Consider the following 57671-nt stretch of genomic DNA (forward strand, 5'->3'; position numbering starts at 1 on the left):
CGGGAGCGCCACCATCCGGCGGCTCGGGTGGGAGCTGGAGAACTCGAACACCGAGCTCATCCTCGTGTCGCGCCTCACCGACGTGGCGGGTCCGCGCATCCACCTCCGGCCCATCAACGGCCTGCCGATGGTGCACGTCGACCTTCCCCAGTACTCGGGGTTCGGGCACGCGGTCAAGCGCAGCTTCGACATCGCGGTCGCGGCCGTGGCGCTGCTCCTGCTCGGCCCGATGATGGCGGTCATCGCCGTCGGGGTGCGCCTCTCCGGAGACGGGCCGGTGCTCTTCCGGCAGGAGCGCGTGGGCGCGCACGGCACTCGGTTCACGATGCTGAAGTTCCGGTCGATGGTCACCGACGCCGAGGCGCGACTCCTCGACCTGCAGGATCGCAACGAGGGCAGCGGCGTGCTGTTCAAGGTGCGGGACGATCCGAGGGTGACGCCGTTCGGACGCGCGCTCCGGCGGTATTCGCTCGACGAGCTCCCCCAGCTGTGGAACGTGCTCGCCGGCTCGATGAGCCTGGTCGGGCCGCGGCCGCCCCTTCCGGACGAGGTCGAGCGGTACGAGGAGGACGTGAATCGCCGGCTCCTCACCAAGCCCGGCATCACCGGCCTCTGGCAGGTCAGCGGCCGGTCGGACCTCTCATGGGACGAGAGCGTGAAGATCGACCTCTACTACGTCGAGAACTGGTCGATCACGGGAGACCTGGTGATCCTCCTGAAGACCGTCAGGGCCGTGGTCGGGAGCCGCGGCGCCTACTGAGCTCCCATGGGGCGCTCCGATCGGAGGACGGCATGGCGGGTCTCATCGTGCAGGAGTGGATCGAGGAGTCGGGCGGGGCGGAGCAGGTGCTCGAGGCCATGCGCGTCGCCTTCCCGGAGGCACGCGTCGCCTGCCTCTGGAACGACGATCCGGGACGGTTCGCGCCCGATGCCGTCGACGAGTCCTGGCTGGCCCGCACGCCGCTGCGCGGCCGCAAGGCGCTCGCCCTCCCGCTGATGTCCGGGACCTGGCGCCGGGGCTGGGGCTCCGCCCAGGCTCCCGACTGGGTGCTGGCGAGCAGCTACGTCTTCGCGCACCACGCCGGCTTCGGCACCCGCGCCGGCGTGCCGAAGTTCTCCTACGTCCACACGCCCGCGCGCTACCTCTGGGAGCCCGGGCTGGACGGCCGCACGGCCCTGCCGCTCATGGGTCCGCCCCGCGCCTGGCTGCGCGGCGTCGATCGACGGGCGGCGCCGCACTCGGGCTCGCTCGCCGCCAACAGTGCGTTCGTGCGGGACCGGATCCGCCGCGCGTGGGACCGGGACGCGCGGGTCATCCACCCGCCGGTCGACGCGGCGGCGATCGCGGCGGTCGGCGCGTGGGCCGAGCGCACGACGTCCGCCGAGCAGGCGGTCCTGGCGGACCTGCCGGACCACGGATTCCTCCTGGCGGCCTCGCGCCTCGTCCCCTACAAGCGGCATGCCGCGGTGCTCGACCTCGGTGAGCGGCTCGGCCTGCCCGTCGTGATCGCGGGCGCGGGTCCGGAGCGCGAGCGCCTCGCCGCCCTCGCCGCGGACGCGAGCGTGCCGGTGCACGTGCTCGGGCGCGTGTCCGACGAGCTCATGCGCGCCCTCTTCCAGCGTGCGCTCGCGCTCGTCTTCCCGCCCGTCGAGGACTTCGGGATCATCCCGGTCGAGGCGATGGCCGCCGGATGCCCCGTGATCGTCAACCGCGTCGGCGGCGCCGCCGAGTCCGTCGTCGACGGCCTGTCCGGCGTCCACTACGACCCCGACGACCCAGCGGGCTTCCGCGCCGCCGTGGATGCCGCGAGCGGGATCGATCCCGACGCGGCCCGACGGCGTGCCCTCGAGTTCGACACGGCGAGGTTCCTCGACGAGCTGCGCGACTGGGTGCTCGGCGGCGACGATCAGGCCGTCGCCGGCACGCGGCCGAACAGCGTCGCCTCCGCGGCCGGGTAGCCCCGGCGCCAGTCCGCCCTGCGCCGCCACACGGTGCTCCACGGCGCGCGCGACCGGCGGGTGACGGTCTCCAGCGCGGCCCGGATCCCCACGCCCGCGACGAGCAGGCGCACTCCGATCGCGGCGCGCACCGGCGTCCACGTCTTGCGCAGGTGCGTGACCTTGCCGGCCATCACCATGCACCCCTTCTCGCCGCCCGCGTCGCTCGAGCCCCCGACCTCGTGCACGATGACGGCATCGGGCACCACCACGCGACGCATGCCGGCGCGGCCCGCGCGCAGGCTGAACTCGGCGTCCTCGCCGTAGAGGAAGTAGTCCTCGTCCATGCCGCCGAGGCGTTCGAAGTCCGCACGGCGAACCAGCAGGAGGCATCCGGTGATGATCGGCACCTCCCGCACGGAGTCCCGGTTCCATGCGCCGAGGGACTCGGGATCGAAGAACGGCGAGCGCTTGAACGTCGTCGAGAGCATCGTGGCGAACATCGTGAGGGACCACAGGCTGGGGGCGCCCCAGCAGGAGCTCGGGTCGACGCTGCCGTCGGGCCGCAGGGTCCGCCCGCCGAACATCCCGAACTCCGGGTGCGCGGCCGCGAAGTCGAGCAGCGCTCGCAGGGAACCGGGGAGCACGATGGTGTCGGGGTTCAGCAGCAGGAGCCAGGTCCCGCTCGCGGCGCGCGCGCCGAGGTTCACGCCGCGGGCGAAGCCCAGGTTCTCCCCCGCCTCGATCGCCACGACTCCGGGGAACCCGGCACGGAACGCGGGAACGCTGCCGTCCGACGAGCCGTTGTCGACCACGATGAGCTCCAGGTCGACCGTGGCGGCGGTCTGGAGCACCGATCGCAGGCACGCGGCCGTGGCATCCCTCGTGTTGTAGTTCACGACCACCACGCTCAGTTCGGGCACGTTGCGTCCTTCCGGTCTCTGCGGGCTCGGCGGGCTGCGTGGCACGTCCACGGTCAGATGGTCACGGGCTCCAGGTCGTCACGGCGCGAGACCCGCCACCGCGAGGCCTCGCGGAGATCGTCGTAGGTGATGTCGTCGGCCGGGCAGACGACGGCGAGCCCGCGTTCCGCGAGGAAGGCCGCGAGGTCGTCCTGATGCGAGTCGATGTGCTCCCCGTGGTCGACCGATCGCGCGGCGAGCACCGGCACCTTCCCGGCGCTGAGCGCCGCGAGCGCGGTCCCGGTCCCCGCGTGCCCGATCACCACGTCGGCAGCGGTCAGCTCGGCGGAGAGGGTCGCCGACGGCACCGACGCGATCGCGTCGATGCCCAGGCCGCTGGCGTCCGTCGAGCCCGTCTGCCAGAGCACGCGGGTGTCGTCGGGGAGCGCGCGATGCGCGGACTCCACCAGCCGACGGAATCCGAAGTCGCCGTTCCCCCCGACGGTGACGACCGCGCGGGTGATCGGCCGCTCTCCCACGGGCTCGACCTTGAAGCCGTCGAACACCGAGAGGGCGTACCGCCACCGGCCCGAGGCCCGGGACGGGTACTGCACGTACCGGCGCACCGACGGGATGTGATCCACCAGCTTGCCCGTCGTGGAGAGGTCGGTGACGCGGGTGGCGCTCTCGACGTAGCTGAACGGCACGCGGTGCAGCAGCGCGGGGATGAGCGCGGAGAGCGCGATCTGCGCCCCCGAGCTGACCACGCGGTCGATCCGGTGCTCGGCGAACGCGCGCTGGGCCACCCGCGTGTCGCGGAGCACGCCCACCGCGTCCCGCGGCGGTCGCGTCGGCACGTGGTAGACGTGCTCGCCGTCGAGGAGCGAGCGGCTCTGCGCCGTGTCGTCGGTCATCCAGACGACGTGGTCGCCGCCCGTGATGCGGGGAGCGAGCATGTGGAGTTGTGCGAGATGGCCTCCTGAGATGGCCACGAGCATCGTCGTCATTCCGATCCCCCTTCGAGTGCACCCCACGCGATCTCGGCGATCGCGCGCTGTCCGGCGATCGACGGATGGAAGAAGTCGATCGCCGAGATCTCCTCGCCGCTGAAGTCGTAGGCGAAGACCGCACCGCCGTCGTCGATGCAGCGCTCCGCGGCGGCGCACACCCGCACGATGGCCGCGTTGAACTCGTCGACCCGTGCGGCCACCGCGTCGCGTCGTGCGTCGGCCTCGGCCGAGTCGTCATCGGCCGCACCGAGCAGGTTCGAGCACGACGGGCTGCTGTTCCACGCCTGCACGGCCTGCGGGTTCGTGCGGCCGATCTCCCAGAGGTGGTGGAGGTCGGGGATGGAGAGCACGAGGATCGTCGCATCGGGCGCCTCGACGTTCAGCCGCCCGAACAGGGCGGCGAGGCCCGCCTCGTAGTCGGCCGCCGGCGTCATCTCCTCGAGGCTCGGCGCGCACGCGTCATTGCCGCCGAGGAGCACCGTGACGAGCTGCGGCCGCGCCCGGATCACCTCGTCCGCGAGGCTGAGCGCCTCCCCGACGTCGCCGCCGTCCTTCGCGGCGTTGACGACCTCGGGTTCGGCCCCGGATGCCGCGGCGAGCCGCATCGCGATCGATCCGACGGCCGGGTCCGACCCGCCCGCCCACGAGACCTCGGCGCACTGCCCCTGCTCGCCGCAGGCGTTCACCCCGAGCGACATCGAGTCGCCGAGGATTCCGAGGGCGGCCACCTCGGCCGCGGCGGCCGGCGGCTCGAGCTCGGTGAGATCGGGCTCGGCGGCCGACGAGGCCGCGCAACCGGCCAGCAGTCCCGTGACGACGAGTGCGATGAGCGCCCGGCCGCCCCGCCCGTGCATCGGTGCTCTCCTCATGATTCCGCCTTCCGCTCTCGCATGACCGCCGCGTCGTCGCGGATGACCTCGTCGACCTCACCGGTGGCCGGCTCGGCCGACGCCTCCGATGCACCCGGCGTGGTGGCCGATTCGCCGGGTGCGGCCCGCGCCGGCTTCCGCACCTGCTTCACGAAGCCGGCGATCTGCGCGAGATCGCGTCGATAGGCCGGGATCGCGAGGCACGCGAGGAACGGCACCGCGCCGGCCGCGACTCCGAGCGTCAGCTGCACGATCGCGGGAAGTCCGTCGGTGGCGCGCTGGACCGCGGCGGCGGCGGCGTAGCAGAGCGGCGCCAGGATGAGCGGCCGGAGGATCGGCATCAGGATGTCGCGCACCCGCATGAAGGTGCCGGAGGTCGCGTAGTAGAGCTCCGGCACGAGGAGCGCCAGCGAGAGGAGCCCGAACACCAGCGCGAGCCCCTCCGTGCCGGCCCACCAGATGCCGAGGAAGTAGCCGGCGATGAGCAGCGGACGCGTCACGACGAAGAAGACGAGCTGCCGGTGCGCGCGCCCGAGCGTGATGTAGAGCCATCCGAGGACGCTGCCGATCGACTGCGCGACGCCGGCGATCGCCAGGATGCTGAAGATGGTCGCCGCCTCCTGCCAGCCGGGTCCGAGCAGGATCGCGATGAGCGGTGCGGCGACCGCCGCCGCCACCGCGTACACGGGGATGGTGAGGTAGCCGATGATCATGAGCGCCCCGCGCGTGTACCGCCGATAGCGCTCGGGATCGTCCTGCAGCTTGCTCAGCACGGGCAGGGCGACCCTGCCGAGGGTGCCGTTCAGCTGCTGCATCGGCAGCAGGTAGAGCGCGTATGCCCGCGAGTACTGTCCGAGCGCCGCGGGCCCGAGCTGCTGGCCGATCACCACGTTGTCGAGGTTCTTCGTCGCGTAGTTCAGCAGCTGGACGCCGAAGATGCTGCCGCCCGTCGTCACGAGCGGGAGCACCTCGCGTGAGATGTGCGGCCGTCCGAAGCGGGGCCGGGTCCCCACCCACAGCGCGACGAGTCGGTAGACCTGGCCCGACCCCGACATCACGACGAGCGACCACACCCCCCAGCCCAGCGCGGCGGTGGTGATGCCGAGGCCGACGCCGACCAGCATCGACACGACGTCGATGCCCGCGAGCGTCCCGAACCGGAGATCGCGCTGCACGCGCGCCTGCATCGGCATCGTGAGGCCGTTGATGAGGAGGATCGGCGCGATCGCGAGCGTGAGCGGTATGAGCCGTTCCTCGTCGTAGAGCAGGGCGATGAGCGGGGCCGACGCCGCGATGAGCAGCATCAGGCCGATCCCGAGCGCGACCGAGAGCCACATCACGCTCATCCACATGCGATCGCTGAGCTTCCTGGACTGGATGATCGCACCGGTGAGCCCGAAGTCGCGCACGAGGTCGGCGACGCCGACGATCGCGGTGACCATCGCCACGAGACCGAAGTCGGCGGGTGAGAGCAACCGGGCCAGCACGACGGTCGAGGCCAGCTGGATGAGCGTCTTGCCGCCGAACCCGCCCATGGTCACGAACACCCCACGCGACGACGTGTGTGCGAGCCGGTCGGTCGGCGGCGCGCTCATGCCGTCACCCGGGTGGTGTCGTCGCGCGCCCACAGCGGCTCCGTCTGCTCGGCGACCTGCCTGCGGGCGGTGAGCCTCGGCAGCGTCGACGTGATCGAGTAGACCGCGAACGCCGTCCAGAGGTCGGGCCGGACGAGGACGCGGCGCACGAGGTTCGCGGCCCGCGCTCCACCGGGTGCGGCGCCCGCGTGCTGGAGCTCGCCCGGGAGTTCGAGGTTGCCCCGCGCGATCCGCGTCGAGCGCCGCAGGTGGGCGCGGAGGGTGCGGGCGCTGCGCACGGTGAAGGCGTGGTCGTCGAGGGTTCGACGCTGGCGCGGGTGGAACAGCTGCTGGACGAAGCGGTCGTCCGCGATCACCCGCGGCCAGCGCCCGAACCGGCGGCGTCCGTCGGCCGACAGGGCGTAGACGCCGGAGCCGATGTGCCCGGTCCGCCGGTAGTCGGTCAGCTCCCAGATGCGGTAGTGCTGCCGCACAGCCCAGGCCGCGCCGACGGCGTCCACCTCGAGCCGCGGCGAGGCGACGAGGGCCCCGCCCGGGCGTTCGAGCTCGTCCGCCAGCGCGAGCAGCGCCGCGACGCCGAGCACGACGTCGGCGTCGACGTAGGCGCGCGGGAACACGGTCGCGGCCTGGTCTCCGGCTTCGAGCGCGGCGATCTTCGATGCCTCGTCGATCACGACCACGGTGACGGATGCGCCGTACGACGCCGCCACGCTGGCGGTCGCGTCGGTGCATCCGTTCGCCACGACGACCAGCTCGAGCTCGTGCCCGCGGGGATCGGTCGTGAGCCCCTCGAGCAGCCGCCCGATGACGCTCGCCTCGTCGTGCGCGGGGATCACGACCGACATCCGGGCCCTCACCGGGTCACCCCCACGGCGTCGGCCGGCGCCGCCGGCCCTGCTGCCGTCCCGGCTTCGGACCCGACCTCCCCCGCATCCGACGGCTCCGCCGCGGCGCGCCTCGGCGCCTCCGTGAGCAGCCAGGCGCCGGCCGCGAGCAGCATGCAGAGGATGAAAAAGGTCTGGAAGAAGCCGAACGCGTCGTAGAAGAAGATGGCCGCGATGTATCCCGAGATCGCGATCGCGATGGTCAGGGCCAGTGCGGCATGACGGCGCTCGGCCGCCTGCGCGAACGCGAACCGCAGCAGCATGATCGGCGGGACGAGGAGGAACACGGCGAGGCCGATCGCGCCGAGCGCGCCGGTCTCCATGAGGGTGCCGAGGAACTGGTTGTCGAGGATGAACGCGTTCGCCTCGTCGCCGATCACGATGCGGCTGCCGAACCCGCTGCCGAAGAACGGGCGCTGGGCGACCTCCCGCAGCGCCGGTTCGAGGTCGGCGAGGCGACCCGCGCCGCCCATGCCCGCCGAGGTGTACTGCGAGGCGACCAGCGAGTCGACATCGAGGAACGACAGCACCATCTTGTCGAAGACCTTCGGCACGACCACGGCGGCGAGCAGCACCATCGGGAAGGCCAGGGCGAAGAGGATCCCGGCGACCCGGGGGTGGAACACCAGCGTCACGAGGAACATGACCCCGAGCACGACCACCGCGGTGCGCGAGATCGCGGCCAGCACGCCGCCGAAGAGCATCACCACCGCCCCGGCGTACACGAGCCGCCGATTGATCGCGTTGGACGGCCACCCGGCGTACTTCGCGAGGTAGACCGCCAGCGGGATCAGCAGGCAGAGCGCCACGGCGAGTGCGATCGGATGCTGGGCCGACCCGAACGCCCGCGCGACCCCGGCACGACTGACATCGCCGCCTTCACGCAGCAGCGTGAGCGGGAGCACGTTCCCGAGCATCAGGAACACGTTCGTGCGCGAGACCCGCTCGATGACCGCGAAGAACGAGACCACGACGCCCGCCCACGTGAGGAACGTGACGAGCAGCATCACGTCGCGCTCGCCGCGCAGCAGCTGGCGGAAGGCGTAGAACACCGACAGCATGAGCAGCAGCTGGGTCATGCCGCCGATGGCGGTCTCCACGAGCCCGGCGTTCGCGAGCTCCATGCCGTTGACGACGAACGACACGGCCACGGTGACGAGCAGGATCGCGATCGGCACCCCGAACGCCACCGGCCGCCACCGGAAGTCCGGCTGCGTGAGGAGCGCCACGAGGAGGGCGACGAGCACGATGATCAGCACCAGCCGGTAGGGCTCGAGCTGGAACGGGAGCGGGATGGGGATCGCGTAGCGCCGCGCCGGCACGAACATGATCACGCCGGCGAGGAGGACGATGGCCGTGCTCCAGGCGAACACGACCCGTCGGAGGAGCACGAGCAGCGCCAGGACGAGCAGCGCCGCGCCCGCGATGAGCGGCGGCAGCAGCACCACCGCGGCGAGCAGCGCGACGGCGAGCACGCCCGCAGCCGCGAAGACCCTGCGCCGGCTCACCCCGCGGGGCTCGGCCGATGCACCACCCGGAGGGGTGGCGGCATCCGCCGGGCTCGTGGTCTCGCCGGCGACCCCCGACGCGCCGTTGAGGACCGTCATGTGGTCGCTCAGTCCGTCCGCGGACCCGAGCCCGCGCCCACGAGTCGGCGCTCGGCGTCGTCATCGTGCTCCGACGAGGGCGCCGGCGCGTCGATCGACGCCTCCGCGGCGCCGGCCTCGGTCGGCGGGGCGTCGGCGGCCTTCCTGCCGCGTCGACGCGGGGTCGCCCGCCGCTTCTCGCGGCCCGAGCGGATGCCGCCGAGGATGAGCGCCAGAGCCACGAACGCGAGGAACACGGCGACGCCGGTGATCACGATCGGGATCGCGGGGTTGCTGGTGTCGCCCTCGACGGCCGCGTTGCGGGCGAGCACCTCGAGTTCGACCCGGTTCTCGGGCGGGATCTGATCCGCGTCCTGCTCGGCGGTGACGTACCCGAGGAAGGCGTCGGTCGCGGCCGCACTGATGTCCTCCGCCCGATCCTCCGTCGCCGCGGTCCCGACGATCTCCAGCACCGGGAGCTTCAGGGATCCGGGGAAGCGCTCGTCGCCGGCCGGCTGGGTCGTGCGCCGGATCGCGGTGATCGACTCGGTGTCCTGGTCGAGTGCGCCCACCTGCGAGACGACCTGATCCTCGATCGTCTGCCCCGCCACGAGGTAGGCGTAGATCTGGGCGGCCTCCGAGAGGTCGAGCGGCTCCGGCGGGGTGACCCCCTGCTCGACCGTCTGCGCCGGCAGCTGCGCCTGGTAGAGCGTGTCGCTCGGACTCGTGACGAGCACGGTCGTTCCCGCCGTGTACGACTTCACCGCCCGTGACTCGACCTGTCCGTTCGTGATCGTGAACCCGGCGAAGAACGCCGCCGCGATCGCGACGACGAGCCCGAATGCCAGCAACCACTTGTAGCTCCAGAGTGTCTGGAGGTACTTCGGAGTCTCCATGGCGTTCCCCCTCTTCTGTGTCCCGTCGGCTCTCGGCTGACGGGGCGTCGGCGAGCGCTCCCGTCCCGATCGCTCGGTCCCGGTGCGTCATCGCCAACGCGAGATTGAGGAACACTCCGTCAGACTCATCGTGGGGGTGGATTGTTAACTCCGGCCCCGGTCTCTGTTGCGGGCCTGTTAACTCTGCGCGTCAACACGTCGACGTGCGTTGTGCACCCGAAGGTCCGCCCCGAAGGTTGGAAGGACACATCTCTGCGTCACGGGGGTCCACATGGCTTCGACGGGGTCGGCGAGGGGCGGCGGACGGATCTCGATCCTGTACAGCTTCCCCCACGCATTCGGCGCGCCCGGCATCGGGTGGACCGCGTGGAACCAGGTCAACGAGCTCGTCCGGGCGGGCCACGAGGTGCACCTGGTCGCCGCGAGCATCTCGCGCCCGGTGCCGGGTCTCGCCTCCGTCGCGACGTCGCTCGCGATCGCGGGCCGACGCGTCCCCCACCGCGTCATGGGACGGGATCGGGCGCTCGCCTGGCACGATCGCGTGGCCGCCAGGGCGGTCCTCCGGCACCCGCTCGGTGCCGTCGACGTGGTGCACGTCTGGCCGCTCGCCGCGACCCGCACCATCGACGCAGCCCGTCGTCGTGGCATCCCGTCGTTCCGGGAGGTGCCGAACACCCACACCGCGAACGCCTACGAGGTCGTCGCTCGCGAGTCCGCGCGGCTCGGCCTCACCCCGCGCGCCGGGGCGTCCCACACCGCCGACCCTCGACGGCTCGCCACGGAGGAGCGGGAGTGGTCGACCGCGACCGGGCTCCTCGTGCCCTCCGAGGCCGTCGCGGCGACGTTCCTCGAGCGCGGGTACCACCACGCACGTCTCCGCCGGCACCGCTACGGGTGCACGCCCGCCGCGCCGGTGGTCCGACGCGAGCACGGCCGAGCCGGCCTGACCGCGGTCTTCCTCGGCCGCGTCGAACCGCGCAAGGGCCTCCACCACGCCCTCGACGCCTGGATCGCGTCGACCGCCAGCCGCGACGGGCGACTCCTCGTCTTCGGGGCCGTCGACGCCGAGTACCTGGCCGTGGTCGCCGACCGCCTCGCGCACCCCGGCATCGAGCTGCGCGGGGTGACGCCGGCTCCCATCGAGGAGCTCGCGCGCGCCGACGTCCTGCTCCTTCCGAGCCTCGAGGAGGGCAGCGCCCTCGTGACCTACGAGGCCCAGGTCGCCGGATGCGTCCCGCTCGTGTCCAGCGCCGCGGGCGCGCTGCTCGACCACGACGTCCACGGCCTCGTGCACGAGGCGGGCGACGTCGACGCCCTCACCGCCCAGCTCGACCTGCTCGACCGGAGCCCGGAGACCCTCCACCGGCTGCGCGACGCCGCCATGTCCCACGCACCCGAACTCAGCTGGGAGGCGGCCGGGCGGAGCCTCCTCGCCGCCTACGGCCGCAGCTCGGCCGGCGAAGCAGGCGAGGAGGCGCATGCCGACGCCGCGTGACCTCGCCGTGATCGTCTGCACGCGCAATCGTGCGACGATGCTCGCCGATGCCCTCGCCTCCATCGTGGCCGCGATCCCCGAGGAGGTCGAGGTGGTCGTGGTCGACTCGGCCTCGGAGTCGTCGGCGACCCGCGAGGTCGTCGCGGCGTCGCGCGCGTTGTACGTGCGCAGCGACATCCGGGGCCTGTCGATCGCTCGCGACGTGGGACTGCGCACCACCGACCGCCCGCTCGTCCTCTTCACCGACGACGACTGCATCGCGGTGGACGGTTGGATCGATCCCGTGCTCGATCGCTTCGCCGATCCGACGGTCGGCGCGGTCACGGGGCGGATGCTGGATCACACCCTCATCGGCCGCGACGCCCCGGCCGCATCCCTGCGGCGCTGCACGCGCACGGTCGAGGGCCTCGACGCCGGGCACGGGGCCGTGATGGCGTTCCGGCGGGAGCTCGTGCTCGAGCTCGGGGGCTTCGACCACGTACTCGGAGCGGGCCGCCGTCTGGCGGGGGCCGAGGACCTCGACATGTTCTGCCGCGTCCTCGACGCCGGTCACGCGATCGTGCACGATCCCGCCTGCGTGGTCCATCACGTGAACACGCGCGACGGCGACTCGTACACCGCCCTCCACCTCGGCTACGGACTCGGCCTCGGCGCCCTGTCGAACAAGCTCGTCCGGCTGCGCTTCTGGACCGGGGTGGCGATGCTGGCCGTCCTTCTGAAGCGCACCGTGGGACGCGCCATCCGCCACGTCCGCGATCCGCGCAGGGGCGCCGCCGACCGCGCCATGCTCCGCGGCATCCGCCAGGGCTTCCTCGCAGGCGCCCGCCTGCGGATCACGGGAACGACGTTCATCGACGAGCATCCACCCGAACCGACCCCGGTCGACGCACCGGTCGACCGAGACACCGGGAGGACGCGATGAACGCACCCCAGCCCAAGGCCGAACTGATCCGCACCCTGGACGAGAAGTTCGTGGCGAACGCCATCGCGTTCGAGGCGATGATCGCCGCAGCGGCCCTGCTCGTGGAGGGCGGGCTGCTCCGGCGGCCCGACGGCGCGATCGACCTCGAGGGCATCCGTGCCAGGTTCGAGGCGGTCACCTGGCACGTCCCGGCGATGCGGCAGCGGCTGGTGCCGACGCCGCTGCGCGCGACCACGCCCGCCTGGGTGCCCGTCGCCGACCTCGACGTGGCACGCCACGTGACGCTGCACCCGACCGTCGAACGCGACGACCCCGACCGGGTCGAGGTGCTGACGGGTCGGCTCAGCGGGCCGATGGACCCGTCGCGGCCCCTCTGGGACATCCGGATCGTCGAGCTCGACTCCGGACGAGTGGCGGTCGTGGGCCGCTACCACCACGTGATCGGCGACGCGCTCTTCGGCCTCCGCATCGGCGAGGTCGTCGCGGGCACCGAGTCGTCGGCGGCGATCCCCGAGGTGACCGACGCGGAGCGGGAGGCGCTGGGCGTGGCTCCGCGCACGGGCTTCGGTATCCTCGCCATCGCGTTCCGCGCGTGGCGCGGCCGGCAGCAGGGCGTCCGCGGCGCCTGGCACGAGTACTGGCGCAAGCCGTTCACCCGTCGCCTGCGGCGCTGGGGCGGACGGGTCATCCGGCCGGTGAAGAACGCCGTCATCGCGCGGTCGGGCGAGGCGACGCGAGTGCTCGTGCCCCGGCACTCCCGCTTCCTCGAGGTCGACCTGCAGCCCGTCGCGAAGCACGCGTACCGGCTGGGCGGCACCGTGCACGACCTCACCGTCGCCGCGACCCTGCGCGCGGCAGCGGCCGCAGAGCCCGATCGCGAGACGGTGTCGCTGCTCGTGCCGATCTCCCGCCGCACCGCGGCGGACGCGGACGTGCGGAACCACATCAGCATGGCCAAGGTCACGGTGCCCGCATCGGCGCCGATGGAGGAGCTCGTGCCCGCCGTGCGGGCGCAGGTGCAGGCCGCGGTGCAGGATCCCACGCGTCGCGACCTCGGCGAGCGCGACTGGAGCGGATACGCCACGTTCGTCACGTGGGGGCGGCAGCAGCGGTACGTCGGCGACGCCGCGATCGAGTCGGTCACCGGGTGGCCCGCCGGTGATCCGCGTGACGACATCGCCTGCCTCTCCTGCCACTACGGGACCCGCCTCACGATCTGCGTGACGACCCGCGCGACGACCGACATCGACCGCGTCATGGCGACGATCGCGGAGTCGTTCGCGGTGCCCGTCGGCGTGGCCGGGTGAGCCGGATGCCCCGGCTCTCGGGAGCGGCTCGCTCGCTGCTCGATCTCCGCACCTACCTGCACGCGTTCCGGCTGGCGCACTTCGCGAGCTACTCGCATGTGCGCCAGGTGCGCCGGCTGCAGCTCGGCGAGGGCGTCTCGATGGCGCCGAACGTGTCCTTCCGCAACGCCGAGCGGATCAGCATCGGTGCCGGGACGCACCTCGGCGAGCACTCCGTGATCTGGGCCGGCAACGGCACGGGCCGCATCGTCATCGGCTCGAAGTGCCTGTTCGCCCCGAACGTCACCGTCACCGCGTCGAACTACGGCATCGTGCAGGGCGACGTGGCGATCATGGACCAGCCGAAGGAGGAGCGCGACGTGGTCATCGGCGACGGCGCCTGGCTCGGGGCGAACGTCGTGGTGCTCGCCGGCGTGACCGTCGGCGAGGGCGCGGTCGTGGCCGGCGGGGCGGTGGTCACGAGCGACCTTCCGGCGCAGTGCATCGCCGGCGGCGTGCCCGCCCGGGTGATCGGCACGCGCCCGCTTCCGGCTCCCGCCGTCTCGGTCGAGACGGATGCCGCGGGGGCCGGGACCGCAGCCGACATCGCAGCCGACGCCGGGGCGGCCGCATGACGGGCGCCGAGCGCCCGCTGGTCGTCGAGGCGGAGCCGGCGTTCCGCACCGCCCACGCCAACCCGTACAACGCACGCCTGTACCAGACGATCGCCGGCGACGGATGCCTCGTGCGCGACCTCTCCTACGTGCGCCTCGCCACCCGGCGCGTCGACATCGTGCACCTGCACTGGCCCGAGCTCACCTTCCTCACCGGCCGCCCGTGGCGGGTGCTCGCGCGGATGATGCTGTTCCGCGCGGCCCTTCGGGTCGCCCGGCTCCGCAACGACACGAAGGTCGTGTGGACCGTGCACAACGTCGCCTCGCACGAGCGGCGCGCCACCCCGCGACTGCGCGCGATGCTCCGGCGACTGCTCGTGCGCCACGTCGACGGGCTGCTGTCGCTCACCGAGGGCGGCCTCGCGACCGCTCGCGCGGCCCACCCCCAGCTCGCGGACCTGCCGGCGGTGGTCACCCCGCACGGGCACTACCGGGAGGACTACGACTTCACGGCGCCCCGGGTCGACGCACGGGCGCGGGTGGGGGTGCGCCCCGGAGCGACGCTCGTGGTCTCGGTGGGCATGATCCGCGAGTACAAGAACATCCCCGAGCTCGTGCGCACGATGGTCGCGAGCGACGATCCCGACCTGGTGCTGGCCGTGGCGGGCCGGCCGTCGTCGTCGTCGCTCGCCGAGGAGATCCGGTCCGCCGCCGACGGCGACCCTCGCGTCGTGCTCGACCTCGCCTTCCAGTCCGACGATTCGCTGGCGACGTGGCTCCGTGCGGCCGACGTGGTCGTGCTGCCGTACCGTGCGATCCAGAACTCGGGCTCGGCCGTGCTCGCCCTCTCCGCCGACCGGCCGGTCGTCGTTCCCGCGCTCGGCGCGATGCGCGAGCTGCAGGCATCGGTGGGGGCCGACTGGGTGCGCTGCTACACGGGCGACTTCGACGGCGACGAGCTGGACGCGAGCGTGGAGTGGGCCCGGAGCATCCGGCCGGAGCATCCATCGCTCGACCGACTCGACTGGCCCGGCATCGCCGCCGACACCGTCGCCTTCTACCGGCTGGTGCGCGACGGGACGCCGATGCGGCCGCCGGTGCCGGTCCCCGAATCCGTACGCAGCTGACCAGGGGACGCATGCACATCACGGCAAGGGAAGGAACCAGATGAAGCTGTCCGTCATCGGATGCGGCTACCTCGGTGCGGTGCACGCCGCGGCGATGGCCGAGCTCGGCCACGACGTGATCGGCATCGACGTCGACCCGGGCAAGATCGAACAGCTCAGGGCCGGACGGGCGCCGTTCTTCGAGCCGGGCCTGCCGGAGGTGCTCGTCTCGGCGATCGCGTCCGGTCGGCTGCGATTCTCGACGGACATCGCCCACGCCGACGATGCGACGGTGCACTTCGTCGCGGTGGGCACCCCGCAGTCGCGCGACGGGAACGCCGCCGACCTGAGATACGTCGATGCGGCGATCGACGCGCTCCTGCCGCACCTGAAGGCCGGGGACCTCATCGTCGGCAAGAGCACCGTGCCGGTCGGCACGGCGCGTCGGCTCGCCGACCGCGTTGCCGACGCCGGGAGCGGCGCGCGGCTGGCCTGGAATCCCGAGTTCCTCCGCGAGGGCTACGCGGTGAAGGACACCATCGAACCCGATCGGCTCGTCTACGGCGTCGAGGACGACCGCGACGCCGCCGTGCTCGACGAGGTGTACGCCTCGGCAATCGGATCCGGCACGCCTCGCATCGTGACGAACTTCCCGACCGCCGAGCTCGTGAAGGTGGCCGCGAACGCCTATCTCGCCACGAAGATCTCCTTCATCAACGCCATGGCCGAGATCGCCGAGGTGACCGGCGCCGATGTCACCCGCCTCGCCGACGCGATCGGCCACGACGCCCGCATCGGACGTCGTTTCCTCAACGCCGGCGTCGGCTTCGGCGGCGGCTGCCTCCCGAAGGACATCCGCGCGTTCGTGGCTCGCGCCGAGGAGCTCGGTCGCGGTGAGTCGATCGCCTTCCTCAAGGAGGTCGACGCCATCAACCTCCGACGTCGGCAGCGCGTCGTCGAGCTGGCGCAGGAGGCGCTCGAGGGTGCGGTCTACGGCAAGAAGGTCGCCGTGCTCGGCGTGACGTTCAAGCCGCACTCCGACGACGTCCGCGATTCACCGGCGCTCGACGTCGCGGTCCAGCTCAAGGGCCTCGGCGCCGACGTGGTGGTGACCGACCCGGAGGGGATCGACAACGCGCGGCTGCGGCATCCGCAGCTGCTGTACTCGAACGTGACGGAGGAGGCCCTCCGTCACGCCGACCTCGTCGTGCTGGTGACGGAATGGCCCGAGTACCTCGGCCTCGACCCGGCGCACGTGAAGGAGATCGCGCGGGCCTCGACGATCATCGACGGACGCAACACCCTGGACGCTGCGGCATGGAAGGCCGCAGGCTGGCGGTACGTGGGGATGGGCCGGAGCTGAGGCGGCCGGGTCCGCCACCGCGACGGTGGCGGACCCGACGCCCGTGCCGGCGCCCGTGCCGGCGCCGGATGGGCGGTGCCGGCGGGATCAGGTCCAGATGCTGCGGAGGTAGGCGTCGGTCGGCGTGGGCGTCCGGGCGTCGAACCACGCGGCGCCCACCGTTGCCATCGCCGGGTCGTAGACCCAGGCGCCCGTGACCGCCTTGTTGTTCGCCGGGGCCTTGCTGTAGGCGACGAAGCTGTTCTCGACGGTGCCCCACTGGGTCGTGTACATCGAGCCGAACACGTACGAGTCCTTGGCGAACAGCTGGCCGGACTCGCCGCTGCCGTTGATCGCCTGGCCGAGCTTCGGCGCGTAGGCGCCCGCCGGAAGGGGATACCTCGCCTGGATCGCGACGACCTGGGCCGTGAGGATGGAGTGGTCGAGCGTGAGGAAGGGCGTTCCCAGCTCGGGATCCTCGGGCTTGGGGCCGCCGAGCTGCAGGGCGCTGTTCAGGGCGCCGAACAGCGTCGAGTCGCGGATCGTGAGACCGCGATACGCGCCGTTGCCGTACATCTGCAGCGTGTCGATGTGGTCGGATGCCCCCTCCGGCCGGAACACCGGCGCGCAGTAGCATCCCTCCCAGACCGAGTCCGTGATCTTCGCGTTGCTCCCGGCGGCATACCCGAGCGGGTCGCTGATGTCGACCTTGGCGTCGGCCATGACGACCTCGTAGGCGTTGCACTGCCGGACGATCCCGCTCGACGCCGTCATGCGGAAGTTGACCGAGACCTTGGCATGGGCCCAGTTCGTGCGCGAGCAATCGGTCAGCAGCACGGATCGACCGTTGATGCGGGCGAACGTCACGCCCTTCACGTTCGTGAGCCGCACGTCGTCGCCGATCGTGACCGACCCCCAGCCGTCCTTCGGCGAGACGAGGATGTTCTTCGTCGCCGTGCCGCGGCCGAACCCCTTGAGCGCGGGCGTGGAGCCCGACGACGAGCCGAAGCCCTTGAGCGTCCCCGGGGCGATCCGGATGTGCACGCCCGCCGAGATCTGGGCATCGGTCACGGAGGCGATGGCCTTGCCGATCGCGGCCCAGTCGCAGGCCACGTCGATGACCTTCCCGACCTGGGAGCCGAGGGTCGGGGTGTTCGCCGGCCAGTGCGTGCCGTTCGGGCCGTACGACCTGACGGCCGCGACCGCCGCGGTGGCCTCGGGCACGGATGCGGGCCCACTCGTCGTGCGCCTGGTCAACGGCTCCGTGGGGTCGAGCGGAACGTGCGGGGCGATGAACGTCGGTACGATGAACGCCGCTGATGCCAGCAGGGTTCGGCGGGAGATTCGGTCGGTCATGTGCGTCCTCCGGGTCGTGGTGATCGGTTCCGGTGCACGTCCGACGGTTCACGTCCAGACGCGGGTACGCGTGCATGATCGCCCGCTCCCCCTGATGCGACGGTTTCGACGCTATCCCCACGTCGTTAACCTCGCATTACGAACGCGCGACAAGTCTGGTCCCGCCGGTCCCCCGTTCCGGCACGTCGGCCACCTCTCGAGACGGCTCGGACACGTCGGGGAAACCTCCGCGGAACCCCCGTCGACTAGCCTGACCGGATGACTCCATCCGATCAGGTGGGCCTCCCGCGACCGACTCGGGGACGACGGCGGCGTGGTCGCTGAGGCCTCGATCCTGGCGAACCCGAAGGGGCGCGCGTGGTTCGCCGCCGGCGCCGTGGCGTACGCCGCGGCGCTCGCGATCGTGCTGCTCTGGCCGGTGCACGTCGACGGCGAGGGCGGCCTGTTCCGATTCGACCCGATCCTGAACCTCCTCGCCCGATTCGGGATCCCCATCTGGGCGAGCTACCCGATCGTGGAGTTCGTGGGGAACGCGGCCCTGTTCCTGCCGCTGGGCGTGCTGTGGGCGCTGGCCACGGATCGCTGGCCCGCCGTCCTGCGGATCCTCAGTGCCGGCGTGCTCGCGACCCTCATCAGCGCGGGCGCCGAGACGGTGCAGGGTCGCCTCCTCTCCGACCGGACGATGGACCCGCGCGACATCCTCGCGAACGCCGTCGGTGCGGCGGTCGGCGCGTTCGCGACGGTGCTCGCGGTGCGGGCGGCACGCCGACGCGGGGAGTCCGACCGGGCGACGTCACCCGATCAGCGCGTCGGCCCGACCGCCGGGTCCTAGCGCCGGGCTCGCGACCGGCCCCGCCCCGCGGCCGAACGCGGGCGCGACCGCGGGGTCACCATCGCGAGTCGCGGGCGACGCTCGCGCTCGCACCGGGCGCCGCCGTGCCGCGCGCGTGCGCGATCGCGTCGGCGGCGCGAACGAGCGCCAGGTGCGACAGGGCCTGCGGCGTGTTGCCCGCCTGCCGGCCGGTGAGCGGCTCCGCCTGCTCGGCGAGCAGCCCCAGGTCGGTGCGCTGGCCGAGCAGGCGGTCCATGAGCGCCTCGGCGTCGTCGAGCCTGCCACTGTGCGCGTACTGCTCGACGAGCCAGAACGAGCAGGCGAGGAAGGCGTTCTCGTCGCCGGGCACGCCGTCGACCTGTGCCTCGGTGCGGTACCGGCAGACGAGTCCGCCGCGGATGAGGGTCTCCTCGATCCGGGCGACCGTGCCGAGCATCCGCGGGTCGTCGTAGGCGACGTACCCGACCTGCGCGAGCTGCAGCAGGGCCGCGTCGACCTCGGTCGTGCCGGCGAACTGCACGTAGCTGCCGAGGGACGCGTCGTAGCCGTCGCGCTCGATGCTCGCCGCGAGTCGGGCGCGGATCTCGCGCCAGTGAGCGACGGGCCCCGTCCTCCCATCGAGCTCGACCGCGCAGACCCCGCGGTCGAAGGCGGCCCACAGCATGGCTCGCGAATGGGTGAAGTGGCGCTGCGGCCCGCGCATCTCCCAGATGCCCGAATCGGGCCGCTCGAGGTGCCGCTCCGCCTCGCGGAGCAGGGCGAGCTGCAGCGACCATGAGAAGTCGTCATCGTCGACGCCGCTGTGACGCCCCACGTCGAGCGCGACCATCACCTCGCCGAAGATGTCCGCCTGGTACTGCTCGGATGCCGCGTTGCCGATGCGCACGGGCGCGCTCCCGTCGTAGCCGGGCAGCGTGTCGACGGTCCACTCGGCGAGCCGCCGCTCCCCCGCGAGCCCGTACACGATCTGCAGGTCGACGGGGTCGCCCGCGATCGCCCGGAGCAGCCACTGCCGCCACGCCTGCGCCTCATGCGTGAAGCCGTGGTGCAGGAGGGCCTCGAGCGTGAGCGCCGCGTCGCGGAGCCACACGTACCGGTAGTCCCAGTTGCGGGAGCCGCCGAAGTCCTCCGGGAGGCTGGTGGTCGCGGCGGCGACGATGCCGCCCGTGTCCTCGTGGGTCAGCAGGCGCAGCACGAGCAGCGACCGGCGGACCTCCTCGTCGTAGGCGCCGGGCGCGACGCACGCGTGCAGCCACGACCGCCACCAGGCGGCGGTGTCGGCGATGCAGGCGTCGACGTCGAGGGGGCCCGGCACCGGCAGGTGCGCCGGGAACCACGAGAGCTGGAGGTCGACGGTCTCGCCCTCGGCCACCTCGAACGCATCGGAATGCACGCGGTCGCCGGCCACGAAGCGACGGCCGCGCAGGACGAGCGCATCCGGCCCCGCCACGGCCAGGAGGGCCGGGGCATCGGGGGTGCCGACCTGACGCATCCACGGCAGTGCCGCGGCGTAGTCGAAGCGCACGCGGAGCTCCTGCTCCATGCGCACGCGCCCGCGGACGCCGCGGATCCGGCGGATGACGTCGCCCCGGCGGTCGGAGCCGTCGCGCACCGGCATGAGCTCGGTGACCTCCACCTCGCCGTCGGCCGTCGTCCAGCGGGTCACCAGGGTGAACGTGTCGGTCGCGTACGATCGCGACGCGACGGCCGTGGCGTCCGCCGGCCGCAGCTGCCAACGGCCCTGCTCGGCATCGCCGAGGAGCGCTCCGAACGCCGACGCGGAGTCGAACCGGGGCAGGCAGAGCCAGTCCATCGAGCCGTCCGGCCCGATCAGGGCGGCGGTGCGGCAGTCGCCGACGACGGCGTACCGCTCGATCGCCTGCGGCATGTCAGGGCCGGCCGAGTCCGCGGACCTGCCACCCGGCCGCGCGCCACGCGGCGGCGTCGAGCACGTTGCGGCCGTCGATGATGCGACGCTCCGCCACGAGCCGGCCGGTCGCCACCGGGTCGAGCGCACGGTACTCGCGCCACTCGGTCACGAGGACCACGAGCTCGGCGCCCCGCAGGGCCTCCTGCGTGGACGACGTGTAGTCGAGCTGCGGATGCCGCAGCCGGGCGTTCTCGATGCCCTCGGGGTCGGTGGCCACGACCTCGGCGCCGAGTCCCTTGAGGTGCACCGCGACGTCGAGGGCGGGCGAGTCGCGCACGTCGTCGGACTCGGGCTTGAACGTGACGCCGAGCACGGTGATCCGCTTGCGGTGGACGGAGCCGCCGAGGGCCGCCACGGCGAGGTCGACGACCCGCTGCCGCTGTCGCATGTTGATCGCGTCCACCTCGCGGAGGAACGCGAGCGAGTCGCCGCGGCCGAGCTCCTCGGCCCGCGCCGTGAACGCGCGGATGTCCTTCGGCAGGCAGCCGCCGCCGAAGCCGACGCCGGCATTCAGGAACCGCCGGCCGATGCGCGCGTCGTGTCCGATGGCGTCGGCGAGCGCGGTGACGTCGGCACCGGTCGCGTCGGCGAGCTCGGACATCGCGTTGATGAAGCTGATCTTCGTGGCCAGGAACGCGTTCGCCGCCGCCTTCACGAGCTCCGCCGTCGCATAGTCGGTGACGACGCGGGGGGTTCCCGCCTCCACGGCCGCGCGGTAGACACGGTCGAGCACGGAGGCCGCGTGGTCGTCGGCCACGCCGTAGACGAGCCGATCGGGCGCCAGCGTGTCCTTCACGGCGAACCCCTCGCGCAGGAACTCGGGATTCCAGGCGAGGCTCGCGTGGGGCGCGACCTCGGTCAGGCGCGCGGCGAGGCGGGCGGCCGTGCCCACGGGGACCGTGCTCTTGCCGACGACGAGCGCGCCGTCGGCGAGGTGCGGCAGCAGCGATTCGAAGGCCGCGTCGACGTAGCGGAGGTCGGCGGCCGTCGTGCCGGCCGCCTGCGGCGTCCCGACGGCGAGGAAGTGCACCTCGGCGCCCGCGGCATCCGCCATGTCGGTGCTGAACCGCAGGCGGCCGGTCGCGGTCGCCGAGGTGAGGATCTCGTGCAGGCCGGGTTCGAAGAACGGCGGTCGACCCTTGGCGAGCGCGGCGATCCTGCGCTCGTCGATGTCGATGCCGACGACCTCATGGCCGAGCTCGGCCATGGCCGAGGCATGCACCGCGCCGAGGTACCCGCAGCCGATCACGGAGATGCGCATGCTCACCCTTCGTTCCGACTCTCCGATCATTCTGCCGCACCGGCGGCCGAGGACGCGGTTCCCGCCCGGCGGCAGTCGCACGCCGCAACGGATCCACGCGGACTCAGCTGCAGGGAGCCTCGGTGATGGTGACCGTCGTCGGGTTGATCATCGGCGTCGTCCGTACCTCGACCGGGCCGTCGTCGGGCGTGCCCGAGAACGTGGCGCGCATCGCCGTCACCTCGTCGTCGAGCTGGGACGCCGTGAACTTCACCGCGGGACGCCCGAGGTCGACGACCGACGGGCCCGGCGAGACGTCGGTGCCGTCGAGCACCTCCACCCCCGTCGTCGTCCCGCCGAACGGGCCGTAGAGGAACACCTCGGTGCGGAACGTCGGGAACATGCGCGAGAACATGTACGGCGGGAGTTCGACGCCATCCGGGGTGTCGAACCTGAGGCGCACCTCCACCGTGTACGTCGGTGCGTCGGGCGTGCACGTGTTCGTCGTCACGATCGCCTCGGAGTGGAGGTAGTAGTCGATCTTCGAGATCGTGATGTCCCTGAAGAAGACACCCAGCACCGTCGCGCCGTCGTTGCCCGTCGGGAGCGTGCCCTGCAGGCGCGTGCCGGCGAAGAGGGCCTGCGTCCCCTCGTCAGCGCTCCACAGCATGAGGCTGCCGTTGTTCGCGATATCCACCAGTGCCGGCGCCATGGCGAACACGTCGTAGTCCAACGACATGATGCGGTCGAAGATCGCCGACGCGGCCGATGCGAAGTACGCGTCGGATTCGGCACCGCCCTCGGGGTAGCGGAAGTACGCCTCGTTCAGCAGCTTCGACACCACGTTGCCGCTGTCGAGCACCTCGCCGTTCGGCATCGTCACCGGACCCGTCACCTGGAGCATGCGGCTGAGCCCGATCGGGTCGAGCGACACGATCACGTCGGGCTTGACCTGGAACGTGCGCTCCCAGTGCGCGGAGATCAGCTTCGCCGCCAGCGGGAAGTCCGGCGGGCTCGTCGCCGAGTTCATGTTGAGGATCGTCGTGGGCTGGTACAGCTCCATCGTGCTCCCGTCGATCCCGACGGGCACCGGTCCAAGCTCCGACACGAAGTCCGCGCTCGAGACCTGGCGCTGGATCGTCACCGAGCCGTTCTCGACGTGCAGCAGCGTCTGGGCCGCCGCGGTGCCGCCGAGCGGGTTCGCCTCGGCGTTGTTGAGGAACGCCAGCACGACATTCTTCGGCCCGTCGACGCCGAGCAGTGCTCCGATACCGGCGAGTGCGCCCCTGATCTGCGGGATCGTCTCCTCCGCCGTGCCGAGCATCTCGTCGAACTGTCCGACCGCCTCGGACACCTGGCCGATCGTGGCATCCGTGTCGATGGCCTGCACCTCCTCGTGCAGGTCGGTCACGACGCGATCGGCCGTGGCGACGATCTCGGTCGCCTGGGTGAGCGGGGCGAGGTCGAAGCCACCGGTCGCCGGGTCTCGCTGCAGGCCGAACGAGCCGACCAGGCCGACGGCGGGGTTCACGATCTCGGTCGACACCTCATCGACGCCCTCGGCGATCACCCGCACCGCCCGGAAGTTCTCGCCGATCACCGGGACGAGCTCGGCCGCGCGCCAGAGCGGCTGCGCCGTCGGTTCCACGGCGCGTTCGGCGGATGCCGCGAGCCGATCGGCGATCGGCTGGAGCTGGTCGAGCTGGCGTTCGGTTGCGGCCTGCTGGAACGCCGCGACCTCGGTTCGAGCCTCCTCGAGGTCGGCCCGCACCGACATCGCGCTGTCGTACAACGTCCAGGCCGCGAATCCGCCGCCGATGAGGATGATCGCGACGACGGGCCAGACGATGGCATGCGCGATGCGCCGCCGACGGCGCTTGCGCTCGGGGCTCGATCGGGTGTCCTCGGGCTCGGTGGCGCCGAAGGGTTCGGATTGCGTCACAATGCCTCAGCATAGACGGGCGGGATCGGAAGCGACCCGCCACGGCGCGGGCTCGCCATCAGTACGCGCCGTCCGCCCGCGCAACCGATCGCACGGTGCGGTACAGGATGATGACGTCGCCCGTCAGCGACCAGTTCTCGACGTAGTAGAGGTCGAGACGCACGCTGTCGTCCCACGAGAGGTGGGATCGACCCTGCGTCTGCCAGAGCCCGGTGATCCCCGGTCGCACGAGCAGGCGACGCCTGGCCCACTCGTCGTACCGCTCGACCTCGACGGCGAGCGGCGGCCGCGGCCCCACGAGCGACATGTCCCCGTGCAGCACGTTGATGAGCTGGGGGAGCTCGTCGAGGCTGTAGCGTCGCAGGAACGCGCCGATCCGCGTGACGCGCGGGTCGGACTTGAGCTTGAAGAGCACGCCGTTGCCGTCGGTCCGGTCGAGCAGGGTCGGCAGCTGCGCCTCGGCGTCCACGACCATCGATCGGAACTTCAGCATGTGGAAGCGCCGGCCGTTCAGGCCGACCCGTTCCTGCGTGAAGAGCGCCGGCCCGGGGCTGTCGCGGCGCACCAGCACGGCGATCAGCAGGAACACGGGACTGAGCACCACGAGCGCGAGGAACGCCACCACCAGGTCGAACGCGCGCTTGGCCGCGTACTTGCGGCCTTCGAACTCGGGGTAGTCGACCTGGATGAGCGGCAGTCCGGCCACCGGCCGGGCGTGGATGCGGGGGCCCGCGACATCCGTCAGGGCCGGGGCGACGATCAGGTTGGTCGACGTGGCCTCGAGCTCCCAGCCGAGCTGTCGCATCCCGCGCGGGTCGATGGTGTCGGCGCCCGTGAAGACGACGGTGTCGGCGCGCGCCTCCTCGAGCACCCTCCCGAGGCTCGAGTAGTCGCCCAGCACCGGGATGCCGGGTGCGAGCTCACGATCCCCCAGGCCGTGCTCGGTGATGGCTCCGACGATGACGATGCCCGAGTTGCCGTCGCGCGTCATCTGCTGCGCGACGTGCACGGACTTGCCGCGCTCGCCCATGAGCACGGCGCGGTGCGAGAAGCCCCCCGACTCGCGCTGGCGCACGAGCCACTTGCGCCAGGTCCACCTGGAGACCAGCAGCAGCGTGAGGCCGAGCGGCAGTGCGACGAGGACGTACCCGCGACCGACCTCCGACTGCAACAGGAAGGCCACGATGGCGAGCACCGCGAACACGCGGATGGTCGCATCCGCGATGCGCTTGTACTCGGCGGTGCCGGTGCCGATGATCGTGCGGTCGCGGGTGGCGAAGAGCGCGAGGGAGAGGAACCAGCTCATCGCGAGGATGGCGGACACCAGCGAGTAGCTGAGCACGAAGCTCGCGCTCTCCGCGCCGGGGATCAGGAGGCCCTCGCCGCTGGTGCCGAAGCGGATGAACTGCGAGCCGTACACCGAGACCACGATGACGACCAGGTCGGTGATCAGCAGACGCTTGGCATAGGCGCGCTGCCACGCCGCGACCACTGCTGCAGGGGTCTCGACGGACGTTTGCCGAGCCAGGGTCATCTGCGCCTCCACATCCGGCCCGCGCCTCGGGATGCGGGTCGGCGAGCCCAACGTTCGGGTGTTGGGCCATGGGTCAGGCTACCCCGATTGTGTCCCCTTTTGAGAGGACCCGGGCGAGAAAGTCCCCCGAAGTGGGGCCCCGGTGGCGGGCTCCGTCAGCCCGAGGTCGGTGCGGCCTCGACCTCCGACCGGTCGCGTCCGCTCGCCCAGCGGAGCAGCCGCTCGAGCGGACCCCGACCGAGGAACCGGCGCCACAGCCACGCGAACGCCATCGAGCCCACGACCAGTCCGATCACGAGCGGCCACGAGTCGTCCGTCGGCACGCCGTCCTCCTGCCGCTTCGCGAGCGAGATGACCACGAGGTGGAGCGTGTAGATGCTGAGCGGCATCGCCCCCATCGCGACCACCGGGGAGAGCACCGCTCCGGCAACGCGGCGCACGGCCGGCCGGGCGAGCGCCGTGAGGGCGAGCATCACCGCGACGATGAGCGCGCCGACACCCACGTTGCCCAGGGTCTCGAGGGAGGCGCGCAGCGGCACCGACCAGCTCGCCTCGCTCACCACCTCGGGCGGCGGCAGGAGCGACGAGATCGGGAGGAGCACGGAGGCCGCGGCGGTGCCCACGAGCGCCACGGTGCCGACCAGGCGGGGTGAACCGAGGTCCATGCGCGCCAGCGCCACGCCGATGAGCATCACCGGCACCCACACGATCACCGGATAGGCACCACCCACGATCCAGTCGGACAGGAACCGCAACGGGGTGTCGCGCACGGCAGCGACGAACTCGGTTCGGGCCCCGATCTCCGCGAGCGCCGGCGTGATCGCGATCAGGCCGATCCCCAGCGCGAGCGCGGTGCGGGGCGGGAGGAAGAGCAGTGGGAGCATCACGAGGAAGGCGACGCCGTACACGTCGAGGATGATGAAGACGAGCGGGTCCAGCGTGGCCCAGATCAGCATGCCGAGCGCGATGAGGATCACCGCGCGCACCGCGATCTGCCGACGCAGGTCGTTCCGGCCCTCGGCGATCGGGTGGACGCCGCCCGAGATGAATCCGAGTCCGATGCCGGCGGTGAGGGCGAAGAGCAGGCGCGGACGCTCGTTGGCGAGCGCGATCAACTCGGTGGCCTGGATCGAGGTGGTCGCGGGCGAGACGTGCGCCACGAACATGCCGATGAGGGCGAGACCGCGTGCCGCATCGACGCCGTCGACGCGGCGAGGCATCCGCTGCACGACGACGGTCATGCTGCCATGCTCGCATCCCGGGGGCCGTCGGTCAGCGGTGCCCGCTCAATGCCGGCCGTCCAGCACGCCACCGCTCTCCTCGAGGTAGCAGACGCCGCACAGCGATTCGTAGGTCACGTTCTCGCCGTCGATCGCGACCTGGGCGCCGTCGAAGACGAACACCCCGTCGATCCGGCGGGCGTTGAAGATCGCCTTGCGGCCGCAGCGGCAGATCGTCTTCAGCTCCTCGAGGCTGTGGGCGACCTCGAGCAGGCGCCGGCTTCCCGGGAACGCGACCGTCTGGAAGTCGGTGCGGATTCCGTAGGCGAGCACGGGGATGGCGTCCATGAGCGCGATCCGGAGGAGGTCGTCGACCTGCTCGGAGGTGAGGAACTGGGCCTCGTCGATGAGCAGGCAGCTCACGTCGCGACCGTGCTCCTCGATCACGCGGGTCCGGTGGTGCTGGAACCGGTCGAGCACCTCGGCCTCGGGCTCGATCGTGAAGTCGACCTCGCGCACCACGCCGAGCCTCGACACGATGCTCCGGTCGCCCTTCGTGTCGACCGCGGGCTTGGCGAGCAGCACCTGGTGGCCGCGCTCCTCGTAGTTGAATGCCGCCTGGAGCAGGGCCGTCGACTTGCCGGAGTTCATCGCCCCGTAGCGGAAGTAGAGCTTCGCCATCTACTCGAGCAGCCCGTCCTCCGCCGCTCGGCGGATCAGCTCGGACTTGCGGCTCGCCGGTCGCCCGGCCCGCGCGTACTTCTCGCGCACTCGCCGCAGGTAGGTCTTCGCCGTCTCGTAGCCGATGTCCATGCGGTCGGCGACCTCGTGCGTGCTGAAGCCCTTCGCGTACAGCCGCAGCGCGCGCTCCTCCGCGGCGCTGAGGTGCGCGGAGCCGGAATCGTCGGCGTGCCGCGGCGGTGCGGCGTCGGGCACGGCCTCGCCGGTCGGTCCCACCGCCCGGCGACGCAGTCGTTCTCCCCGGGCGACGCGCCGAGCCAGGTCGACGAGTTCCTCGGCCTGCAGGGTCTTGGAGACGAACGCGGCGGCTCCGGCGGCGATGCATCGCTCGCGGGAGGCCTCGTCGTCGAGTGCGCTGACCACGACCACCTTCGCGCCGGCTGCACGGCACGCACGGATGCGCGACTCGATCGAGACGCTGTCACCCAGCTGCAGGTCCATGAGCACGAGGTCGACCGGGAACTCGGGGTTGCGGATGAGGTCCATCCACGTCGTGGCGCGCACCACGACGGAGAAGTCGGGCGCGTGGTCCGCGAACCAGGTCGCGAGGCTGTCCACGATGAGTCCGTGGTCGTCGAGGAGCGCCAGGCGCACCTGCGCCCCGTCGGACGACTCGCTGGGCGCGGTCGGCGTGCTCGCCTCAATCGGGGACATGACTCAACTCCACAGTCACATTCTCGCGCGTCACGGACACTTCCGCGCGCATGGAGACCGCGCGAGCCACCGCGGCGAAGCGATCGAGCTCGCGGCGAGACGGCGGCGAAGCGCCGTGGTCGGCCGCGATGACGATGCGCCGGCGCCGCGCGCCCGCGTCGATCGAGACGTGGATGGCCGAGGATCGGCTCCCCTCACCGAGCCACGACAGCAGCGCGGTGAGCGCGGACCGCTGGTCGGCGGCGAGGTCGGCGGCGGCCCCGACCGGGTCGTCGACGACGACGGGGATGCCGCGCGACATCCGCACCGTCGCGGCGAGGTCGTCGAGCCAGGTCGACTCGATTCCCGCCTTCAGCGCGCGCCGGAGCGCCTCGGCGAGCTCGCGGGCTCGGTCGGCGTCGGCCACCGAGATCCGATCGGACGTCATGACCCCGGCGAGGAACGGCAGCACCTCGCGCCCGAGCACCGACACGCGGCTCTGCTGCACCGATCGGGCGATGCCCGCGCGCAGCTCCGCATCGCGATGCAGCGCCGCCCGGTTCGCCTCCCGCTGCCACGCGAGCGTCTCGTCGACGATCGCGTAGGAGTACCCGGCCGCAGCGGCCGACATGGCGAGCACCGCCGCGGCGTTCACCGCGATGAGCGCGCTGAGCGGCGGCGCGATGGGGGTGGTCATCGCCGATCCGACCACGAGGATCGACAGCACGGCCGCCGAGATGATCCCCGCGAGGATCAGCGACACCCACGTGCAGTACGGCGCCAGCGAGAGGATGAGCATGCCGATGACGACGGGACCGAAGTCGTCGTAGATGTAGCGGTCGGCGCCGATCGTGGAGACGTACTCCGCGATGGCCGCGCCCACTGCGAGGGCGACGACGAGCCAGAGTCGCTCCGCCGAGAACGGGGCGCGGGAAGGTGCGGCCGAGATGGCCGCGGCGAGGCCCGCGAGTGCGACGAGCACGATGCCGAGCAGGGCGACGAGCGGCGAGCCCACCTCGCCCCAGTGCGCGTACGTCAGCGCGATCGACGCGCCCAACGCGAGCACCGCGCCGATCACGACGATGGGCGCCGCGGTGATGCCGCCGATCGGGTCGGCCTCCTGCTGCGTGAGGCGCATCCGGCTCATTCGCCGCCCTCCGGCACGGTGAGCACGATCGTGGTGCCGATGCCCTTGGTCGACCAGAGGCGCACCGTGCCGCCCTCCTGCTCGATGCGGGCCCGGATGGAGGTGCGGAGCCCGATGCGGTCCTCGGGCACCTCGCGTTCGTCGAATCCGACGCCGCTGTCCATCACGGCCACGGTCACCTCGCCGTCGCCGAGGCCGAGCGCCAGTTCGACCTCGGTGACGCCCGCATGGCGCGCGACGTTCACGAGGCACTGCGCGACCGCTGCGTCGAGCGCGGCGGCTCTCGCAGGCCCGAGGGCGCCGAGCACGCCGAGGTCGCCCGTCATCCGCACGTCGAGGCCGGCGTTCGCGGCGGCGGCGAACGCGCCCTCGAGCGTCGGCGTGTCGTCGGCCGGGGAGGCGCCCGTCGCCATCGCCGCGGGCGCGACGCGATCGCGGCCGCGTCCGGCGTCACCCGTCTGGACGGCCTGGCCGTGGTCGATCGCCCAGTCGCGGCCGACGATCAGTCCGAGGTCCTGCCGGATGCCGTCGCGGAGGCGCTGGTCGACGGGCCCGGAGCCCGCCGCGGCGATGGCCACGAGGTGGCTGAGCGCGGTGTCGTGCAGGCGTGCCGTCGCGCGGAGCTCGTAGTCGTGCCGGATGACGAGCACTCGCGTCTGCTGGCTGGCCCGGTGCAGGCCGGTCTCGCGACGCGAGTCGGAACGGCGGCTGAGCCCGTCGAACGTGCGCACCACGACCACGATGCCGAACGCGGTCGCGGCGGCGACGTTCGGCGCCCAATCCCCGCCCGCGAGCACCGCGCCGAGGAACGAGGCGGCCTCCCCGAGCCCGTAGCCGAGCGCGGCCCACGTGATCGCGAGCACGGAGCCCACCCCTGCGCCGCCCACGAGGATCAGGGCGACGCGCGGCAGCGCGAGGATCACGTTGTTCGTGGTCTCGAACCGGTACGCCGGATCCATCACGAGGACGGTGAGGGCGAGCACCGAGCCGGTGCCGACGACCAGGTACACGAGCGTGAGCGTGACGGTGGAGTACCGCGCGACGAGCACGAGGAGCACCGCCATCAGCGTGGAGAGGGCGGCGCCGACCCACCCGGCCGGGTCGCCGCCGATCGTGGCGCCGATGACGCCGACGACGGCACCGATGCCGAGGCAGACCCACGCGGCGCAATGTCCGGCGTGCGCCAGCGCCCGGCTCAGCGAATCGCGCGCGAGGTGTCCCGGCAACCCCAGGGTCATCGTGATCCTCCGCTCGGGGCCGTCGGCGATCCGAGCCGCGGCTTCCTGCGGATTATCGCATTCCGGCGCAACGGGCGCTGACGTTCGGTCCCGTCCCGCACCGCCTCGCGCCGTGCGCCGCTTCGCGCTCGGCATCGCGCGAGTCCTAGAAGAGCGCCGACGGATCGGGCGGCAGCCCGAGCGCGTCGGGCAGCCGCGTCGGCAGCCGCGTCGGCGGCGCGGCCGATCGCACGCCCCCGGTCACCGGGTCCTCCCGGCCGCGTTCGAGGCCGTGAGCCCTGATCAACGGCCGGATCCGTTCCCCCAGCCAGCGACGGTACGCCTTCGGCGCGTACGCGTTGGTGCCGTAGTACATCGAGCGGTACTTCGGCACGAGCTCGGGGTGCTCGCGCTCGAGCCACTGCATGAACCAGGGCTTGACGCCCCCCCTCAGGTGGAGGGCCGTGTAGAGCACGCTCGTGGCGCCCGCCGCCTTCGCCTGGCGCAGCGCCTCGTCGAGGTGCGCCCGCGTGTCGGTGAGGTACGGGAGGATCGGCATCAGGAAGATCGCGCAATCGAGTCCGGCGTCGCGCACCGCGGCCACGGTGGCGAGCCGTGCCTTCGTGCTCGGCGTACCCGGTTCCACCGACTGCTGCAGGTCGTGGTCGTAGACCGCGATCGACATGGCGAGGTCGACCGGCACGCGCGTCGCGGCATCCGCCAGCTGCGGCAGGTCGCGACGCAGCAGCGTGCCCTTCGTGAGGATGCTGAACGGCGTGCCGCTCGTCGTGAGGGCGTCGATGATGCCCGGCATGAGCGAGTAGCGGCCCTCGGCGCGTTGGTACGGATCGGTATTGGTGCCGAGGGCGACGGGCTCGTGCCGCCACGCCGGCTTCGCCAGCTCGGTGCGGAGCACGTCGGCGACGTTCACCTTCACGATGATCTGGCGGTCGAAGTCGTCGCCGGCGTCGAGGTCGAGGTACGTGTGGGTGGGGCGCGCGAAGCAATAGACGCAGGCGTGCGAGCATCCCCGGTAGGGGTTGATCGTCCAGCCGAACGGCATCGCCGACTGGCCCGGCACCTTGTTGAGCGCCGACTTGGCGAGCACCTCGTGGAACGTCACGCCGGCGAAGTCGGGAGTCTGCACCGAGCGCACCAGGTTGTTGAGCCTGGCGAGCCCGGGCAGCGTGTCGACCTGCTCGACGCCGAGTTCCTGTCCGCTCCACCGCATGCACTCATTCGAACACATGTTCGAATGCCAAGGCAAGCGGATGCCGCGGCGAGCCGTGGCCCGCTCGCGGCATCCGCCCACCGCGATCACGGCCGCGGCACGGCCTCCCGCGCGGCACGCACGGCGCGCCCGGCCGCCAGCTCGAGCCGCTCCCCCGTCCAGCGCCGCCGGAGCCACCGGTCGTGACTCGCGATCACGACGGCACCCGGGTAGGTGCCGAGGGCGTCCTCGAGGGCGGTCGCGAGGGCGAGCGACAGGTGGTTCGTCGGCTCGTCGAGCAGGAACACGTGCGGCGGTCGCGCGATCACGAGCGCCATGGCGAGACGCCGCTGCTGCCCGATGGAGAGCGATCCGACCGGCCTGGACTCGTCGCGCGGGGCGATGAGCCCGAGGCCCGCCAGCGGCACCTGCTCGGCGCGCCGCTCACCGAGCACGCGCTCGTAGAGGCGGCGTGGCGTGGCATCCGGATCGGCGAATCGCACGTCCTGCTCGAGGAGCTGCACGCGCAGCCCCTTGCGCCGGTGCACGATGCCCCGGTCGATGCCCTGCGTGCCGGCGAGCACGCCGAGCAGGGTCGACTTCCCCGCCCCGTTCGCCCCCGTGACGAGGAGGCGGGTGAGTGGTGCCACCTGCAGCGCGTCGAGCTCGAGCCGGCCGGCGACCGTCACGTCCGACAGCTGCAGCAGCAGGCCGGATGCCTCCTCCAGCGCGTGCGAGCCCGACGGGATGCCCGCGAAGGCGAGCGGCGTGGGGGGCTTGCGCACCTGCTCGCGCTCGAGCGTCTCGAGGCGGTGCTCCGCGTTGCGCACGCGTCGCGACACCGCCTGCTCGACGTTCCCGCGCTTGAAGTGCTTGAGGAACTTGTCGTTGTCGGTCGCCGCTCGCCCGTGCGACACGTTGCGTGCGGTCTCGGAGACCGAGGCGCGCAGCCGGCGCAGCTCGTCCTGCTCGTCCGCGTACTGCCGCCGCCAGCGATCGCGCTCCTCGGCCTGCACGGTGAGGAACTCGCTGAAGCCGCCGCCGAAGACGGTGCCCCCGGATGCCGCGAGCACCTCGTCGCGCGACCTGCCCGCATCGGCACCCGACCCGGCGAGCGCGAGCGCCCCCCGTCGGCCGGGGTCGAGGTCGAGCAGCCCGGTCGCGACGCGATCGAGGAACTCGCGGTCGTGGCTGGCGAACAGCACCGGCCCGCGCCAGGCGCGGAGCCGATCCTCGAGGAACGATGCGGCGTCGTCGTCGAGGTGGTTCGTCGGCTCGTCGAGCAGGAGCGCGTCGGGAACGCTGAGCAGCAGCGCCGCGAGGGCGAATCGGCTGCGCTGGCCGCCCGAGACCTCGCCGAGTCGACGGTCGATGCCGACGCCGGCGACGCCGAGCCCGTCGAGCAGCTCGTCGCGGCGCGACTCGGCCGACCACACGTCGGCACGCTCGGCCGCGTCGAGGGCGGCCGAGTACCGGGCAGCGGATGCCGCGGCGGCGCGTCCGTCGGAGGCGTCCGCGCGGGCGAGCTCCGCCGAGGCCGCGTCGAGCTCCCGCTCGATGGCACGCACCTCGGCGAGGGCCGCCTCGAGCACGTCGACGATCCGGTCGTCGGGGCCGAACGGGAGCTCCTGCGCGAGGAACCCCGTGCGGGCCGGGCGGGCGAGCCGCCCGGACACCGTCGCGTCGCCGAGGCCGGACGCTGCGGCATCCGCTCGACCGTCGGCCCCGGCGATCAGCCGGAGGAGCGTCGACTTGCCGACGCCGTTCTCGCCGATCAGGCCGAGCCGCTGGCCCGGCGCGACGGTGACGTCGAGGTCGGTGAAGACGCGTCGATGCGCGTAGGAGGCCGAGAGCCCGTCGGCGCGGAGATGGAGGGAGGGTGAGAGGTGTACAGCCATGCGAGACGTCCGTTCGCGAGGGCTCCCGAGCCGTCGCCCGGCACCGCCGGCGCGAGCTGGCACGAACGATGCACCGAGCGGGCGCGCACGCGGCACGGTGGCGCGGACGACGACCCGGGAGCGGAGTGGTGGATCCCGCCGGGCATCCGCCGTCGCGAAGGGTGCGCGCGACGCTGTCGCGATCAGTGGAAGGTGCACACCCGTGTCAACGGCGCCTCAGGCGCGGGACGATGGGATGTTCTCACTTCATAGCGGGGACGACGATAGCAGAGGTCATCCCGAGACGCCAAGCGCTGCGCATGTCGACCCGCGTGGGAATCCCGTGGACCCCTCGGAATCCCCGGGTGCGAGGATTCCGGCGACATACCGGGATTCCGCGTGCATCGAGTGCGGTCAGGCGGTGAGCTCGAGCACCTTCGCGGTCTCGCTGAGCGACGCCTCGGCGGCAGCGGGGTCGATCGACAGCTCCCGTCCGAAGCTCGGGATCATCTGGCGGAGCCTCGGCTCCCAGCCGACGAAGCGGTCGGGGAAACAGCGCGCGAGCACGTCGAGCATGATCGGCGCGGCGGTCGAAGCTCCCGGCGAGGCGCCGAGGAGTCCCGCGATCGTGCCGTCGGCGCCCGTGATGACCTCGGTGCCGAACTGGAGCACGCCGCCCTTCTCGGGGTCCTTCTTCATGACCTGGACGCGCTGGCCGGCGGTGATGAGCTCCCAGTCGCGGTCCTTCGCGGTGGGCATGAACTCGCGGAGGGCCGCCATCTTCTTCGCGCGCGACGCGAGGAGCTCCGAGACGAGGTACTTCACGAGGTCGAAGTTCTTGAGCCCGACCTGCAGCATCGGGCCGAGGTTGTGCAGCCGGATCGAGAACGGCAGGTCGAACCAGGTCGACGTCTTGAGGAACTTGGGCGTGAAGCCGGCGAAGGGGCCGAAGAGGAGTGCGGTCTCGCCGTCGACCACGCGGGTGTCGAGGTGCGGCACCGACATCGGCGGAGCGCCGACGGCGGCCTTGCCGTAGACCTTCGCCTGGTGCTGCGCCACGACCTTCGGGTTGGTCGTGCGGAGGAACTGGCCGGAGATGGGGAAGCCGCCGAAGCCCTTGATCTCGGGGATGCCCGAGTGCTGCAGCAGGGCGAGCGCTCCGCCGCCCGCGCCGACGAACACGAACCGCGCCCGCACGACCTTGGGCGTCTGCCCGACGAGGTGGCGCACGCGGAGCTTCCACGTGCCGTCCTTCTGGCGCTTCAGCCAGGTGACCTGGTGGTTCGTCTGGACGGACGCGCCGCGCCGCTCCAGGTCGCTGAGCAGGTACTTCGTGAGTGCGCCGAAGTCGACGTCGGTGCCCGACTCGACCCGCGTCGCGGCGACCTTCTGCCGGGGGTTGCGCTTCTTCGCGATGAGCGGGGTCCACTCGGCGATGCGCTCGAGGTCCTCGGTGTACTCCATGTCGGGGAACAGGGGTTCGTCCCTCAGCGCCTCCACGCGCTTCCTGAGGTACTCGATGTTCGCCCGGCCCTTCACGAACGTCATGTGCGGCGTCGCGTTGATGAAGTTGTGCGGCTCGGGCAGCGCGCCGATCGACACCAGGTACGCCCAGTACTGACGGCTCACCTGGAACTGCTCGTTGATCGAGACGGCCTTGGCTGCGCTCACGGTGCCGTCGGCGTTCTCGGGCATGTAGTTGAGCTCGCACAGGGCGGCGTGACCGGTGCCCGCGTTGTTCCACGCGTTCGAGGACTCCTGGGCGACCTCGCCGAGGCGCTCGTAGACGTTGATGCTCCAGTCGGGCTCCAACTGGGAGATGAGGGAGCCGAGCGTGGCGCTCATGATGCCCCCGCCGATGAGCACGACGTCGACGGTTTCCTCTGAATTCACGGATTCCAGTCTAGGTGCGTTGTGGCGGTGCCCCTGACCGGGTAGCATCCCCGCCCCCGCCCGTCAGGCCACTGGGGCTGCGGCATCCGCTCAGAGCGCGGCCACTCCCCCGGCGATGAGGCCGACGCCCGCGGTGATGAGCGCCGCCGTGAGCGAGACGACGCCGAGCCAGAGCAGCACGATCAGGCGGTTGGGCCGCTCGGGGTCCCTGCCGAGCACGGACAGGAAGAAGCCGGCGGGCATGAGGATCGCCGCGATCGGGACGCCGGTGCGGGCCAGCTGCATCCAGAAGCCGTCGAGCGCGGCGTACGAGATCACCGCGAGGATCGCGATCGACAGCACGAGCAGCACCGCGGCGTGCGCGTGGCCCGCCCGGAAGAAGCTCGTCTGCAATCCGTTCGCCGGCGCGTGCCCGCGCACGACGCGGGTGAGGAAGTACCCGCCGCTCTCGACGGTGACGAGCGCGAGCAGCAGGATGCCGATGAGGATGAGGTCGTTCGGATTCGGCATGGTGGGTACCTTCCGGGGACTCGAGGTGTGATTGGATAGTGTTACTCTCCAATACTAGAGAGTGGAACTATCCAATGCAAGGGAATGGCATGCGCATCTCCGCCCTCGCCGCCGCGGCCGACGTGCCGCTCGCCACCGTCAAGTACTACCTGCGCGAGGGCCTGCTGCACCCCGGAACCGCCACGTCGGCGACGCAGGCGAGCTACGACGAAACGCACGTGCGCCGCATCCGCGTCATCCGTGCGCTGACCGGGCCGGTGGGGCTCAGCGTGCAGCAGGCTCGCACGATCCTCGGCCTCATCGACGACCCCGGCGTCGATCTCTACGCCACGCTCGGCCGAGCGGTGGGCGCGCTTCCGCCGTCCGTCGAGGCGCCGACGTCTGACGACCCCGACCCCTTCCCCCGCGCCCGCGCCGCCCTCGCGGCGCTCGGGCAGGTCTACGACCCGCAGTTCGCGGCCGTCGCGCAGCTCGAGGCCGCCCTGGCGGCCACCGAGGCGGCCGGGATGCCGCTCAGCGACGACCGGCTGCTCGAGTACGGCCGCCGCCTGCGGGAGATCGCCGCCTTCGACCTCGAGCGGATGCCGCATGAGCCGCACGCCGCGGTCGAGTACACCGTGCTCGGCACCGCGCTGTACGAGCCCGTCATCCTCGCGCTGCGACGGCTGGCCCACCAGGACGTCGCCTCCCGGCGCGAACTCGGCTGACGCCGCCGCGCCGCGCCGGCGCTAGAGCCCCAGGCGCTCGAGCTCGCCCGACATGCGGCGGGCGATCTCGGCGTATCCCTCGTCGTTCGGGTGGATGCCGTCGACCGACATCCACTCGGGATGCCCCTCGAGCCAGCGCGAGGCGCCTTCGATGCGGTCGGCGCCGACCCGGTCGGCGGCGGACGCCACCCACTCGATGATCATGTCGACGGAGTCGGGGCGTTCGTCGGTGTACCAGAACGGCTCGACGACCACGAGCCGCGCCTCGGGCAGATCGTCCCTCAGCCGCTGCAGGTCGGCGCCGATCGCGGCCTCGATGTCATCGGCGGCGGCCGGCATCGAGAAGTTGTCGTTCAGGCCCATCGTCACGATCACGATGTCCGGCGGCGGGTCCAGCTCGACGATCCGGTCCACGAGGTCGCCGCCGAAGCCGCGGTTGTTCACGAAGCCCAGCCCGTCGACGCTCGGATTGAACTCGTACCAGCCCCGATCGTCGGCGATGATCGTCGACCACCGCCGCTCGGGCGAGCTCGCGCCGGTGCCGCGGGTGTACGAGTCGCCGTAGAACGCGACGATCGGGGCTCCGTCGCTCGGCGCCACTGGGCCGGCTTCGGTCGCGGTCGGCGAGCATGCCGCCAGCACGGCAACGGATGCCGCCGCCACGACGGCGCCGAGCACGGCGACGGCGCGGGCAGCCCGCGACCCCGGTCGGCCGCGGATCGCACGCGATTCGGTCATGGCGGTGGTTCGGACCCGACAGCCGAGCGGATGCCGCGACCGACCTCCTAGACGGCGGCCGGGAGCTTCGCCGCCACGAGCTCCGCGATCTGCACAGCGTTCAGCGCTGCGCCCTTGCGCAGGTTGTCGTTGGACACGAAGAGCACGAGGCCCGTGCCGTCGGGCGCGGACTGGTCCTGGCGGATGCGTCCGACGTAGCTCGGGTCGGTGCCGGCGGCCTGCAGCGGCGTGGGCACGTCGGAGAGCGCGACGCCCGGGGCATCCGCCAGCAGCTCGGTCGCGCGCTCGGGCGTGATCGGGTTGGCGAACTCGGCGTGGATGGAGAGCGAGTGCCCCGTGAAGACCGGCACGCGCACGCACGTGCCCGCGACGCGCAGGCCCGGCAGCTCGAGGATCTTGCGGCTCTCGTTGCGGAGCTTCTTCTCCTCGTCGGTCTCGAGGTCGCCGTCGTCGACGATCGAGCCCGCGAGCGGGATCACGTCGAACGCGATGGTGCGCGGGAACTTCTGCGCCTCGGGGAACTCCACCGCGCGACCGTCGTGCACGAGCTCGATCGCGTCCTGCGCGACCGCGGCGCGAGCCTGCTCGAGCAGCTCCTCACCACCGGCGAGGCCGGCGCCCGAGACCGCCTGGTAGGTCGAGATCATGAGGCGCTCGAGGCCCGCCTCGTCGTGCAGCACCTTCAGCACGGGCATGGCCGCCATGGTGGTGCAGTTCGGGTTCGCGATGATGCCCTTCGCGGCCTCGTCGATCGCGTGCGGGTTGACCTCGCTCACGACCAGGGGCACCTCGGGGTCCATGCGCCAGCCGCTCGAGTTGTCGATCACGGTGACGCCGGCGGCGGCGAAGCGCGGCGCCTGCGCCTTCGAGAGCGTGGCCCCCGCCGAGAAGATCGCGATGTCGAGGCCCGACGGGTCGGCCGTCGAGGCGTCCTCGATGACGACGTCCTCGCCCTTCCACGGCAGCGTCGAGCCGGCCGAGCGGGCCGACGCGAAGTAGCGGATCGAGGCGACCGGGAAGTCGCGCTCCTCGAGCAGGCGCCGCACGACCGCGCCGACCTGGCCGGTGGCGCCCACGACGCCGATGTTCACTCCGTTGGTGTTGCCCACGTCTCTTCCTCCATCACCCGTTCGGCCGCGCCGACGGGAAGCGTTCGTTCAATTGTCCCAGCCCCTGCGACCGAGGCCCGCCGTTCGCGGAACCTTGGCAGGAATCCCCCGCTGAGCGCGCGGATCTCGACGATCCCGCGTCAGTGGCCTCCGAGAGCACCGGATGCCGCGGCGACGACGTCGACCCTCAGCGCCCCGTGCCCGCGTGCACGACGGCGTCATCCTCGCCGTCGAGCTCGAACGCGGTGTGCACGGCGCGGGCTGCGGCGTGCACGCTGTCGGCGCGCGTCACGACCGAGATGCGGATCTCGCTCGTGGAGATCATCTCGATGTTGATCCCGGCGTTGTACAGGGCCTCGAACAGCCGTGCCGACACGCCCGTGGCCGAGCGCATCGCCGCCCCGACGAGCGAGAGCTTGCCGATCTGGTCGTCGTACTGCAGCGAGGCGAAGCCCACGGCATCCTGGGAGTTCGCGAGCGCGGTGAGCGCCCGCTCCCCGTCGGACTTCGGGAGCGTGAACGAGATGTCGGTGCGGCCGGTCGAGGCGGCCGAGACGTTCTGCACGATCATGTCGACGTTCGCGTTGGTGTTGGCGACGATCTTGAAGATCTTGGCGGCGACGCCGGGCACGTCGGGCACGCCGACGACCGTGATCTTCGCCTCGGTCAGGTCGACCGCGACACCCGCGATGACGGACTCTTCCACAGCTGCTCCTTCGGGAAGACGCGAGGGGTCGTAGACGATGGTCCCCTCGCTGTTGTTGAACGACGAACGCACGTGCAGGGTGACGCCGTGGCGCCGGGCGAACTCCACCGCCCTGATGTGCAGGACCTTGGCCCCGGATGCCGCGAGCTCGAGCATCTCCTCGCTCGTGATCCGGTCGAGCTTCCGCGCCTTCTTCACGATGCGGGGGTCGGACGTGAAGACGCCGTCGACGTCGGTGTAGATCTCGCACACGTCGGCCTCGAGCGCCGCCGCGAGCGCCACCGCCGTGGTGTCGCTGCCGCCGCGGCCGAGCGTGGTGATGTCGCGCGACTCGCGGCTGAAGCCCTGGAAGCCGGCGACGATGACGATCGCGCCGTCGTCGAGCGCCTCGCGGAGGCGCACCGGGGTGACGTCGACGATGCGCGCGGCGCCGTGCGTGGCATCCGTGATCATGCCCGCCTGGCTGCCGGTGAACGAGCGTGCCTCGTGCCCCATGCTCTTGATCGCCATCGCCAGGAGCGCCATCGAGATGCGCTCGCCGGCGGACAGCAGCATGTCGAGCTCGCGCGGCGCCTGGATCGGCGTGACCTCGTTCGCGAGGTCGAGCAGCTCGTCGGTCGTGTCGCCCATCGCGGAGACGGCGACCACCACGTCGTTGCCCGCCTTGCGGGTCTCGACGATGCGCTTGGCGACCCGCTTGATGCTCTCCGCGTCGGCGACGGACGACCCGCCGAACTTCTGCACGATCAAGCTCACGTGGTCTCCCAGGGGTGGTGGCAGGCGCCGGGATGCGCATCCGGTCGCCGGAAGCACCATCATACGGCGGCGCGTATGCGCCCCCGGCAATGTGACGACGGCCGGCGGCCCGACGCTAGAGTGCCCTCATGGCGGAAGCGCTCGAGGGGTGGACCGACTTCAACGTCGCCATGGTCGGCGCGACGGCGGCGCTCGCGGGCCTGATCATCGTGGCGATGTCGGTGAACATGTCCACCATCATGACGTCGGCGACGCTGCCGGCGCGTGCCGCGACCGCGATCGCCACGCTGGTGCTCGCGATCGTCGCCGGGGCGTTCGGACTGATCCCCGATCAGGGCACCTTCGCCTACGGCGTCGAGGTGCTGGTGGCCACGCTCATCGCGGGGGTCTTCCAGGCGCATGCGATCAACGTGATCATGAAGCAGACGTCGAATCGGGCGGGCTACCGGCTGCTGCAGAGCCTCGCCGGGCTGCTTCCGCTCGCGGCCTTCCTGACGGGGTCGGTGCTGGTCGTCGCGGGCGCGGCGTGGGCGGGGCTCGTCGCCCTCGCGTTCGGCTCGGTGCTCGCCGTGATCTCGGCCATCATCATCGCGTGGGTCGTGCTCGTGGAGGTGCTCCGCTAGGCCCGGCGCTGCGGGTCCCGGATGCCGCGGTCAGTCCCCGTGCGGTCGCGGCATGTACCACTCGGTGTACTCGGTCGCCCGGCCGTCGTCGGCGAGGCGGATGATCCAGAGATTGAGGTAGTCCTTCTCGGCGGGGTACTCCGTGCGCCCCTGCACCACGACGAAGTCGTCGTGCTCGTCGAGGATGGTCCAGTCGAACGACCACGTTCCGGGGTCGTCGAGATCCTCCAGCCATCCGGCGACGATGGCCTCGCGGCCGCGGCGCGGCTCGGCATCGGGTGCCGTCCGGTACACCGCGTCGTCGGTGAACAACGCGCCGATCTGCTCGGGGTCGTTCGATTCCCACGCCGCGATGTATCCCGCGACCCATTCCGCGCCCTTGCTCGCCATGCGTCCCATTCCAGCCGCGCCCACGCACCGGCGTCAAGGGGTGCGTCACGGTCGCCGGCGCCGGCGCCGGTGGCGCGGGTCAGCCGACGACGCGACGACCCTCGAACGCGCGACCGAGGGTCACCTCGTCGGCGTACTCGAGGTCGCCGCCGACCGGGAGCCCCGAGGCCAGCCGCGTGACGCGGATCTCGAGCGTGGTGAGCAGCCGGCTGAGGTAGGTGGCCGTCGCCTCGCCCTCGAGGTTGGGGTCGGTCGCGATGATGACCTCGACGACGGTGCCGTCGGCGAGTCGCTGCATGAGCTGCCTGATGCGGAGCTCGTCGGGCCCGATGCCGTCGATGGGGCTGATCGCCCCGCCGAGCACGTGGTAGAGCCCGCGGAACTCGCGGGTGCGCTCGATCGCGACGACGTCCTTCGCCTCCTCGACCACGCAGATGAGGGTGGGGTCGCGCCGCGGATCGCGGCAGATCGAGCAGGTCTCCTGCTCCGACACGTTGCCGCAGATGTCGCAGAAGCGCACCTTGTCGCGCACCTCGAGCAGGATCTCGGCGAGCCGGGTCACGTCGAAGTGCTCGGTCTGCACGATGTGGAACGCGATGCGCTGCGCGGACTTCGGGCCGATGCCGGGAAGTCGCCCGAGTTCGTCGATCAGCTCTTGGACGATGCCTTCGTACACGTGCTACCCGCGCTCCCCGAAGCCGGGGCGGCCGGGCGCCTCGACCTCCTCGAGGAAGGTCGCACCGAGCACCTCGCGCACGACGGACTCGCCGTAGCGCTGGATGCCGCCGTCGGCGGGAGCCGAGCCGGATCCGCCACGCGCGACGGATGCCTCGACGACCATCTCGGGCGCGGGCCCGGGATCGAACGGCGGCTCGTCGTCCTCGGGTGGCGCGTCGTCGTCGTGGGGGGCCGCGAGGTCGACGGGCGCCTCGGCGAGCCCGGCGGATGCCGCAGCCGGCGCCTCGGCGAGCGCAGTCGACGCCGCAGCAGGTGCCTCGGCGAGCGCGGTCGCCGATGGGCGGGCCGCGCCTGCCGGGGCGGACGCGGCGGACCCCGCCGACGCCCCATCGGCCTCGAGTCCGGTCGGGATCGCGATCGTGGCCCAGGAGTCGACGGGGCCGGAGGGCGCGGACGTGGAGGCCGTCGGCGCGGGCGTGGTCGACGACCGTGAGGCCCGTGACGCGGCGCCCTGCTCGGCACCCGTCGGTGCGGACCCGGTCGGTGCCGTGCCGGTGGCGGCAGGACCCGTCGACCCGCGGCCGGGCGGGGTGGCCGTCGTGGCCTCGGACGGCTCGGCGTCTGGCCGACCGGGATCGGCGTCGGGGGCGGCGGTCGGCGACGCGGCCGACGCCGTCTCGGCCGCGCGGGAGCCGGGCCCCTCGACCTTGGCGATGAACTTGACGGTGACGCCGAGCACATCGGCGATCGCGCTGCGCAGCAGTTCGCTGACGCTCTGGCCGGGTGCCCCGCCGCGGAAGCCCGCGACGTCCTGCTCGCTCGGGAACGCGAGCACCAGCACCTCGCCGTCGCGGAACTCGCGCACCTGGGCGGTGAACGCCACCATCCAGGCGCTGCGCTTCGTGCGCTGCAGCGAGGCGAGGACCTCGGGCCAGGCGTCGCGCATCTGCTGCAGCGTCACCGGCGCGACCGGCTTCGGCGCGGCGGGCGGCAGATCGGCCTCGGGCGCGTCGGCAGGGGGCGTGGCGGGTTCGGATGCCGCCGGTGTCGAGCCGGTCGCACCGGAAGACGCGGGCGCCGACGCCACTCCGGCGCTCGACGGCGCCGACTGGGCGCCACGCGCGGCGGGACGGTTCGCAGCGGCGGCAGGAGCGGCGGCAGGGGCTGCCGCGCGGGTCGCCGCCGCGGGCTCGACGGGCGCGCCGCCGCGAGCGGGCGGCGCCTGGCCCCCGGCATCCGTCGCGGCATCCGCGACGCCGACGCGGCGCTCGAGGCGCTCGACGCGAGCCAGGGCACCGCGCTCGGTGTCGTCGCTCGACGGCACGAGCACGCGCGCGAGCATGAGCTCGAGGTGGAGCCGCGGCGAGGTGGCGCCCGTCATCTCGGTGAGCGTCTGGTTCACGAGGTCGGCCACGCGCGAGAGCTCGGCCGAGCCGAACGTCGACGCCTGGGCGGCCATGCGCGCGAGCTCGTCGGCCGGCACGCCGCGCAGCACGGCCGCGGCCGCCTCGGGCGACGATGCCGCGACCACGATGAGGTCGCGAAGGCGCTCGAGCAGGTCTTCGACGAACCTGCGCGGATCCTGCCCGGTCTGCACGACGCGGTCGGCCGCGGCGAAGGCGCCTGCGGCGTCCTTCGCGCCGATGGCATCGACGACCTCGTCGAGGAGGGCGCCGTGGGTGTAGCCGAGCAGGGCGACCGCGCGCTCGTAGTCGATGGTGGGACCCTCGGAGCCGGCGATGAGCTGGTCGAGCAGCGAGAGCGTGTCGCGCGGAGACCCGCCGCCCGCGCGGACGACGAGCGGCAGCACGCCGGGTGCGACCTCGACGCCCTCTTCGCTGCAGAGCTGCTGCACGTACTCGAGCATCGGCCCGGGCGGCACAAGCCGGAACGGGTAGTGGTGCGTGCGCGATCGGATGGTGCCGAGCACCTTGTCGGGCTCGGTCGTGGCGAAGATGAACTTGATGTGCTCGGGCGGTTCCTCGACGAGCTTGAGCAGCGCGTTGAAGCCCTGCGGCGTCACCATGTGCGCCTCGTCGAGGATGAAGATCTTGTAGCGGTCGCGCGCGGGCGCGAACACGGCCCGCTCGCGGAGGTCGCGGGCGTCGTCGACGCCGTTGTGGCTCGCGGCGTCGATCTCGACGACGTCGAGCGAGCCGCTGCCGCCGCGCGAGAGCTCGATGCAGCTCGGGCACACGCCGCACGGCGTGTCGGTCGGCCCCTCGGCGCAGTTGAGGCAGCGGGCGAGGATGCGGGCCGAGGTGGTCTTGCCGCAGCCGCGTGGGCCGCTGAACAGGTAGGCGTGGTTCACCCGATCGGTGCGGAGCGCGGTCATGAGCGGCTCGGTCACCTGCGACTGTCCGATCATCTCGGCGAACGTCTCAGGCCGGTAGCGGCGATACAGGGCGGTGACCACGCATCAATCGTAGTTGCCGCGTGTGACACGGCGTCCGGATCCGGCAGGCGTAGCATTCCATGATCGGAAGGGGGCGAGATGACGGCGACGATGATGACCCCGGCACAGCTCGCACGGTTCGAGGCGCGACTCCGGGCGGAGCGCGCCGACGCCGAGGAACGGCTCGCGGAGTTCGACGACGCGATGGCCGAGGTACGCATCGCGAGATCGGATGCCACGGCCGACGACGAGCACGACCCGGAGGGCCCGACGATGACGCAGGAGTGGTCGCAGCGCACCGCGGTGCTGGCCGACGTGCGTGCGGAGCTCGCCGACGTCGACCGGGCGCTCGCGCGCATCGCCGACGGCAGCTACGGCATCTGCGCTCGCTGCGGCAAGCGCATCACCGTGCCCCGCCTCGACGCTCGCCCGACCGCCACGCTCTGCATCGACTGCGCCCGGCTGGTCGGCTGAGGCCTCACACGCCGGTCGTGGTCTCCGCGAGCGGGCCGGATGCCTCGAGCTCGCGCTCGACGCCGCCCTCCGTCGCCTCGGTTCCGCCGTGCGTGCGCGCGGCCGTCAGCCCCGAGAACGCGCGGATGAACAGCGGACTGCCGCCCAGCACGAGGTAGAGCGCCGCGCACGTCGCGAGCGTGGGCACGAGTCCGGCCTGCTCGACCGCCAGTCCGCCGAGCAACGCTCCCAGCGGCATCGACGCCGCGACGCCGGCGGTGGTGGCGCCGAACACGCGGGCTCGCATGCCGTCGGGCACCTCGCCGTACATCGCGGTCGCCATCATGGGATTCAGCGCGCCGGCGGCGAGTCCGGACAGCGCGAGCACGGGCAGCAGCACGGGCAGCGGCGCGCCCAGTGCCATCGCGAGGTACGGCGGCGCACCGGCGAGCACGAAGCACGTCGCGAACATGAGCCGCCCCGAGTAGCGGTGCCCGAACACCCCGAAGATCGCCGAGCCGGTGAGGGCGCCGGCGGCGAAGCATCCGACCATGAAGCCGAGCATCGCGGGGTCGTGCAGCACCTCGGTGGCGTAGACCGGCTTCAGCACGGTCATGCCCGCGGCGTCGATCGCGTTCGTGAGCGTCACGAGCAGCACGATCGCCCGCAGCAGCGGGTTCGTCGCGATGAATCGGATGCCGGCGACGAAGCCGCCCGTGCCGTTCGAGTCAGCGCCCGACGCCTCGTCGTCGGCGGCGGCGGCGGCGGCACGCGGCACGAAGCACGCGACGAGCAGCGCCGACACGAGGAATCCCGCCGCGTCGACGACGAGCGCCGGCACGGGGCCGAGCAGGGCGACGAGCGCCCCGGCGACGCCGGCACCCACCATCGAGGCGGTGCGCTGCACGGCGGACTGGGCGCCGGCGGCGCGGGCGAGCGGCATCCGCGCAAGGCGCGCGAGGTCGGGCACGAGCGCGGTCTTGGCGGTGTCGCCGGGCGGGTCCAGGAGTCCGCCGAGGAACACGAGTGCGAGCAGCACGCCGAACGGCAGGCCGACCGCGGCGCTGAGCAGGGGGATCGCGATCACGGTGAGACCGCTCGCGACATCCGCGACGATGCTCGAGACGCGGTAGCCGAACCGGTCGACGAGCACGCCGCCGAAGGTGCCGCCGATCACCAGGGGCACCGTCGCGAACACGCCGGCGACGCCCGCGGCGAGGGGCGAACCCGTCTCGACCAGCGCGATGATCGGGATGGCGATGAGCGCGATCGCGTTGCCCCCGAGCGAGAAGAACTGCGCGGCGAAGAGCGCGAGGATCGGCAGGCGCCGGCGCGGGGCGGCTGCTGCGGTCTCGGCGGTCACGACTCGCTCCTCGGGAACGTGTGCGTGATCCAGCGCACCGACCGCGTGCCCTCGCGGGGCTCGCGACCGACGCTCCACCACTTCTCGCGCACCGCGGCGAGCTCGGCGGTCAGCTCGCGGAACTCGTCGAGCGTGAGCTGGGCGGCGCCGTCGCTCGAGTCGGAGGCGGCGACCCACTCGGGGTCGAGCGACAGCTCGGCGTCGACCGCCTCCAGCAGCTCGCGATGGTAGGCGTCGAGCACGGCGCGTCGCACGGCGTCGGATGCCTCGCGCCGCTCGGGATCGTCGAGGAACTCCTCGGTGCGCCAGCTGGTCATCTCGTGGGCGGCGCGCCACCAGCGCTCGCGCCCGTCGCGCTCGAGCTCGGGCGCCGGCACGACGAACCCGTGCTTCGCGAGCGTCGAGAGGTGGTAGCTCACCGAGCCGGATGCCGCACCCGTCGACCGCGCGAGTGCGCCGACCGACTGCGGCCCCTCGACGCGCAACAGGCCGAGGATGCGCAGGCGCAGCGGGTGCGCGAGCGCGCGCATGGAACCCGTGTCGTGGACCTGGATCGCGCGCTCGGCGGGCCGCTCGGCGATCGGATCGCGCCGCCCGACGCGGGGATCGGGCTGCTCGGGGTGGGACATGCCCCCATGGTAACTCCGCAAGATTTCTTGCACAATACTTCTTGCACAAAACTTCTTGCCGAAAACCGGTTGGCGCGAGGACGCAATCGGTGGGTCAGGCGGGTCGGGCACGCGCCGATCCCGTCGTCGCAGCGACGGCCGTCGGCACGGATCAGGCGTCGACGACCGCGAGCGCCTGCCGCGCGATCTCGAGCTCCTCGTTCGTGGGCACGACGAGCACGGCCACCTTCGAGGCATCCGTCGAGATGCGACGGGCGTCGCTCCCCCGCCGGCGGTTGCGCTCGGGATCGACCTCGACCCCGAAGCCCTCGAGCCCCGCGAGCGACCACTCGCGCACGATCGACGCGTTCTCGCCGACGCCCGCCGTGAACACGATCGCGTCGACCCGCCCGAGCTGCGCGGCGTAGGCGCCGACGTACGAGCGGATGCGGTGCGCGTACACCTCCAGCGCGAGCGTCGCCGCGTCGTCGCCCGACTCGCTCGCCTGCACCAGGTCGCGCATGTCGGCGTGACCGCCGAGCCCGAGGATGCCGCTCCGCGAGTTGAGCAGCCGGTCCGTCGCATCCGTGTCGAGGCCCGCGACCCGTTGCAGGTGGAGCAGCACCGCTGGGTCGATGTCGCCGGAGCGGGTGCCCATCACGAGGCCCTCGAGCGGGGTCATTCCCATGCTCGTCTCCACGGAGCGCCCGCCCGAGACGGCGCACGCCGACGCGCCGTTGCCGAGGTGCAGCACGATCATGCGCAGCTCGTCGACGGGGCGACCGAGGAACTCGGCCGCCGCACGCGACACGAACCGGTGCGAGGTGCCGTGGAATCCGTAGCGGCGCACCCGGTGCTCCGCGGCGAGCTCCCGATCGATGGCGTAGGTGTACGCCGCCGGCGGCAGCGTCTGGTGGAACGCCGTGTCGAACACCGCCACGTGCGGCACGTCGGGGAACGCCCGCTCGGCCGCGACGATGCCCGCGAGGTTCGCGGGGTTGTGCAGCGGTGCGAGGACCTCGAGCTCCTCGATGTCGCGCTTCACCCGGTCGGTGACGACCGTGGGCTCGAAGAAGCGCGCGCCGCCCTGCACCACGCGGTGGCCGACGGCGACGGGCGGGTGATCGTCGAGCGACGGCCCGTGCTCGGCGAATGCGTCGAGCATGTGCGCGAAGGCGGCGTCGTGGTCGGGCACGGCCACGTCGACCCGGAACGTGTCGTCGGCGGCATCCGACCCGGGCGACGACGGATGCCGCACGGTATGCGTCGCCCGACCCTCCGCCTGCCCGATCCGCTCGATCAGCCCGCTCGCGAGGGGCTCGCCCGCCTCGACGTCGGTCAGCTGGTACTTCATCGACGACGAACCCGAGTTGACGACGAGGACGACGCTCACGAGGCATCCGCCGCCTGGATCGCCGTGATGGCCACGGTGTTCACGATGTCCTGCACGAGCGCGCCGCGGGAGAGGTCGTTGATGGGCTTGTTGAGGCCCTGCAGCACCGGGCCGATCGCGACGGCGCCCGACGAGCGCTGCACGGCCTTGTAGGTGTTGTTGCCGGTGTTGAGGTCGGGGAAGATGAAGACCGTCGCGCGGCCGGCCACGTCGGACTCGGGGAGCTTCGTGCGGGCGACCGCGGCGTCGGCGGCGGCGTCGTACTGGATCGGCCCCTCGACGGCGAGCTCGGGGGCGCGCTCGCGCACGAGCTCGGTGGCCCGCCGCACCTTGTCGACATCGGCGCCAGTGCCGGACTCGCCCGTGGAGTACGACAGCATGGCCACGCGCGGCTCGATGCCGAACTGCGCGGCCGTCGCCGCCGACGAGATGGCGATGTCGGCGAGCTGCTCGGCGGTGGGCACCGGCACGATCGCGCAGTCGCCGTAGACGAGCACGCGATCGGCGAGCGCCATGAGGAACACGCTCGACACCACGTCGACGCCGGGCCTCGTCTTGATGATCTCGAACGCGGGCCGGATGGTGTGCGCCGTGGTGTGCACCGCGCCCGACACCATGCCGTCGGCGAGGTCGAGCGCGACCATCATCGTGCCGAAGTACGACACGTCCTGCACCGTCTCGCGCGCCTGCTCGAGCGTGATCCCCTTGTGCGCACGGCGCCGGTGGTACTCGTCGGCGAACCGGTAGACCAGCACGTGGTCGTGGTTCGAGAGCACCGTGGCCCGCGAGATGTCGAGGCCCAGCCCGATGGCCCGGGAGCGGATCTCGATCTCCTCGCCCAGGATGGTGAGGTCGGCGACATCGCGGGCGAGCAGCGTGGCCGCGGCGCGCAGGATGCGGTCGTCGTAGCCCTCGGGCAGCACGATGTGCTTGCGCGCGCGGCGCGCCCGCTCGAGCAGCCCGTACTCGAACATGAGCGGCGTCACGACCTCGGGCGAGGCGACGTCGAGCAGGTCGAGCAGGGCGTGCCCGTCGACGTGCCGCTCGAAGAGCGAGAGCGCGGTGTCGCGCTTGCGCTGGGACTCGGCGGCGAGCCGGCCGCGCGTCTGCGTGATGGACAGGGCGGTGTCGTAGCTGCCGAGCTGCGTGCGGATGATCGGCAGCCCCGCCTCGAGCCCGCCGATGAGCCGCTCCACCGCATCGGAGAGCGGGAACCCGCCGTTCAGCACGATGCCGGAGATCGAGGGGAAGGTCGCCGACGCATGCGCGGTGAGCACGCCGAGCAGCACCTCGCTGCGGTCGCCGGGAACCACGACCACCGACCCCTCGATGAGGCGGGTGAGCACGTTCTCCATCGACATCGCGGCGATCACGACGCCGAGCGCCTCGCGGTCGAGCAGGGCGGGGTCTCCGGCGTACAGCGTGCCGTCGACGGCCTCCATGATGGCGCGCATCGACGGCGCGACGAGGTAGGGGTCCTCGGGGATGGCCCACACGGCGACGGATGCCGCGGCGAGCATCTCGCGGCCCGTGACCACGTCGATGTCCCAGCGGGCTGCGGCACCGACGAGGTCGACGATCTCGAGGAGCCGTTCGGGGTCGGCGCGGTTCACGACCACGCCGAGGAGCGTCGCGTGCTCGCGGGCGAGCTCCTCGATCGCGAGCTCGGTGAGCTGGGCGAGCTCGTCGGGCGTTCGCGCCTCCGCATGGCCGAGTCGCTCCGAGGCGCCGCGGCCCTGGCCGACGCGGCCGCCCAGTACGAGCAGCACGGGGGCGCCGAGGTTGGCGGCGATGCGGGCGTTGTAGCCGAGCTCGGTCGGGCTCCCGACGTCCGTGAAGTCGGAGCCGATGATGACGACCGCGTCGCAGCGGTCCTCGACGGCCTTGAAGCGCCGCACGATGGTGGCGAGCGCCTGGTCGGGATCGGCGTGCACCTCGTCGTACGAGACGCCGATCGCCTCGTCGTACTCGAGCGGCACGACGCCGTCGTGGGCGAGCAGCAGGTCGAGCACGTAGTCGCGCTCCTCGGTGGAGCGGGAGATCGGCCGGAACACGCCGACGCGGGTCGCGCGCCGGGCGAGGGTGTCGAGCGCGCCGAGCGCGACGGTGGACTTCCCCGTGTTCCCCTCGGCCGAGCAGATGTAGATGCGGTGCGCCACGCGCTCCAGCCTATTGGGCGCCCGCCCCGCGGCGGTCGGCGAATCGGCGCGGATGCCTCGTGCCGATGCCGCGCGTGGGCCAGCGGCATCCGCTCGCAGGGCTCGACGGCGTACATCGCGCGGGTCCGGCTCGGGTAGACTGTCCGAGGCTCCTCACGTGGCGCCATCCAGGCCAACTCCCCCAGGGCGGAAACGCAGCAAGGGTAACCGGGCTCTGGCGGGTGCGTGGGGAGTCTCAGGAGGATTCGCCTAGTGGCCTATGGCGCACGCTTGGAAAGCGTGTTGGGTGAAAGCCCTCGGGGGTTCGAATCCCCCATCCTCCGCCAAGAAGACCCGGGTGATGCGCACAGCGCTCATCCGGGGTTCGAATCCCCCATCCTCCGCCAGCGAGCGCTGGGCCCGATCGCGTCAGGCGGTCGGGCCCTTCGCGTCTTCGCCGCGTGCGCCCGAGGCGTGGTTCCCGCCGCACTGCGCCGCGGCATCCGCTCGTGTCCTCATTAATGCCGAATGGCGCGCCGACCATGCGCATCGGATGATGAAGGAGATGTCAACGACACCGTTGGAAACTAGGAGTGGGGACGCAGGGGGCTCCTCCAACGGGTCGACGGCAGTAAGGGGCGACGGCCTCAGGGTGTTCACCCTGAGGCCGCGTCGCACCCTCACACGGAGCATCGGACTCCCGGTCTTCGCCCTCGTGCTCCCGCTGCTCGCGGCCGAGCTGTGGCTGCTCGATCCGCGCGGTTCGTGGCCGGTCGTGGCCTGGACCGGCGCGGTCACCGCCGTGCTGATCGTCGCCGCATGGGTCGCCTACCAGCGCACGCAGGCGTCGCTCAGCCAGTACGGCATCGTCGAGCGTGGATTCTTCGGCGGCACCTACACCGTCGCGGCGCGCGACATCGCGGGGGTGCTGCGCGTGCAGCTGTACCGATCGAACAGCCTCGACACCACGCAGGAGCTCTTCGTCGTGAGCCGCACGGGCCGGGGCGTGTTCCGCATGCGCGGCCGGTTCTGGAACACCGCCACGATGGATCGCGTCGCGGGCATCCTGGGTGCCGAGGAGACCGTGCGCGCGGAGCCCGTCACGCTCGCCGAGCTGCGGCAGACCGACCCCGAGCTCCTCTACTGGTTCGAGCGGCGCTCGCTGACCCGCTGACTCGCGGCACACGGTCGGCGCCGGTTCCGCCCCGGCGGCGTGCGCGCGTCAGCTCGTCGCGACGCCCAGCAGCGGCGCGTCGGCGCGGCTCGACGGCAGCTCGTGGAACCCGAGCCGGTCGTAGAACGCCCGGGCCGCCGTGTTCGCGGCATCCATGCCGAGGTGCACGGCGGGCACTCCGCGCTCGGCGAGGGCGGCGCGCAGCGTGTCGATGAGGCGCCGGCCCATGCCCCGGCCCTGCAGCTGGGGCAGCAGGTCGATGTGGAGGTGCGCGGGGTAGGCGTCGACCTCGGCGATGAGCATGCGGTCGGGGTTCGCCCCCGCGTCGATGAGCTGCGCCTCGGTGAAGCCCGGCTCGCGTCCCGTCGGCGGTCCGGGCGCCGGATGCCGCCGGCGGAACCCCGGCGCCCATTCGCGCTTCCACCACTCCACGAACGCGCGCGTGTCCGCGACCCCGATCACGTAGCCGAGCGCCCGCCCGTCGCCTCCGTCGACCACGAACGCGAGGTCGGGTGCGTACTCCAGGTACGGCAGCGCGAACACCTCGGGCATCAGCGCGTCGTCGGAGTACAGTCCGGTTGCGTCCCCGCCGCCCGCGGCGGTGCGCAGGCAGATCACGGACACGTCGTCGCGGTCGGCCGGGCGGTAGGGCCGGATGAACGGATGCGGCGTGGCGCCGCCGTCCGCGGAGCCCGCGCCGACCGTGGCCGCCGCGGCATCCGTGCGCTCGTCGGTCACCTGCGCCGCCGCGTGCCGAAGATGCCCTCGACGACGCTCGTGAGCACGTCGCGGGTGGCCTTGGAGCCGAGCACCTGCTCGAGCACCGAGTCGCCGCCCGACGACCGCGAGCGGGTGGTGCCCGACCGCGAGCGCGAGGTGGTCGACGTGCGCTTCATCAGCCGGTCGTACTCGGCCTGTGCGGCCTTCTGCTCCTTCGCGCGCTGCTTCTCGATGGCCGCCTGCTGCTTCGCGAACTCGGCGTCGGCCCTGGCCTTGTCCGCGGCGTCCTCGGCGGCCTGCGCGGCGGCCGCGGCCGCGTTCATCTTCGCGGTGAGCAGCTCGTGCGCCGACTCCCGGTCGATGGCCGTGCCGTACTTGGCCTGCAGCGGCGAAGCAGCGACCGCGGCGTCGATCGCGGCGTCGGGCGTGGGCGACATCAGCGCCTGCGGCGCCCGCAGGCGAGTCCAGGCGACGGGGCTCGGGGCGCCCTTCTCGTTCATGACCGTGACGATCGCCTCGCCGGTGCCGAGGGTCGTGAGCACCTCCTCGAGGTCGTAGCCCGACTTCGGGTACGTCGAGACGGTCGCGCGCAGGGCCTTCGCGTCGTCGGGCGTGAACGCGCGCAGCTGGTGCTGCACCCGCGAGCCGAGCTGCGCGAGCACGTCGGCCGGCACGTCCTTCGGCGTCTGGGTGACGAAGAACACGCCGACGCCCTTCGAGCGGATGAGGCGCACCGTCTGCACCACCTGCAGCAGGAAGTCCTTCGAGGCGTCATTGAACAGCAGGTGCGCCTCGTCGAAGAAGAACACGAGCTTCGGCTTCTCGAGGTCGCCGACCTCGGGCAGGTCGTTGAAGAGGTCGGCGAGCAGCCACATGAGGAACGTCGAGTAGAGCGCCGGCCGGTCGGCGACGCCGGGCACCTCGAGCAGGCTCACGATGCCACGACCGTCGGATGCCACGCGCAGGAACTCCGCGGTGTCGATCTCGGGCTCTCCGAAGAAGACGTCGGCGCCCGCTTCGGCGAACGCCACGAGCTCGCGCAGGATGACGCCGACGGTCGCCTTCGAGAGGCCGCCGAGCCCGACCAGCTCGGCCTTGCCCTCGTCTCCGACGAGGTACTGCAGCACCGCGCGGAGGTCCTCCAGGTCGAGGAGCGCGAGGCCGGCGTTCTCGGCGTAGTGGAACACGAGGCCGAGGCTCGACTCCTGCGTGTCGTTGAGGCCGAGCACCTTGCTGAGCAGCAGCGGACCGAACCCGGCGACGGTCGCGCGAATGGGCACCCCCGTGCCGATGCCGCCGAGCGAGAAGAACTCGACCGGGAAGGATGCCGCACTCCACGCCTGGCCGATGCCCTCGGTGCGCTTCAGCAGCTTCTCGTTTGCCTCGCCGGGGGTGGCGACGCCCGAGAGGTCGCCCTTGATGTCGGCGGCGAACACGGCGACGCCGTTCGCGGCGAGCTGCTCGGCGAGCACCTGCAACGTGCGGGTCTTGCCCGTGCCCGTCGCACCGGCGACGAGTCCGTGGCGGTTCGTCATGGCGAGCGGGATGCGCACCGGAACGTCGGGCATCGGGTCGCCGTTCACGAGCGCGCCCATCTCGAGGGCCGCGCCCTCGAACGCGTATCCATCGCGGATGGCGGCGACCTGGTCGGCGTCGAGCGGGCCGGATGGGGCGGGGGCGGGGGCGGGGGCGGAGGCGGTCGCGGGGGCGGAGGCGGTCGCGGGGGCGGAGGAGGTGCCGGGGGCGGAGGAGGTGCCGGGTGCGGAGGAGGTGCCGGGGGCGGAGGAGGTGCCGGGTGCGGCGGCTTCGGCGGCCTCAGTCGCAGTGGCCGCCGCCGCCGCATCCGCTGCCCGCTGCTGGGCGTCGAGCGCAGCCTGGGCGAGGGCTGCGGCCTCCTCGGCCTTTCGGATCGCTTCCTGCGCCTGCACCTGCAGCGCCTCGGCTGCTTCGGCCGCAGCGACGGCTGCTTCCTGTGCTCGCTTCACCGCGTCGTCGGCCATGGGCACGATCCTAGCGACGGGCAGTCGGCCGCGTGTCGGAGCGGCGTGACCGGGGAACGTCGTCGTGGGGTGATGGGTACCGTCGGCCTGGATTTCGACGGCCGCGGCGGAGCGTCGAGCGGCTGGCGGCGCACGGCCGAGTCGAGATGCCGGACCTCGACGATGAACGGGAGGCAGCGGGTCCTCGTGATTCGGTGCGGCTGTGCGGTTGTGCGGCTGTGCGGGTGTGCGGGTGTGCGGGTGTGCGGGTGTGCGGGTGTGCGGCTGTGCGGCTGTGCGGGTGCGCGGCGGTGCGGCGGTGCGGTTGTGCGGTTGTGCGGTTGTGCGATTGTGCGGCAGTGCGGCTGTGCGGTTGTGCGGCGGTGCGGTTGTGCGGCAGTGCGGGTGCGCGGCGGTGCGGCGGTGCGGTTGCGCGGCTGTGCGGCAGTGCGGCAGTGCGGCTGTGCGGTTGCGCGGTCGTGCGGTCGTGCGGCTGTACGGCTGTGCGGGTGTGCGGTTGTGCGGTTGTGCGGTCGCACCACCGGACGGCCGTGCCGGCCACGCCGCCGCCGCGCTCGGCATCCGCGACGCCCGCGATGCCGCGATCCCGACGATGGCGCCACGCGCGCGAGGGGTTCCGGTCCCGCGGCGGACGCACCTATGGTGAAAGCGTGAGTCCCGCCAAGGACAACGCCGAGCTCCTCGAGATCGATGGTCGCGAGGTGCGCGTGAGCAACCCCGGCAAGATCGTGTTCCCCGAGCCCGGGCTCACCAAGCTCGACCTCGTGCGGTACTACGTGAGCGTGGCCGACGGCGCCCTCCGTGGCGCGGGCGGGCGGCCGATGGTGCTGAAGCGTTTCGTGAAGGGCATCTCGCAGGAGGCGTTCTTCCAGAAGCGCGCGCCCGAGAAGCGGCCCGAGTGGATCGAGACCGCGACACTGCACTACGCCTCCGGCAACTCGGCGGACGAGGTCGTCGTGCGGGACGCGGCTGCGCTCGCCTGGGTCGTGAACCTCGGCTGCATCGACCTCAACCCGCACCCCGTGCGCGCGGAGGACCTCGACCACCCCGACGAACTGCGCGTCGACCTCGACCCGATGCCGGGAGTGGACTGGAGCCAGATCGTCGACGTCGCCATGGTGGCCCGCGAGGTGCTCACCGACCACGGACTCGTCGGCTGGCCGAAGACCTCCGGCTCTCGCGGCATGCACATCTCCGTGCGCATCGAACCTCGCTGGACGTATCGCGACGTGCGGCTCGCCGCCGAGACCCTCGCCCGCGAGGTGGAGCTGCGCGCCCCCGGCCTCGCCAGCGCGCGCTGGTGGAAGGAGGAGCGCGGCGAGAGCGTGTTCGTCGACTTCAACCAGAACGCCAAGGACCGGACGGTCGCGTCCGCGTACTCGATCCGGCCGCTGCCCGACGCTCGCGTCTCCACGCCGCTCGACTGGGACGAGGTGCGCGGCAGCCACCCCGAGCGATTCACCGTCCCGACCGTGCTCGAGCGCTTCGCGGAGCGCGGCGACCCCGCGGCGGGCATCGACGACGCCGTCGGACGCCTCGACGGCCTGCTCCGCCTCGCAGCGGAGCTCGGGCCGGCCGAGAAGCCGCCGAAGGCGTCGGACGGCTCAGGGCGCCGGCAGTCGACCATGCCGCTCATCGAGGTGGCGCGCACGAAGACGAAGCCCGAGGCGCTCGAGGCGCTCGAACGCTGGAAGTCGAAGCACCCCGACGTCGTGCCGCTGCTGCAGCCCGCCGACGTGCTCGTCGACGGCATGCGCGGGTCGAGCTCCCTCTGGTACCGCATCCGAGTGAACCTGCAGCACGTGCCCGAGTCGCAGCGTCCGGAGCAGGAGGCCCTCGAGGCGGACTACGACCCGTGGGCCGGCAGGGAGTGGACCCGCCCGTGAGCGACCTCGGACCCGTGGACCCCGGCCACGCCGGGGAGGCCGCCTGGTTGCGACGGTGGCGCCTGCGCCCCGACGGCGACCCGACGACGACCGCGTCGAGCACGCTCATGCCCGTGCGCACGGAGCTCGGCGAGCCGGCGATGCTCAAGCTCGCCCACACCGAGGAGGAGGTGCGCGGCGCCGACCTGCTCGCCGCACTCGACGGGCGCGGCGCCGCGCGGGTCCTGCAACGGAACGGCGCCGCGGTGCTGCTGGAGCGGGCGACCGGGAGCCGGAACCTCGTCCGCATGGCGGAGGGCGGCGAGGACGACGAGGCCACGCGCGTCATCTGCGAGGCGGCCGACCGCATCCACCGGGCATCCGCCGACGTGCTCGACGCCGAGGACTCGCCCGAGCTCGTCGAGCTGACGACCTGGTTCCGCCACCTGTTCGCCGACGCCGACGGGCTCGGCGACTTCCATCGCCGCGGCGCCGACGTGGCCGCTGCCCTCCTCGACGATCCGCGCGAGCCCGTCGTGCTCCACGGCGACCTGCACCACGGGAACGTGCTGGACTTCGGCGACCGCGGCTGGCTCGCGATCGACCCGAAGGGCCTCCTCGGCGAGGCCGACTTCGACGCGTGCAACCTGCTGTGCAATCCGTCGCACGAGTGGGCGCTCCGACCGGGTCGCCTCGACCGGCAGTTCGGGGTGGTCGTCGACGCGACGGGCCTCGACCCGGCACGCCTCGCCGACTGGCTCGTGGCGTGGTGCGCACTCTCGTCGACGTGGTTCGCGCTCGACGACGACCCGCGGCTCGCGGACTCGGCGGCGGCGATCGGCGAGCTCGCCCTCGGCCTCGGCGTCCGCTGACCGCGGCGCTCAGCGGGAGAGCACCACGGGCGCGGCGCCGGCCCACTGCCGCACGAGCTCCTCGCGCACGGTGACGCCCGTACCCGGGGCATCCGGCACCCGCAGCTGGCCGCGGTGCTCGCCGTCGCCCAGCACGAACGGCTCGGTGACGTCCTCGGCGAAGTAGCGCGACGACGCCGACGTGTCGCCCGGCAGCGTGAACCCGGGCAGCGCGGCGAGGGCGACGTTCGCCGCGCGGCCGACGCCGGTCTCGAGCATGCCGCCGCACCACACGGGCACGTCGAGGGCGCGGCACGCGTCGTGCACGCGCAGGGCCTCGAGGTAGCCGCCCATGCGCCCGGGCTTGATGTTCACGACCGAGGTGGCGCCGCGCTCGATCGCGTCGATGGCGACGGACGCGTCGAGGATCGACTCGTCGAGGCACACCGGCGTGGTGCACGCCTGGGCGAGGCGCACGTGCGTCGCGAGGTCCTCCTCCGCGAAGGGCTGCTCGATGAGCAGCAGGTCGAAGGCGTCGAGACGGGCGAGCAGCGGGATGTCGTCGGCGGTGTACGCCGTGTTCGCGTCGACCTGGAGCAGCCCGCGCGGGCCGAGCTCCTCGCGCACGGCTCCGACCGGCACGAGGTCCCAGCCGGGCTTGATCTTGAGCTTGATGCGCTGGTAGCCCTCCTCGACGTAGCCCGCGACCTCGTCGAGGAGCTCCTCGAGGGTCGGCGCGATTCCGACCGAGACGCCGCAGTCCACCCACTCCCGCTCGGCGCCGAACAGCTCGCCCATCGAGCGGCCCTGCGCGCGCAGCTCGGCGTCGAGCACGGCCGCCTCGAGCGCCCCCTTCGCCATCCGATGGCCGGCGACGAACGCGAGCGTCCCGGCCACGGATGCCGCGAGCGGCACGGATGCGCCGCGCGAGCCCGGGCCCTCGGCCGCCGCCTGCCCGGCGGCATCCGGAGCCGGGTGGGACCGGGTCGGCCGGGCGTGCCGGCCGTGCGCACCGAGGAGGGCCGGGCCGAGGTAGTGCTCGATGACGGATGCCGCGCCGGCGACGTACTCGCCCGAGTAGAACGGGTCGCGCCCGGCGACGCACTCCCCCCAGCCGTCGCCCGCGTCGGTGATCACGTGCACGAGCAGCACCTCGCGCGCGGTCTCGCGCCCGAAGGAGGTCTCGAACGGGCGGACGAGCGGCACCTCCAGGCGATGCAACTCGATCCGCTCGATCGTGGGCGCGGCGGTTTCGGTCGTCTCGGTCATCAGGCCTC

Annotated in this window: 50 protein-coding genes, 1 tRNA gene and 1 other RNA gene (2 of these 52 cut by a window edge); 17 read left to right on the forward strand and 35 right to left on the reverse strand. The window is 72.3% G+C overall.

Features of this window, described 5'->3' with window-relative positions:
- Both EV187_RS02335 and EV187_RS02340 read left to right on the forward strand, forming a co-directional pair.
- A protein-coding gene (locus EV187_RS02335; protein WP_165391076.1) for a sugar transferase crosses the window boundary here: on the forward strand, positions 1-760 show its 3' end. 770 nt of this gene lie to the left of the window's left edge; 760 of the gene's 1530 nt are visible here — the last part of the coding sequence; its start codon lies beyond the left edge, outside the window; its stop codon occupies positions 758-760.
- Positions 761-792: 32 nt separating this feature from the next.
- A complete protein-coding gene (locus tag EV187_RS02340) occupies positions 793-1959 on the forward strand; it encodes a glycosyltransferase (RefSeq protein WP_130351419.1) in 1167 nt (388 codons plus the stop codon).
- Here EV187_RS02340 and EV187_RS02345 read toward each other — a convergent pair.
- From EV187_RS02345 to EV187_RS02375, 7 genes are read right to left on the reverse strand one after another with little or no spacing between them, the layout of a single operon-like run.
- A complete protein-coding gene (locus EV187_RS02345) occupies positions 1908-2861 on the reverse strand; it encodes a glycosyltransferase family 2 protein (protein ID WP_207221710.1) in 954 nt (317 codons plus the stop codon). The genes EV187_RS02340 and EV187_RS02345 overlap by 52 nt on opposite strands.
- 53 nt (positions 2862-2914) lie before the next feature.
- Positions 2915-3847, reverse strand: a complete 933-nt coding sequence (locus EV187_RS02350; protein WP_130351420.1) for a glycosyltransferase — start codon at positions 3845-3847, stop codon at positions 2915-2917.
- Positions 3844-4719, reverse strand: coding sequence for an SGNH/GDSL hydrolase family protein (locus EV187_RS02355; protein ID WP_130351421.1), 876 nt, complete (start codon positions 4717-4719; stop codon positions 3844-3846). The genes EV187_RS02350 and EV187_RS02355 overlap by 4 nt, the downstream gene beginning before the upstream one ends.
- Positions 4716-6314: a lipopolysaccharide biosynthesis protein gene (locus tag EV187_RS02360; protein WP_130351422.1), complete on the reverse strand. Its 1599-nt coding sequence runs from the start codon at positions 6312-6314 to the stop codon at positions 4716-4718. Before EV187_RS02360 ends, EV187_RS02355 begins: the two co-directional genes overlap by 4 nt.
- On the reverse strand, positions 6311-7159 hold the full coding sequence (locus EV187_RS02365; RefSeq protein ID WP_130351423.1) for a glycosyltransferase family 2 protein: 849 nt from the start codon (positions 7157-7159) through the stop codon (positions 6311-6313). The genes EV187_RS02360 and EV187_RS02365 overlap by 4 nt, the downstream gene beginning before the upstream one ends.
- An 8-nt stretch (positions 7160-7167) precedes the next feature.
- Positions 7168-8805: an O-antigen ligase family protein gene (locus EV187_RS02370; RefSeq protein ID WP_130351424.1), complete on the reverse strand. Its 1638-nt coding sequence runs from the start codon at positions 8803-8805 to the stop codon at positions 7168-7170.
- Between the two features lie 8 nt (positions 8806-8813).
- Positions 8814-9680 (reverse strand): hypothetical protein, encoded by an 867-nt coding sequence (locus EV187_RS02375; RefSeq protein WP_130351425.1) that lies wholly within the window; start codon positions 9678-9680, stop codon positions 8814-8816.
- 271 nt (positions 9681-9951) lie between these two features.
- Here EV187_RS02375 and EV187_RS02380 point away from each other — a divergent pair, with 271 nt between their 5' ends.
- Genes EV187_RS02380 through EV187_RS02405 form a run of 6 tightly spaced genes read left to right on the forward strand, consistent with a single transcriptional unit; the run spans position 9952 to position 16466 of the window.
- Entirely contained in the window at positions 9952-11175 is a 1224-nt protein-coding gene (locus EV187_RS02380) for a glycosyltransferase family 4 protein (protein ID WP_130351426.1), read from the forward strand.
- Positions 11159-12097, forward strand: coding sequence for a glycosyltransferase family 2 protein (locus EV187_RS02385; RefSeq protein ID WP_130351427.1), 939 nt, complete (start codon positions 11159-11161; stop codon positions 12095-12097). Before EV187_RS02380 ends, EV187_RS02385 begins: the two co-directional genes overlap by 17 nt.
- Positions 12094-13404, forward strand: coding sequence for a wax ester/triacylglycerol synthase domain-containing protein (locus tag EV187_RS02390; RefSeq protein ID WP_130351428.1), 1311 nt, complete (start codon positions 12094-12096; stop codon positions 13402-13404). The genes EV187_RS02385 and EV187_RS02390 overlap by 4 nt, the downstream gene beginning before the upstream one ends.
- Positions 13405-13409: 5 nt before the next feature.
- The gene (locus EV187_RS02395) at positions 13410-14018 is read left to right on the forward strand and encodes an acyltransferase (protein WP_130352192.1); all 609 of its coding nucleotides are present in this window, start codon (positions 13410-13412) and stop codon (positions 14016-14018) included.
- Positions 14015-15124 (forward strand): glycosyltransferase, encoded by a 1110-nt coding sequence (locus tag EV187_RS02400; RefSeq protein WP_130351429.1) that lies wholly within the window; start codon positions 14015-14017, stop codon positions 15122-15124. The genes EV187_RS02395 and EV187_RS02400 overlap by 4 nt, the downstream gene beginning before the upstream one ends.
- A 40-nt stretch (positions 15125-15164) precedes the next feature.
- On the forward strand, positions 15165-16466 hold the full coding sequence (locus tag EV187_RS02405; RefSeq protein WP_130351430.1) for a UDP-glucose dehydrogenase family protein: 1302 nt from the start codon (positions 15165-15167) through the stop codon (positions 16464-16466).
- 87 nt (positions 16467-16553) lie between these two features.
- Here EV187_RS02405 and EV187_RS02410 read toward each other — a convergent pair whose 3' ends face one another.
- Positions 16554-17801, reverse strand: a complete 1248-nt coding sequence (locus EV187_RS02410; RefSeq protein WP_130351431.1) for a hypothetical protein — start codon at positions 17799-17801, stop codon at positions 16554-16556.
- A 313-nt stretch (positions 17802-18114) separates the two neighbouring features.
- Between EV187_RS02410 and EV187_RS02415 the strand changes: the two genes are divergently transcribed.
- Positions 18115-18633 (forward strand): VanZ family protein, encoded by a 519-nt coding sequence (locus tag EV187_RS02415; RefSeq protein WP_165391077.1) that lies wholly within the window; start codon positions 18115-18117, stop codon positions 18631-18633.
- A 55-nt stretch (positions 18634-18688) separates the two neighbouring features.
- Here the strand turns inward: EV187_RS02415 and EV187_RS02420 are convergent, their stop codons facing one another.
- The 13 genes from EV187_RS02420 to EV187_RS02480 all read right to left on the reverse strand — a co-directional run bounded on the left by EV187_RS02420 (position 18689) and on the right by EV187_RS02480 (position 35727).
- Positions 18689-20521 carry a glycoside hydrolase family 15 protein gene (locus EV187_RS02420; protein WP_130351433.1) on the reverse strand — a complete coding sequence of 611 codons (1833 nt, stop codon included), beginning with the start codon at positions 20519-20521 and terminating at the stop codon, positions 18689-18691.
- Position 20522: 1 nt separating this feature from the next.
- Positions 20523-21824 (reverse strand): UDP-glucose dehydrogenase family protein, encoded by a 1302-nt coding sequence (locus EV187_RS02425; RefSeq protein ID WP_130351434.1) that lies wholly within the window; start codon positions 21822-21824, stop codon positions 20523-20525.
- Positions 21825-21927: 103 nt separating this feature from the next.
- Positions 21928-23745, reverse strand: coding sequence for a DUF4012 domain-containing protein (locus tag EV187_RS02430; RefSeq protein WP_130351435.1), 1818 nt, complete (start codon positions 23743-23745; stop codon positions 21928-21930).
- Positions 23746-23803: 58 nt separating this feature from the next.
- The gene (locus tag EV187_RS02435; RefSeq protein ID WP_130351436.1) at positions 23804-25279 is read right to left on the reverse strand and encodes a sugar transferase; all 1476 of its coding nucleotides are present in this window, start codon (positions 25277-25279) and stop codon (positions 23804-23806) included.
- A gap of 155 nt (positions 25280-25434) precedes the next feature.
- The gene (locus EV187_RS02440) at positions 25435-26520 is read right to left on the reverse strand and encodes a heparan-alpha-glucosaminide N-acetyltransferase domain-containing protein (protein ID WP_130351437.1); all 1086 of its coding nucleotides are present in this window, start codon (positions 26518-26520) and stop codon (positions 25435-25437) included.
- A gap of 45 nt (positions 26521-26565) precedes the next feature.
- A complete protein-coding gene (locus EV187_RS02445) occupies positions 26566-27180 on the reverse strand; it encodes a thymidine kinase (RefSeq protein WP_130351438.1) in 615 nt (204 codons plus the stop codon).
- Positions 27181-27894: a response regulator transcription factor gene (locus EV187_RS02450; protein ID WP_130351439.1), complete on the reverse strand. Its 714-nt coding sequence runs from the start codon at positions 27892-27894 to the stop codon at positions 27181-27183.
- Entirely contained in the window at positions 27881-29011 is a 1131-nt protein-coding gene (locus EV187_RS02455) for a hypothetical protein (protein ID WP_130351440.1), read from the reverse strand. The genes EV187_RS02450 and EV187_RS02455 overlap by 14 nt, the downstream gene beginning before the upstream one ends.
- Before the next feature lie 5 nt (positions 29012-29016).
- The gene (locus tag EV187_RS02460; protein WP_130351441.1) at positions 29017-30258 is read right to left on the reverse strand and encodes a sensor histidine kinase; all 1242 of its coding nucleotides are present in this window, start codon (positions 30256-30258) and stop codon (positions 29017-29019) included.
- 145 nt (positions 30259-30403) lie between these two features.
- Positions 30404-31468 (reverse strand): Rv2578c family radical SAM protein, encoded by a 1065-nt coding sequence (locus EV187_RS02465; RefSeq protein ID WP_130351442.1) that lies wholly within the window; start codon positions 31466-31468, stop codon positions 30404-30406.
- 86 nt (positions 31469-31554) lie between these two features.
- Entirely contained in the window at positions 31555-33345 is a 1791-nt protein-coding gene (locus tag EV187_RS02470) for an ABC-F family ATP-binding cassette domain-containing protein (protein WP_130351443.1), read from the reverse strand.
- Between the two features lie 393 nt (positions 33346-33738).
- Positions 33739-35265, reverse strand: coding sequence for a malate:quinone oxidoreductase (locus EV187_RS02475; protein ID WP_130351444.1), 1527 nt, complete (start codon positions 35263-35265; stop codon positions 33739-33741).
- 42 nt (positions 35266-35307) lie between these two features.
- On the reverse strand, positions 35308-35727 hold the full coding sequence (locus EV187_RS02480) for a hypothetical protein (protein ID WP_130351445.1): 420 nt from the start codon (positions 35725-35727) through the stop codon (positions 35308-35310).
- Positions 35728-35816: 89 nt separating this feature from the next.
- Between EV187_RS02480 and EV187_RS02485 the strand changes: the two genes are divergently transcribed.
- Positions 35817-36434: a MerR family transcriptional regulator gene (locus EV187_RS02485; RefSeq protein ID WP_130351446.1), complete on the forward strand. Its 618-nt coding sequence runs from the start codon at positions 35817-35819 to the stop codon at positions 36432-36434.
- A gap of 21 nt (positions 36435-36455) precedes the next feature.
- Here the strand turns inward: EV187_RS02485 and EV187_RS02490 are convergent, their stop codons facing one another.
- The 3 genes from EV187_RS02490 to EV187_RS02500 all read right to left on the reverse strand — a co-directional run bounded on the left by EV187_RS02490 (position 36456) and on the right by EV187_RS02500 (position 39743).
- Entirely contained in the window at positions 36456-37172 is a 717-nt protein-coding gene (locus tag EV187_RS02490) for an SGNH/GDSL hydrolase family protein (protein WP_130351447.1), read from the reverse strand.
- A gap of 47 nt (positions 37173-37219) precedes the next feature.
- The gene (locus tag EV187_RS02495) at positions 37220-38281 is read right to left on the reverse strand and encodes an aspartate-semialdehyde dehydrogenase (protein WP_130351448.1); all 1062 of its coding nucleotides are present in this window, start codon (positions 38279-38281) and stop codon (positions 37220-37222) included.
- A 187-nt stretch (positions 38282-38468) separates the two neighbouring features.
- On the reverse strand, positions 38469-39743 hold the full coding sequence (locus EV187_RS02500; RefSeq protein WP_130351449.1) for an aspartate kinase: 1275 nt from the start codon (positions 39741-39743) through the stop codon (positions 38469-38471).
- 128 nt (positions 39744-39871) lie between these two features.
- On the opposite strand from EV187_RS02500, the gene EV187_RS02505 reads away from it, so the two are divergent.
- Positions 39872-40366 (forward strand): hypothetical protein, encoded by a 495-nt coding sequence (locus EV187_RS02505; protein ID WP_130351450.1) that lies wholly within the window; start codon positions 39872-39874, stop codon positions 40364-40366.
- Between the two features lie 30 nt (positions 40367-40396).
- Here the strand turns inward: EV187_RS02505 and EV187_RS02510 are convergent, their stop codons facing one another.
- The 3 genes from EV187_RS02510 to EV187_RS02520 form a co-directional block, all read right to left on the reverse strand.
- Positions 40397-40756 carry a nuclear transport factor 2 family protein gene (locus EV187_RS02510; RefSeq protein ID WP_130351451.1) on the reverse strand — a complete coding sequence of 120 codons (360 nt, stop codon included), beginning with the start codon at positions 40754-40756 and terminating at the stop codon, positions 40397-40399.
- 79 nt (positions 40757-40835) lie between these two features.
- On the reverse strand, positions 40836-41432 hold the full coding sequence (recR, locus tag EV187_RS02515) for a recombination mediator RecR (protein ID WP_130351452.1): 597 nt from the start codon (positions 41430-41432) through the stop codon (positions 40836-40838).
- A 3-nt stretch (positions 41433-41435) separates the two neighbouring features.
- Entirely contained in the window at positions 41436-43850 is a 2415-nt protein-coding gene (locus EV187_RS02520; protein ID WP_130351453.1) for a DNA polymerase III subunit gamma and tau, read from the reverse strand.
- A 78-nt stretch (positions 43851-43928) separates the two neighbouring features.
- Here EV187_RS02520 and EV187_RS02525 point away from each other — a divergent pair, with 78 nt between their 5' ends.
- Positions 43929-44303 (forward strand): TraR/DksA family transcriptional regulator, encoded by a 375-nt coding sequence (locus tag EV187_RS02525; RefSeq protein ID WP_242609391.1) that lies wholly within the window; start codon positions 43929-43931, stop codon positions 44301-44303.
- 4 nt (positions 44304-44307) lie between these two features.
- Here the strand turns inward: EV187_RS02525 and EV187_RS02530 are convergent, their stop codons facing one another.
- The 4 genes from EV187_RS02530 to pta form a co-directional block, all read right to left on the reverse strand.
- The gene (locus EV187_RS02530; protein WP_165391078.1) at positions 44308-45645 is read right to left on the reverse strand and encodes an MFS transporter; all 1338 of its coding nucleotides are present in this window, start codon (positions 45643-45645) and stop codon (positions 44308-44310) included.
- Positions 45642-46274 carry an ArsR/SmtB family transcription factor gene (locus EV187_RS18275; protein WP_165391079.1) on the reverse strand — a complete coding sequence of 211 codons (633 nt, stop codon included), beginning with the start codon at positions 46272-46274 and terminating at the stop codon, positions 45642-45644. Before EV187_RS18275 ends, EV187_RS02530 begins: the two co-directional genes overlap by 4 nt.
- Before the next feature lie 151 nt (positions 46275-46425).
- The gene (locus tag EV187_RS02535; protein ID WP_130351455.1) at positions 46426-47646 is read right to left on the reverse strand and encodes an acetate/propionate family kinase; all 1221 of its coding nucleotides are present in this window, start codon (positions 47644-47646) and stop codon (positions 46426-46428) included.
- Positions 47643-49805, reverse strand: a complete 2163-nt coding sequence (gene pta, locus EV187_RS02540) for a phosphate acetyltransferase (protein ID WP_130351456.1) — start codon at positions 49803-49805, stop codon at positions 47643-47645. The genes EV187_RS02535 and pta overlap by 4 nt, the downstream gene beginning before the upstream one ends.
- A 144-nt stretch (positions 49806-49949) precedes the next feature.
- Between pta and ffs the strand changes: the two genes are divergently transcribed.
- The 3 genes from ffs (at position 49950) to EV187_RS02555 (ending at position 50958) form a co-directional block, all read left to right on the forward strand.
- An RNA gene (ffs, locus tag EV187_RS02545) (signal recognition particle sRNA small type) lies at positions 49950-50046 on the forward strand.
- Positions 50044-50131: transfer RNA gene (locus EV187_RS02550), tRNA-Ser, on the forward strand. Before ffs ends, EV187_RS02550 begins: the two co-directional genes overlap by 3 nt.
- 305 nt (positions 50132-50436) lie before the next feature.
- Complete coding sequence (locus tag EV187_RS02555) at positions 50437-50958, forward strand: hypothetical protein (RefSeq protein ID WP_130351457.1); 522 nt, start codon at positions 50437-50439, stop codon at positions 50956-50958.
- A gap of 48 nt (positions 50959-51006) precedes the next feature.
- Here the strand turns inward: EV187_RS02555 and EV187_RS02560 are convergent, their stop codons facing one another.
- A complete protein-coding gene (locus tag EV187_RS02560) occupies positions 51007-51696 on the reverse strand; it encodes a GNAT family N-acetyltransferase (protein ID WP_130351458.1) in 690 nt (229 codons plus the stop codon).
- Complete coding sequence (locus EV187_RS02565) at positions 51693-53678, reverse strand: helicase HerA-like domain-containing protein (protein WP_130351459.1); 1986 nt, start codon at positions 53676-53678, stop codon at positions 51693-51695. The genes EV187_RS02560 and EV187_RS02565 overlap by 4 nt, the downstream gene beginning before the upstream one ends.
- Positions 53679-54328: 650 nt before the next feature.
- On the opposite strand from EV187_RS02565, the gene EV187_RS02570 reads away from it, so the two are divergent.
- Together EV187_RS02570 and EV187_RS02575 are read left to right on the forward strand one after the other, a co-directional pair.
- Entirely contained in the window at positions 54329-55564 is a 1236-nt protein-coding gene (locus EV187_RS02570) for a DNA polymerase domain-containing protein (RefSeq protein ID WP_130351460.1), read from the forward strand.
- A complete protein-coding gene (locus tag EV187_RS02575; RefSeq protein ID WP_242609392.1) occupies positions 55561-56415 on the forward strand; it encodes an aminoglycoside phosphotransferase family protein in 855 nt (284 codons plus the stop codon). The genes EV187_RS02570 and EV187_RS02575 overlap by 4 nt, the downstream gene beginning before the upstream one ends.
- Before the next feature lie 9 nt (positions 56416-56424).
- Here EV187_RS02575 and menC read toward each other — a convergent pair whose 3' ends face one another.
- Together menC and EV187_RS02585 are read right to left on the reverse strand one after the other, a co-directional pair.
- Positions 56425-57663: an o-succinylbenzoate synthase gene (gene menC / locus EV187_RS02580; protein ID WP_130351461.1), complete on the reverse strand. Its 1239-nt coding sequence runs from the start codon at positions 57661-57663 to the stop codon at positions 56425-56427.
- Positions 57663-57671, reverse strand: the end of a protein-coding gene (locus tag EV187_RS02585) for a hypothetical protein (protein ID WP_130351462.1). The gene runs 807 nt beyond the window's last position; the window shows 9 of its 816 coding nt (coding positions 808-816); the start codon falls outside the window, past its right edge — the gene reads right to left on this strand; the stop codon is at positions 57663-57665. Before EV187_RS02585 ends, menC begins: the two co-directional genes overlap by 1 nt.

This window comes from Agromyces ramosus, assembly GCF_004216665.1.
GTDB classification, from domain to species: domain Bacteria; phylum Actinomycetota; class Actinomycetes; order Actinomycetales; family Microbacteriaceae; genus Agromyces; species Agromyces ramosus.

Excerpts from the sequence above, each read along its gene's own strand:
- EV187_RS02375 (WP_130351425.1), bottom strand. The coding sequence starts at position 9,680 with ATGGAGACTCCGAAGTACCTCCAGACACTCTGGAGCTACAAGTGGTTG.
- EV187_RS02380 (WP_130351426.1), top strand. The coding sequence starts at position 9,952 with ATGGCTTCGACGGGGTCGGCGAGGGGCGGCGGACGGATCTCGATCCTG.
- EV187_RS02425 (WP_130351434.1), bottom strand. The coding sequence starts at position 21,824 with ATGCGCATCTCCGTGATCGGCTGCGGGTACCTCGGCGCGGTGCATGCC.
- EV187_RS02350 (WP_130351420.1), bottom strand. The coding sequence starts at position 3,847 with ATGACGACGATGCTCGTGGCCATCTCAGGAGGCCATCTCGCACAACTC.
- EV187_RS02355 (WP_130351421.1), bottom strand. The coding sequence starts at position 4,719 with ATGAGGAGAGCACCGATGCACGGGCGGGGCGGCCGGGCGCTCATCGCA.
- EV187_RS02410 (WP_130351431.1), bottom strand. The coding sequence starts at position 17,801 with ATGACCGACCGAATCTCCCGCCGAACCCTGCTGGCATCAGCGGCGTTC.
- EV187_RS02475 (WP_130351444.1), bottom strand. The coding sequence starts at position 35,265 with ATGCTACCCGGTCAGGGGCACCGCCACAACGCACCTAGACTGGAATCC.
- EV187_RS02470 (WP_130351443.1), bottom strand. The coding sequence starts at position 33,345 with ATGGCTGTACACCTCTCACCCTCCCTCCATCTCCGCGCCGACGGGCTC.
- EV187_RS02390 (WP_130351428.1), top strand. The coding sequence starts at position 12,094 with ATGAACGCACCCCAGCCCAAGGCCGAACTGATCCGCACCCTGGACGAG.
- EV187_RS02400 (WP_130351429.1), top strand. The coding sequence starts at position 14,015 with ATGACGGGCGCCGAGCGCCCGCTGGTCGTCGAGGCGGAGCCGGCGTTC.
- EV187_RS02450 (WP_130351439.1), bottom strand. The coding sequence starts at position 27,894 with ATGTCCCCGATTGAGGCGAGCACGCCGACCGCGCCCAGCGAGTCGTCC.
- EV187_RS02365 (WP_130351423.1), bottom strand. The coding sequence starts at position 7,159 with ATGTCGGTCGTGATCCCCGCGCACGACGAGGCGAGCGTCATCGGGCGG.
- EV187_RS02505 (WP_130351450.1), top strand. The coding sequence starts at position 39,872 with ATGGCGGAAGCGCTCGAGGGGTGGACCGACTTCAACGTCGCCATGGTC.
- EV187_RS02420 (WP_130351433.1), bottom strand. The coding sequence starts at position 20,521 with ATGCCGCAGGCGATCGAGCGGTACGCCGTCGTCGGCGACTGCCGCACC.
- EV187_RS02435 (WP_130351436.1), bottom strand. The coding sequence starts at position 25,279 with ATGACCCTGGCTCGGCAAACGTCCGTCGAGACCCCTGCAGCAGTGGTC.
- EV187_RS02455 (WP_130351440.1), bottom strand. The coding sequence starts at position 29,011 with ATGCGCCTCACGCAGCAGGAGGCCGACCCGATCGGCGGCATCACCGCG.
- EV187_RS02510 (WP_130351451.1), bottom strand. The coding sequence starts at position 40,756 with ATGGCGAGCAAGGGCGCGGAATGGGTCGCGGGATACATCGCGGCGTGG.
- EV187_RS02440 (WP_130351437.1), bottom strand. The coding sequence starts at position 26,520 with ATGACCGTCGTCGTGCAGCGGATGCCTCGCCGCGTCGACGGCGTCGAT.
- EV187_RS02525 (WP_242609391.1), top strand. The coding sequence starts at position 43,929 with ATGACGGCGACGATGATGACCCCGGCACAGCTCGCACGGTTCGAGGCG.
- menC (WP_130351461.1), bottom strand. The coding sequence starts at position 57,663 with ATGACCGAGACGACCGAAACCGCCGCGCCCACGATCGAGCGGATCGAG.
- EV187_RS02395 (WP_130352192.1), top strand. The coding sequence starts at position 13,410 with ATGCCCCGGCTCTCGGGAGCGGCTCGCTCGCTGCTCGATCTCCGCACC.
- EV187_RS02485 (WP_130351446.1), top strand. The coding sequence starts at position 35,817 with ATGCGCATCTCCGCCCTCGCCGCCGCGGCCGACGTGCCGCTCGCCACC.
- EV187_RS02405 (WP_130351430.1), top strand. The coding sequence starts at position 15,165 with ATGAAGCTGTCCGTCATCGGATGCGGCTACCTCGGTGCGGTGCACGCC.
- EV187_RS02445 (WP_130351438.1), bottom strand. The coding sequence starts at position 27,180 with ATGGCGAAGCTCTACTTCCGCTACGGGGCGATGAACTCCGGCAAGTCG.
- EV187_RS02480 (WP_130351445.1), bottom strand. The coding sequence starts at position 35,727 with ATGCCGAATCCGAACGACCTCATCCTCATCGGCATCCTGCTGCTCGCG.
- EV187_RS02465 (WP_130351442.1), bottom strand. The coding sequence starts at position 31,468 with ATGCGGTGGAGCGGACAGGAACTCGGCGTCGAGCAGGTCGACACGCTG.
- EV187_RS02565 (WP_130351459.1), bottom strand. The coding sequence starts at position 53,678 with ATGGCCGACGACGCGGTGAAGCGAGCACAGGAAGCAGCCGTCGCTGCG.
- EV187_RS18275 (WP_165391079.1), bottom strand. The coding sequence starts at position 46,274 with ATGTCCCACCCCGAGCAGCCCGATCCCCGCGTCGGGCGGCGCGATCCG.
- EV187_RS02385 (WP_130351427.1), top strand. The coding sequence starts at position 11,159 with ATGCCGACGCCGCGTGACCTCGCCGTGATCGTCTGCACGCGCAATCGT.
- EV187_RS02460 (WP_130351441.1), bottom strand. The coding sequence starts at position 30,258 with ATGACCCTGGGGTTGCCGGGACACCTCGCGCGCGATTCGCTGAGCCGG.
- EV187_RS02490 (WP_130351447.1), bottom strand. The coding sequence starts at position 37,172 with ATGACCGAATCGCGTGCGATCCGCGGCCGACCGGGGTCGCGGGCTGCC.
- EV187_RS02360 (WP_130351422.1), bottom strand. The coding sequence starts at position 6,314 with ATGAGCGCGCCGCCGACCGACCGGCTCGCACACACGTCGTCGCGTGGG.
- EV187_RS02340 (WP_130351419.1), top strand. The coding sequence starts at position 793 with ATGGCGGGTCTCATCGTGCAGGAGTGGATCGAGGAGTCGGGCGGGGCG.
- EV187_RS02370 (WP_130351424.1), bottom strand. The coding sequence starts at position 8,805 with ATGACGGTCCTCAACGGCGCGTCGGGGGTCGCCGGCGAGACCACGAGC.